This window comes from Peribacillus sp. Bi96 (genome assembly GCF_918698115.1).
Taxonomy (GTDB): Bacteria; Bacillota; Bacilli; order Bacillales; family DSM-1321; genus Peribacillus.
In genome coordinates this window covers 173,015-230,685 of the sequence record NZ_CAKKLV010000006.1, presented here as the reverse complement: position 1 = coordinate 230,685, position 57,671 = coordinate 173,015, and the positions used below count along the sequence as shown (strand labels likewise).

The 57,671-nt window shown below is 40.0% G+C and carries 56 protein-coding genes, 1 tRNA gene and 1 pseudogene (2 of these 58 running past the window's edge); 44 read left to right on the top strand and 14 right to left on the bottom strand.

The genetic code is table 11. The features are described 5' to 3' along the window. Nucleotides 1–457 carry the 3' portion of a phosphatidylglycerophosphatase A gene (locus LQ203_RS10560; RefSeq protein WP_230157808.1) on the top strand. The gene continues 101 nt to the left of window position 1, outside the view, so the window shows 457 of its 558 coding nt (coding positions 102–558); its start codon lies off the left edge, out of view; it ends in the stop codon at nt 455–457. A gap of 25 nt (nt 458–482) precedes the next feature. Here the strand turns inward: LQ203_RS10560 and LQ203_RS10555 are convergent, their stop codons facing one another. Next, a complete protein-coding gene (locus LQ203_RS10555) occupies nt 483–704 on the bottom strand; it encodes a hypothetical protein (protein WP_230157806.1) in 222 nt (73 codons plus the stop codon). A 215-nt stretch (nt 705–919) separates the two neighbouring features. Between LQ203_RS10555 and LQ203_RS10550 the strand changes: the two genes are divergently transcribed. Beyond that, nucleotides 920–991, top strand: a tRNA-Val gene (locus LQ203_RS10550). A gap of 51 nt (nt 992–1,042) precedes the next feature. Here LQ203_RS10550 and LQ203_RS27505 read toward each other — a convergent pair. After that, the gene (locus tag LQ203_RS27505) at nt 1,043–1,171 is read right to left on the bottom strand and encodes a hypothetical protein (protein ID WP_290370568.1); all 129 of its coding nucleotides are present in this window, start codon (nt 1,169–1,171) and stop codon (nt 1,043–1,045) included. 55 nt (nt 1,172–1,226) lie between these two features. Beyond that, nucleotides 1,227–1,358, bottom strand: coding sequence for a hypothetical protein (locus tag LQ203_RS27500; protein ID WP_290370567.1), 132 nt, complete (start codon nt 1,356–1,358; stop codon nt 1,227–1,229). Between the two features lie 362 nt (nt 1,359–1,720). On the opposite strand from LQ203_RS27500, the gene LQ203_RS10545 reads away from it, so the two are divergent. The 5 genes from LQ203_RS10545 (at nt 1,721) to LQ203_RS10525 (ending at nt 7,247) form a co-directional block, all read left to right on the top strand. Beyond that, entirely contained in the window at nt 1,721–4,087 is a 2,367-nt protein-coding gene (locus LQ203_RS10545) for a xanthine dehydrogenase family protein molybdopterin-binding subunit (protein WP_230157804.1), read from the top strand. Further along, nucleotides 4,087–4,923: an FAD binding domain-containing protein gene (locus LQ203_RS10540; RefSeq protein ID WP_230157802.1), complete on the top strand. Its 837-nt coding sequence runs from the start codon at nt 4,087–4,089 to the stop codon at nt 4,921–4,923. The genes LQ203_RS10545 and LQ203_RS10540 overlap by 1 nt, the downstream gene beginning before the upstream one ends. After that, on the top strand, nt 4,924–5,415 hold the full coding sequence (locus LQ203_RS10535) for a (2Fe-2S)-binding protein (RefSeq protein ID WP_290370566.1): 492 nt from the start codon (nt 4,924–4,926) through the stop codon (nt 5,413–5,415). A 75-nt stretch (nt 5,416–5,490) separates the two neighbouring features. Then, nucleotides 5,491–6,543, top strand: coding sequence for an XdhC/CoxI family protein (locus tag LQ203_RS10530; protein ID WP_230157801.1), 1,053 nt, complete (start codon nt 5,491–5,493; stop codon nt 6,541–6,543). Between the two features lie 68 nt (nt 6,544–6,611). Beyond that, a complete protein-coding gene (locus LQ203_RS10525) occupies nt 6,612–7,247 on the top strand; it encodes a nucleotidyltransferase family protein (protein WP_230157800.1) in 636 nt (211 codons plus the stop codon). A gap of 401 nt (nt 7,248–7,648) precedes the next feature. On the opposite strand, the gene LQ203_RS10520 is transcribed toward LQ203_RS10525, so the two are convergent. Then, nucleotides 7,649–7,897 (bottom strand): hypothetical protein, encoded by a 249-nt coding sequence (locus tag LQ203_RS10520; protein ID WP_230157798.1) that lies wholly within the window; start codon nt 7,895–7,897, stop codon nt 7,649–7,651. A gap of 650 nt (nt 7,898–8,547) precedes the next feature. Here LQ203_RS10520 and truA point away from each other — a divergent pair. After that, nucleotides 8,548–9,285: a tRNA pseudouridine(38-40) synthase TruA gene (gene truA, locus LQ203_RS10515; protein WP_230157796.1), complete on the top strand. Its 738-nt coding sequence runs from the start codon at nt 8,548–8,550 to the stop codon at nt 9,283–9,285. Between the two features lie 74 nt (nt 9,286–9,359). Continuing rightward, entirely contained in the window at nt 9,360–9,884 is a 525-nt protein-coding gene (locus LQ203_RS10510; protein ID WP_230157794.1) for a type 1 glutamine amidotransferase domain-containing protein, read from the top strand. A gap of 412 nt (nt 9,885–10,296) precedes the next feature. Here the strand turns inward: LQ203_RS10510 and LQ203_RS10505 are convergent, their stop codons facing one another. Then, complete coding sequence (locus LQ203_RS10505) at nt 10,297–10,980, bottom strand: DUF421 domain-containing protein (protein WP_230157792.1); 684 nt, start codon at nt 10,978–10,980, stop codon at nt 10,297–10,299. 326 nt (nt 10,981–11,306) lie between these two features. Between LQ203_RS10505 and LQ203_RS10500 the strand changes: the two genes are divergently transcribed. The 4 genes from LQ203_RS10500 to LQ203_RS10485 all read left to right on the top strand — a co-directional run bounded on the left by LQ203_RS10500 (nt 11,307) and on the right by LQ203_RS10485 (nt 16,270). After that, nucleotides 11,307–13,409 (top strand): YhgE/Pip domain-containing protein, encoded by a 2,103-nt coding sequence (locus LQ203_RS10500; RefSeq protein WP_230157791.1) that lies wholly within the window; start codon nt 11,307–11,309, stop codon nt 13,407–13,409. 281 nt (nt 13,410–13,690) lie between these two features. Then, on the top strand, nt 13,691–14,533 hold the full coding sequence (locus tag LQ203_RS10495; RefSeq protein ID WP_230157789.1) for an ABC transporter ATP-binding protein: 843 nt from the start codon (nt 13,691–13,693) through the stop codon (nt 14,531–14,533). Then, nucleotides 14,466–15,224: an ABC transporter permease gene (locus LQ203_RS10490; protein WP_230157787.1), complete on the top strand. Its 759-nt coding sequence runs from the start codon at nt 14,466–14,468 to the stop codon at nt 15,222–15,224. Before LQ203_RS10495 ends, LQ203_RS10490 begins: the two co-directional genes overlap by 68 nt. A gap of 35 nt (nt 15,225–15,259) precedes the next feature. After that, nucleotides 15,260–16,270, top strand: coding sequence for an aliphatic sulfonate ABC transporter substrate-binding protein (locus LQ203_RS10485; RefSeq protein WP_230157785.1), 1,011 nt, complete (start codon nt 15,260–15,262; stop codon nt 16,268–16,270). A 96-nt stretch (nt 16,271–16,366) separates the two neighbouring features. On the opposite strand, the gene LQ203_RS10480 is transcribed toward LQ203_RS10485, so the two are convergent. After that, nucleotides 16,367–17,305 (bottom strand): bifunctional oligoribonuclease/PAP phosphatase NrnA, encoded by a 939-nt coding sequence (locus LQ203_RS10480; protein WP_230157784.1) that lies wholly within the window; start codon nt 17,303–17,305, stop codon nt 16,367–16,369. Between the two features lie 407 nt (nt 17,306–17,712). Between LQ203_RS10480 and LQ203_RS10475 the strand changes: the two genes are divergently transcribed. From LQ203_RS10475 to LQ203_RS10465, 3 genes are read left to right on the top strand one after another with little or no spacing between them, the layout of a single operon-like run. After that, nucleotides 17,713–18,900 carry a CaiB/BaiF CoA-transferase family protein gene (locus LQ203_RS10475; protein ID WP_230157782.1) on the top strand — a complete coding sequence of 396 codons (1,188 nt, stop codon included), beginning with the start codon at nt 17,713–17,715 and terminating at the stop codon, nt 18,898–18,900. A 14-nt stretch (nt 18,901–18,914) separates the two neighbouring features. Continuing rightward, the gene (locus tag LQ203_RS10470; protein WP_230157884.1) at nt 18,915–20,120 is read left to right on the top strand and encodes an acyl-CoA dehydrogenase family protein; all 1,206 of its coding nucleotides are present in this window, start codon (nt 18,915–18,917) and stop codon (nt 20,118–20,120) included. Between the two features lie 21 nt (nt 20,121–20,141). After that, a complete protein-coding gene (locus tag LQ203_RS10465) occupies nt 20,142–20,453 on the top strand; it encodes a DUF3870 domain-containing protein (RefSeq protein WP_230157780.1) in 312 nt (103 codons plus the stop codon). Between the two features lie 145 nt (nt 20,454–20,598). Here LQ203_RS10465 and LQ203_RS10460 read toward each other — a convergent pair whose 3' ends face one another. After that, entirely contained in the window at nt 20,599–21,036 is a 438-nt protein-coding gene (locus tag LQ203_RS10460) for a hypothetical protein (protein WP_230157778.1), read from the bottom strand. 231 nt (nt 21,037–21,267) lie between these two features. Between LQ203_RS10460 and LQ203_RS10455 the strand changes: the two genes are divergently transcribed. Together LQ203_RS10455 and LQ203_RS10450 are read left to right on the top strand one after the other, a co-directional pair. Further along, complete coding sequence (locus tag LQ203_RS10455; RefSeq protein WP_230157777.1) at nt 21,268–22,359, top strand: CotH kinase family protein; 1,092 nt, start codon at nt 21,268–21,270, stop codon at nt 22,357–22,359. A 176-nt stretch (nt 22,360–22,535) separates the two neighbouring features. Next, a complete protein-coding gene (locus tag LQ203_RS10450) occupies nt 22,536–23,489 on the top strand; it encodes an RNA methyltransferase (protein WP_230157776.1) in 954 nt (317 codons plus the stop codon). A 45-nt stretch (nt 23,490–23,534) separates the two neighbouring features. Here the strand turns inward: LQ203_RS10450 and LQ203_RS10445 are convergent, their stop codons facing one another. After that, nucleotides 23,535–24,500 carry an MBL fold metallo-hydrolase gene (locus tag LQ203_RS10445; RefSeq protein ID WP_230157775.1) on the bottom strand — a complete coding sequence of 322 codons (966 nt, stop codon included), beginning with the start codon at nt 24,498–24,500 and terminating at the stop codon, nt 23,535–23,537. Between the two features lie 251 nt (nt 24,501–24,751). Between LQ203_RS10445 and LQ203_RS10440 the strand changes: the two genes are divergently transcribed. After that, nucleotides 24,752–25,729 (top strand): D-glycerate dehydrogenase, encoded by a 978-nt coding sequence (locus LQ203_RS10440; protein ID WP_230157773.1) that lies wholly within the window; start codon nt 24,752–24,754, stop codon nt 25,727–25,729. A gap of 414 nt (nt 25,730–26,143) precedes the next feature. Then, nucleotides 26,144–27,367: a multidrug effflux MFS transporter gene (locus LQ203_RS10435; protein ID WP_230157881.1), complete on the top strand. Its 1,224-nt coding sequence runs from the start codon at nt 26,144–26,146 to the stop codon at nt 27,365–27,367. Nucleotides 27,368–27,449: 82 nt separating this feature from the next. On the opposite strand, the gene LQ203_RS10430 is transcribed toward LQ203_RS10435, so the two are convergent. Continuing rightward, nucleotides 27,450–28,235 carry an SDR family NAD(P)-dependent oxidoreductase gene (locus LQ203_RS10430; RefSeq protein ID WP_230157772.1) on the bottom strand — a complete coding sequence of 262 codons (786 nt, stop codon included), beginning with the start codon at nt 28,233–28,235 and terminating at the stop codon, nt 27,450–27,452. Between the two features lie 206 nt (nt 28,236–28,441). Here LQ203_RS10430 and LQ203_RS10425 point away from each other — a divergent pair, with 206 nt between their 5' ends. The 20 genes from LQ203_RS10425 (at nt 28,442) to LQ203_RS10330 (ending at nt 49,745) form a co-directional block, all read left to right on the top strand. Further along, nucleotides 28,442–29,428, top strand: a complete 987-nt coding sequence (locus tag LQ203_RS10425) for a Gfo/Idh/MocA family oxidoreductase (protein ID WP_230157770.1) — start codon at nt 28,442–28,444, stop codon at nt 29,426–29,428. A gap of 100 nt (nt 29,429–29,528) precedes the next feature. After that, the gene (locus tag LQ203_RS10420; RefSeq protein ID WP_230157768.1) at nt 29,529–29,837 is read left to right on the top strand and encodes an iron-sulfur cluster assembly accessory protein; all 309 of its coding nucleotides are present in this window, start codon (nt 29,529–29,531) and stop codon (nt 29,835–29,837) included. A 22-nt stretch (nt 29,838–29,859) separates the two neighbouring features. Continuing rightward, nucleotides 29,860–30,981: an NADH-dependent flavin oxidoreductase gene (locus tag LQ203_RS10415; protein WP_230157766.1), complete on the top strand. Its 1,122-nt coding sequence runs from the start codon at nt 29,860–29,862 to the stop codon at nt 30,979–30,981. A 265-nt stretch (nt 30,982–31,246) separates the two neighbouring features. Further along, nucleotides 31,247–32,656 (top strand): GH1 family beta-glucosidase, encoded by a 1,410-nt coding sequence (locus LQ203_RS10410; RefSeq protein ID WP_230157764.1) that lies wholly within the window; start codon nt 31,247–31,249, stop codon nt 32,654–32,656. Between the two features lie 895 nt (nt 32,657–33,551). After that, nucleotides 33,552–35,192 (top strand): SulP family inorganic anion transporter, encoded by a 1,641-nt coding sequence (locus LQ203_RS10405; protein WP_230157762.1) that lies wholly within the window; start codon nt 33,552–33,554, stop codon nt 35,190–35,192. An 84-nt stretch (nt 35,193–35,276) separates the two neighbouring features. Then, on the top strand, nt 35,277–35,690 hold the full coding sequence (locus LQ203_RS10400; protein WP_230157760.1) for a MerR family transcriptional regulator: 414 nt from the start codon (nt 35,277–35,279) through the stop codon (nt 35,688–35,690). Nucleotides 35,691–35,986: 296 nt separating this feature from the next. Next, nucleotides 35,987–37,501, top strand: a complete 1,515-nt coding sequence (locus LQ203_RS10395; RefSeq protein WP_230157758.1) for a carboxylesterase/lipase family protein — start codon at nt 35,987–35,989, stop codon at nt 37,499–37,501. Between the two features lie 100 nt (nt 37,502–37,601). Continuing rightward, the gene (locus tag LQ203_RS10390; protein WP_230157756.1) at nt 37,602–37,769 is read left to right on the top strand and encodes a hypothetical protein; all 168 of its coding nucleotides are present in this window, start codon (nt 37,602–37,604) and stop codon (nt 37,767–37,769) included. Nucleotides 37,770–37,931: 162 nt separating this feature from the next. Beyond that, nucleotides 37,932–39,281 (top strand): amino acid permease, encoded by a 1,350-nt coding sequence (locus LQ203_RS10385; protein ID WP_230157755.1) that lies wholly within the window; start codon nt 37,932–37,934, stop codon nt 39,279–39,281. A gap of 17 nt (nt 39,282–39,298) precedes the next feature. After that, nucleotides 39,299–40,144, top strand: a complete 846-nt coding sequence (kynA, locus tag LQ203_RS10380; protein ID WP_230157754.1) for a tryptophan 2,3-dioxygenase — start codon at nt 39,299–39,301, stop codon at nt 40,142–40,144. Between the two features lie 24 nt (nt 40,145–40,168). Beyond that, nucleotides 40,169–40,795, top strand: a complete 627-nt coding sequence (gene kynB / locus LQ203_RS10375; protein WP_230157746.1) for an arylformamidase — start codon at nt 40,169–40,171, stop codon at nt 40,793–40,795. A 17-nt stretch (nt 40,796–40,812) separates the two neighbouring features. Next, on the top strand, nt 40,813–41,466 hold the full coding sequence (nadD, locus tag LQ203_RS10370; RefSeq protein WP_230157743.1) for a nicotinate (nicotinamide) nucleotide adenylyltransferase: 654 nt from the start codon (nt 40,813–40,815) through the stop codon (nt 41,464–41,466). Nucleotides 41,467–41,734: 268 nt separating this feature from the next. Beyond that, nucleotides 41,735–42,787, top strand: a complete 1,053-nt coding sequence (locus LQ203_RS10365) for a sulfate ABC transporter substrate-binding protein (protein ID WP_290370565.1) — start codon at nt 41,735–41,737, stop codon at nt 42,785–42,787. Between the two features lie 70 nt (nt 42,788–42,857). Beyond that, on the top strand, nt 42,858–43,697 hold the full coding sequence (gene cysT / locus LQ203_RS10360; RefSeq protein WP_230157739.1) for a sulfate ABC transporter permease subunit CysT: 840 nt from the start codon (nt 42,858–42,860) through the stop codon (nt 43,695–43,697). A gap of 11 nt (nt 43,698–43,708) precedes the next feature. Further along, on the top strand, nt 43,709–44,593 hold the full coding sequence (gene cysW / locus LQ203_RS10355) for a sulfate ABC transporter permease subunit CysW (protein ID WP_230157731.1): 885 nt from the start codon (nt 43,709–43,711) through the stop codon (nt 44,591–44,593). Nucleotides 44,594–44,604: 11 nt separating this feature from the next. After that, the gene (locus LQ203_RS10350; RefSeq protein WP_230157727.1) at nt 44,605–45,669 is read left to right on the top strand and encodes a sulfate/molybdate ABC transporter ATP-binding protein; all 1,065 of its coding nucleotides are present in this window, start codon (nt 44,605–44,607) and stop codon (nt 45,667–45,669) included. 521 nt (nt 45,670–46,190) lie between these two features. Further along, entirely contained in the window at nt 46,191–47,549 is a 1,359-nt protein-coding gene (locus LQ203_RS10345; RefSeq protein ID WP_230157726.1) for a C40 family peptidase, read from the top strand. A 197-nt stretch (nt 47,550–47,746) separates the two neighbouring features. Continuing rightward, on the top strand, nt 47,747–48,190 hold the full coding sequence (locus LQ203_RS10340) for a hypothetical protein (protein ID WP_230157879.1): 444 nt from the start codon (nt 47,747–47,749) through the stop codon (nt 48,188–48,190). Beyond that, entirely contained in the window at nt 48,178–48,480 is a 303-nt protein-coding gene (locus LQ203_RS10335) for a YxcD family protein (protein WP_230157725.1), read from the top strand. Before LQ203_RS10340 ends, LQ203_RS10335 begins: the two co-directional genes overlap by 13 nt. Nucleotides 48,481–48,773: 293 nt before the next feature. Further along, on the top strand, nt 48,774–49,745 hold the full coding sequence (locus LQ203_RS10330; protein ID WP_230157723.1) for an aldose 1-epimerase: 972 nt from the start codon (nt 48,774–48,776) through the stop codon (nt 49,743–49,745). 40 nt (nt 49,746–49,785) lie between these two features. Here the strand turns inward: LQ203_RS10330 and LQ203_RS10325 are convergent, their stop codons facing one another. Continuing rightward, a complete protein-coding gene (locus LQ203_RS10325) occupies nt 49,786–51,174 on the bottom strand; it encodes an amino acid permease (RefSeq protein WP_230157721.1) in 1,389 nt (462 codons plus the stop codon). Between the two features lie 523 nt (nt 51,175–51,697). Between LQ203_RS10325 and LQ203_RS10320 the strand changes: the two genes are divergently transcribed. The 3 genes and pseudogenes from LQ203_RS10320 (at nt 51,698) to LQ203_RS10310 (ending at nt 53,544) form a co-directional block, all read left to right on the top strand. Continuing rightward, nucleotides 51,698–51,865, top strand: a complete 168-nt coding sequence (locus LQ203_RS10320) for a YezD family protein (RefSeq protein WP_230157719.1) — start codon at nt 51,698–51,700, stop codon at nt 51,863–51,865. A gap of 180 nt (nt 51,866–52,045) precedes the next feature. Beyond that, nucleotides 52,046–52,831, top strand: a complete 786-nt coding sequence (locus LQ203_RS10315) for a serine hydrolase (RefSeq protein ID WP_230157716.1) — start codon at nt 52,046–52,048, stop codon at nt 52,829–52,831. 335 nt (nt 52,832–53,166) lie between these two features. Beyond that, nucleotides 53,167–53,544, top strand: a pseudogene (locus LQ203_RS10310) (YdcF family protein). Between the two features lie 50 nt (nt 53,545–53,594). Here LQ203_RS10310 and LQ203_RS10305 read toward each other — a convergent pair. After that, on the bottom strand, nt 53,595–53,855 hold the full coding sequence (locus LQ203_RS10305; protein ID WP_230157714.1) for a hypothetical protein: 261 nt from the start codon (nt 53,853–53,855) through the stop codon (nt 53,595–53,597). 335 nt (nt 53,856–54,190) lie between these two features. Here LQ203_RS10305 and cspC point away from each other — a divergent pair, with 335 nt between their 5' ends. Further along, the gene (gene cspC / locus LQ203_RS10300) at nt 54,191–54,391 is read left to right on the top strand and encodes a cold shock protein CspC (RefSeq protein WP_010331195.1); all 201 of its coding nucleotides are present in this window, start codon (nt 54,191–54,193) and stop codon (nt 54,389–54,391) included. A 125-nt stretch (nt 54,392–54,516) separates the two neighbouring features. Here the strand turns inward: cspC and LQ203_RS10295 are convergent, their stop codons facing one another. From LQ203_RS10295 to LQ203_RS10285, 3 genes are all read right to left on the bottom strand, one after another. Further along, on the bottom strand, nt 54,517–54,684 hold the full coding sequence (locus LQ203_RS10295; protein ID WP_169792904.1) for a hypothetical protein: 168 nt from the start codon (nt 54,682–54,684) through the stop codon (nt 54,517–54,519). 364 nt (nt 54,685–55,048) lie between these two features. Beyond that, complete coding sequence (locus LQ203_RS10290; protein ID WP_230157712.1) at nt 55,049–56,281, bottom strand: aminopeptidase; 1,233 nt, start codon at nt 56,279–56,281, stop codon at nt 55,049–55,051. A gap of 429 nt (nt 56,282–56,710) precedes the next feature. Further along, a protein-coding gene (locus tag LQ203_RS10285; RefSeq protein ID WP_230157710.1) for an aldehyde dehydrogenase family protein crosses the window boundary here: on the bottom strand, nt 56,711–57,671 show its 3' portion. Its footprint extends 527 nt past the window's final position; the window shows 961 of its 1,488 coding nt (coding positions 528–1,488); its start codon lies off the right edge, out of view — the gene reads right to left on this strand; its stop codon occupies nt 56,711–56,713.

The following is a 57,671-nucleotide window of genomic DNA, read 5'->3' as shown; positions in this document are numbered from 1 at the left end:
TGAATTGCAAATCCCATATAAAGCAGATTTAAGACTGGAGGAATGCATCCGAAGCGTTGAGCGTGTCCTTTTGAAGAGGGAAATTCAACATGCCATTTTAGTCGGTGTGGAGCTGGATAAACTGGCAGAGCAAAAGAAGCTATCAGAACCGCTGCAATCCATTGTTGAATCTGATGAAGGATTATTCGGAGTGGATGAAACGATTGCTTTTGGTGCTGTACTAGGATATGGAAGCATTGCAGTAACGACCTTTGGCCATTTGGATAAAAATAAAATAGGCGTCATTCACGAACTTGATAAGAAGCAAGAAGGAATCGTGCATACCTTCCTGGATGATATCGTTGCAAGTATTGCCGCGAGTGCCGCCTCAAGATTAGCTCATCGTCTGAGAGATGAAGAAGAATCGCTAACTGAACAAGAAAAGGACATTCAGGAAGAAGAAGAGTTAATCGGGTGAATCTTTATGGAATAATCACGAATTTTCATCCGGATTTATCATATTTAGCCTTAATGAGGCGGGCAGAAAGGATATTGTTCAATTTAAATGTTCTTTTTGTCTGCCTTAGAAAACAGAAAGCGTGAATATGGCCTGGATATATTTCAAGCACCTGAATTTTCCGTTGTGTAATTTTTCCTTTTTCGGAGAGATAAATAATCTCCAATGGAGCGTTTTCTTCCAGATGTTTACGAAGTATATATTTCATTCCTTGTCACTCCTTTGCTAACTTACTTGCTTTTATTGTATGCGAACGTACGTTTTGTATGCAAGTAAAAAAGGGAACGTTTGTTTTGTTTTCTTTGCAGGAGGAAAATAAAAGTAAGAAATTAAAACTTTATTAATATAATACGTTGACTTTTTATCAAAAAAACTTATAATAAAATATGTACTTAAGTAATTAACCAGCTAGTCATTACATACGACTTGTTAGCTCAGTGGGAGAGCACTTCCTTGACAGGGAAGGGGTCGTGGGTTCGAATCCCTCACAGGTCATCAATTGCCAAAGGCTTAAATCCTTGATATAACAAGGATTTGGGCCTTTTTTTATTTATTAATACTGAATGCGATGAGAACAACTTGTAGAAATTTCAACACGTCATCATCTTCGTTTGGCATCAAATGGACGTGATTTGTTAACGTGATTGTAGAATCCGAATGTCCTAAACGTGCCACAAGACGATATCTCCCCCTTCAGAAATCAAGATGGAGTGCTGGATATCTTGAAACCTTAAACTAATGGATGTACATATGCCGCTTCAAAATGAAACGTTTCATCACGCGTAACATGTTCCGTGGATCTTGTAGGGTCCCGGTCTCCGTAAAGCTTAATCTCTTTATCTGTAAACATCTTTATACACATTTAACATTTCCCCAAATTCTATTTTCTTCATTATTAAACTACCTATAAGAAGCCTTTTTTTAGTGTCTGGACTATAAATGAGTAATGAGATGGGCTTTTCTTTTTAATTTTCCCTTTCTCTCGTTGGGTTGCAAGAAAGGAATCAAGTATTGCAGCAAAGACGGTATGCTCATTTATTTTATCAACAAAAGGAGATGCCCCTTTTGATTCAAGTATCGGTGGATTCTTTCACTATAAGCATCTGGAGGGATCGGCTTTTTTCTCCTCTTTCTCATTCCATTACATAACACGGGTTCTCAGTTCTAAAAAAGTACTTCAATTAATAAGATTTTATAGTTGTGTGTGATAAGAGGAGGGAACGTATGAAACAATATCGTGTTATTGGAAAAAGCGTTCCAAGGAAAGAAAGTTGGGATAAAGTCTCCGGGAGGGTAAAGTATATTGATGATTTTCAAGAAGTCGGTACATTGCATGTAAAGCTATTGACGAGTCTTTATGCGCATGCCTCTATAGGAAAGGTTGATACAGACGAGGCTTGGAAGGTACCGGGAGTGCGTATGATTGTAACGGGAGAAGACTATCCACTTTTGATTGGGACTACTATTAAGGATCGCCCATTGCTTGCCTTTGACAAGGTTCGGTATTATGGAGAGCCGATTGCAATGGTCATTGCTGATTCCGAAGCGATTGCCATTCAAGCGGTTTCTTCGATACGTGTTACATATAAAGTGCTTCCTGTAGTGAATTCACCTGTGCAGGCTTATCAAAATGATGCCCCTCTTGTTCATGAACAAGTAGAACAATATCAAATAGATCAAGATGCTGACGGAGAGGGGGCGTCCGGAGGTATACATCCGGTGCCAGGTACAAATATAGCGAACCGTCAAGGAATTCGCAAGGGTAATATTGATCGGGGGTTTGCTCAGTCTGATTTCATCGTAGAAGAAATATTTTCCTTTAATCAATCTGATCATACGGCGATAGAAACGAGATGTGCAGATGTAGAAATTAAAAAGACCGGAGAAGTTATAATACACTCTGCCTCTCAGGAACCGTTTGAAATGAAAGAACTGATTAGTGAAACATTTAATATTGATGAAGGAAAGGTGCAAGTTCATATCCCGTTAGTCGGCGGATCGTTTGGTGCTAAAACCAGTGTGCAATTAGAACCGCTGGCATATGTTGCTTCTAAGGCTGTAGGCGGTAGAAGGGTACGGCTACGCAATAGTCGGGAAGAAGACATTGCTACTTCCCCCGTTCATATTGGATTACATGCAAAGGTTAAAATGGGGTGTACAAAGGACGGGAAATTACAAGCAATAAAACTTCATTTTTTATTTGACGGTGGTGCTTATGCAGAAAGAGCAATCCCAGTTAGCAAGGCCGCAGCGTATGATTGTACTGGGCCATACGCTATAAAAAATGTATGGTGTGATTCATTATGTATGTATACAAACCATCCGTATGCAACGGATTTTCGGGGATTTGGGAGAACTGAGGCAGCTTTTGGAGTAGAAAGAACAATAGATATAATGGCAAATAAACTGGGGATGTGTCCGTTGGAATTTCGTTTGAAAAACGCGATACAGCCAGGTGACACGTCGCCTACACAAGTTCTTTTGAATAAAAGTAATCTTGGCGATATCAGGGAATGCTTGTTGCAGCTAAAAGATCTTATTGATTGGGATAGAGGACAACGAATTGACATTTCGGATCGGATCGTACGGACAAAAGGAATTAGTTGTGCGTGGAAGAATGGAGATCCACCTCCAGGTGTTGGAGCAGGTGCCATCTTAACCTTTAACTCCGACGGGTCTGTGAACATTAATAGCGCGGCTGTAGAGATTGGCCAAGGGACGAAAACAGTACTAACACAAATGGTTGCTGAAAAAATGAAATTGAGTGAAGATGAAGTGTTTATACAAATGGAGGTAAATACACAGATGTCTCCTGATAATTGGGAGACTGCAGCGAGTCGAACAACGTTTATGTCCGGAAATGCAGTTCTTAGAGCTGTGGAAGATGCAATCAGGCAATTAAAAAGAACGGCAGCCATTATTTTGAAAGTTCCAGTAGATGAGTTGGAGGTCGCTAATAAAAAAGTATATAAGAAGACCTCACCTAATATTTCAATAGATTTTTCCGAGATTGTGTATGGCTTTATATTTCCAGATGGCAAAGTTGCAGGAACGCAGGTTGTTGGTAGAGGGACATATATGATTCCAGGAATTACGGACATGGATCCGGTAACGGGAAAAGGTGTTCAGGGACCTGAGTGGGGTGTGATAGCACAAGCGGTGGAAGTTGAATTTGACAAAAGGGATAATACTTTTAAGTTAATCCGCGCTGTAAGTGTAGCTGACGCAGGTACAGTATTGAACTATAAAGGCGCTGAAACACAGGTGATGGGCGCGATGAATATGGGACTAAGCTTTGCTACGAGAGAAGGATTTCTGTATGACGACGAGGGCAGAGTCTTAACCACACAATTTCGGTCGTATAAAGTGATGCATTATGGTGAGCAACCCGAGTATATCGTCCGATTCATTGAAAATCCAGTAAAGGGTGCCCCATTTGGTTCCCGGGGACTAGGTGAGCATGGGATAATGGGTATGCCTGCAGCGGTTGCAAATAGTTTATCCCTCGCAGCAAATGTTTCACTACAACAGTTGCCTCTTACTCCAGAGTTCATTTGGAAGACAAGGCTCAAAGCGGGGGAGGTGTATTAATGCTCCCCTTCAATTTTGAATACTATCGCCCTTCTTCGATTAATGAGGCAGTGGAATTATTCGAAAAGCTAGATCAAGATGGGAAGAAACCGATCTATTTAAGCGGTGGAACGGAAATTACTACACTCGGAAGGCTAAATCAGATTTTCACAAAGGCAGTGATTGATGTAAAAGGTATCCCTGAATGTAATGCCCTGGATTTTAAGCAAAATTCTGTTGTTGTTGGAGCAGCCCATACCCTAACACAAGTTTGGGAATCGAAAATATTACCCTTGCTTGGCGAGGCTTGTGTAAAGATAGGGGACCGTACATCGAGGAATCAAATTACGCTGGGAGGAAATCTAGCTAGTCAAATCATCTATCGCGAAGCCGTACTCCCATTGCTGCTATCTAATAGCACTTTTGTAGTCGCGGGCATTGACGGTATTCACCAAATCTCAGTTCATAAGATTTTCAAAGAAAAGCTGCTTTTAAAGCGGGGGGAATTTCTCGTACAAATTAAAGTTAATGGAAAATATCGAAACAAACCATTCTTTATTGAGAAAAAAAGGAAGAGTGAAAGAGTGGATTATCCGCTTATAACCATAGAAACATTAAAAATTGATCGTTCCATTCGGTTAGCGATAAGTGGATTGTGTGCTTTTCCATTTCGATCTTATGAGATGGAGAAGGAGTTAAATAAAACAGGTATATCCCTTGAGGAAAGGATTGACAAGGCCGTGCTTCGAATCCCGGCCCCAGTAATAAGTGATATACGCGGCACAAGTGAATATCGTATATTTGTCCTGCGGAATACACTTCTCGATGCGCTAATTGATTTAGAAGGGGTGAGATAAGTGAATGATGAATTGACGCTTGATATAAATGGAGAACAGCGGGTGGCGACTGTTAGAATGGCAGATACGCTTTTAGATGTTTTAAGGGAAAAACTTGACTTAACAGGAGCCAAGCGCGGCTGTGAGAACGGTGATTGCGGTTCCTGTACGGTGCTTGCAGACGGTTTGCCGGTAAAGTCATGCATGATGCTTGCAGTGGATGCTATCGGTAAGAAGCTCACTACGATCGAAGGATTACATGACGATCCTATGCAGCATGCTTTTATTGAGAAATGGGCTTTTCAGTGCGGGTATTGTACATCAGGATTTATTTTGAACGCTCGTGCGCTCGTGAACCAATATCCAGACGCAACCGATGAGATCATGGAAGAATGGCTCAGTTCTAATATTTGTCGGTGTACTAGTTACCAGGAAATTCGAGAAGCCGTAAAATCGGTTTTAAAGGAGCAGCGTTTCAATGTAGGAAGACCAAGATCAAGAAACAAACGTTAGTATTCCACTGGTAAAGTACATTAATTATGAAATTAGGCTATTTGGTTCCTAAAGAATAAGGCAATGGGTGATCAGATGAGTGAATTCTATCGATATATAAAAAAACTGAATAAACAAAAAGAGGATTACTTCGTAAGGGCAACTGTCTTTGAGGTATTGGGGTCAGCCTATCGGCATAAAGGAGCAACGATGTTCTTCGGAAAAGATGGTAAACAGTATGGTACTTTAAGTGCGGGCTGTTTAGAAGAGGATTTATCTTATCATGCTACGGAAGTGATGACTACTTTACATTCTAAGATTGTTGAATATGATCTATCTTCTGATAACGACATACTGTGGGGAATTGGATCAGGCTGCAATGGGAAGATCAAGGTCCTGCTTGAACCATTCGGGTGGAGCTATGTACCACCAAACCACAATCAGCCAGCATTGCCCGTAATAGAACGGCTTCTCGATGATGGAAAATCCATTTTTATTGTAAAAAGCATAGGAGGGAAAGTAGCAGCAGGGACTATGATTTATTGTTCAAATGATGAAATGGTGACCGGTCATATAATAGACCAAGGCGTTCAGCGAAGATTAGTATCCTATTTAAATGAGTTTTCTGTTTTAGGTACCGAATTTCAGTATACAGTTGTACATGATTTAGAAAGTGAATTTATTTTCGAAAGAATCAAACCTAGGGATACGTTATACATTTTTGGTGCAGGTCCAGATGTGGAGCCTGTTGTTAAACTTACCTCGGCTTTCGATTTTGAAACGATAGTTATTGATCCAAGAAGCGATAGGTGTAATCGAAATTTCTTTCCATCTGCCGACGTTTTAATCAATGAGCATCCCGACGTTTTTTTAAAGGAAAACAGACTACGAGAAAATAGTTATGTCATAATAATGACCCACAATTTCTCTCGGGATAAACAAATATTATCGTTATTATTGGACCAATCTCCTCCCTGCTATATTGGAATATTGGGCTCAAGAGTCAGAACAGAACGTTTACTCCCTCCAAAACAATTGCTTGATAAAATCCATTCCCCAGTGGGCCTAAATATCGGTGCAGAAGGACCAGAGGAAATTAGTATTAGTATTATGGCTCAGCTTATACAATTCAGAAAACTTATTTGTTGAAAAATGAAAAAGGAATATCTTTAATGCCCATCTTTATTGTTGGACTATAAATCCATGGTGAAAAATTTATGAATGATAACATTAGAATTTCTGCTGTAATTCTTGCGTCAGGTATGTCTAAACGAATGGGCACCACTAAACAGCTTTTAATGTTTCAAGGAGTGCCACTCTTGGAATATACAATTCGGAAACTCCTTTTTTTCCCCTTTATTAAAATTTATGCAATTATCGGACACAATTCGAATGAAATCATGAATTTGATTGATATAAAGGATCAACGGTTTGAATGGATTTTTAACAATATGTATCAAGAAGGACAAAGTGCGGCTTTACAAAAAGCCATAAGGACTATAGAAGATGTGGATGGGATGATGGTGTTCTTGGCGGATCAGCCATTGATTCTTGATGAAACAATCAGGCAAGTATTTAATGAAGCTGCAACACGAATGAAAAAACAGGAACCGAAATGTGTCGTACAGCCTTCCTTTTCCGGAAAAAAGGGACATCCGGTGTTCTTTTCATCTACATTGTTTCCTTTTTTTAAGATGCTGCAAGGTGATGAAGGTGGTAAACGTATCATAAACCACTCCAGAAACCACCATATTATACCAGTAGGTGACCCGGGAATTTTGTTCGACATCGATACTCCGGAAGATTATCAGATCCTATTAAGTAAGGATAGTTCAGTACCCTTTCCTGAATAGAAGGATAATTATTTTTATCCTATTGGAATGTAGTCATTGTATAGGTTAATTGTTTACGTTGGAAGTACTGTATATGTATAGATCTATCGCAATTAAAATTTCATGCTAGATTCTTGAATTCTTAAATAGAGTCCGCTTTGACTTCTAATGGCTGGCCGCCGTTTCTGATCCAATTCCACCTCTCTGTCAGCGATTTTCAACATAAGCATAAGGTGACATCATATCTTCGGGGCCTGCCATTTATGAAATATGACACGTATACAAACGAAAATCAACACGTTAATGAAAACGTATACGATGTATGTTAAGGAAACAATAAAATGTGGTCATTTAGGTCTTTGGTTACGGTCTTCGGTCTTAACGGGATTTCCTTTTAAAAAAACAGGACCATATGAAATGGTCTAAGTTCTTCTGTAGTAAATTGGAATGGTTCCTATTGGAGTAATCTGGATTGGAGAAGGGTCCAATACAACTGGTACAGGAGGAAGATGAGAAGGACCAACTTTTTTACCTCTTAGACTTTGTTTATTTCTTTGACCATTATCTAATTTTGGAACGTGTTCGTTAAAGTAGTGGCTCTTATATTGAATGCCATCAATTTCATCATTACGACCAAATAAAAAATCATCAAATTTTCTTTTAGAAGCCATTACGTCACTCCTGATTAAAAGTTTTTCAATTTGTATACCCAATATATACAAAAATCGATTAATTGATTGGGCCAGATGGAGAAACTATTAAGGGTGTTTTCAGTTTTTAAACGTAAAATTTTAAGGGAAAGGGGCGTGTGCTCGAATCCCTCACAGTTCTTCAACTGCCAAAGGGATTAAATCCTTGATATAACAGGGAGTTGGGCTTTTTTTCTGTATAAATTTCTATCGATTTATTCCTTTATGTTTATGCATTGACCAAAGACTTCACAGTATCGGCATGTGACGGTGAATCGTTCGTTGCGTGACGTTAGCCTCTTTGGTACACTATGCAGAAGTACATTTCACTTCGATTGCTAGGATTTGCTATCGAATGGCATAAATATGATGTATGATCTTTACATAAATCATCGTCCTTGTTAGCAGAGGGGTGCTCCCAAACAAAACCTGAAAGTGGGGAGCATACTATCCGTTACTGCATTCGCTCTTAACTTGTGGAACTAGTAACGAAGTGCATAATACAAATCCAATCTTACCTTAACAAAATGTGTTTCTAAGAAAAAAACCATATCTTCCCTCATACAGCAGGAGTTGTATGGGGGCTTGTATTATATGAGGGATTTTCTGTTTAGATACTATAGGAGGAAGCAATGAACAATTATAAATTGACCATTCAATATGATGGCGGGCGCTATAAAGGCTGGCAACGACTCGGTAATAGTGATGATACGATACAAGGGAAAATAGAAAATGTATTAACGGAAATGGCAGGGGAAAAAATTGAGATCATCGGTTGTAGCAGAACGGATGCCGGTGTACATGCCTTTGCTCAAATAGCCAATTTTAAGATCGGTGAAAATCTGACTGAAGCTGAAATCATGAATTATTTGAATAGATATTTACCAAGAGATATCAGCATTGTCGAGGTTAGGCTTGTTCCTGATCGTTTTCATGCCCGTTATAATGCTAAGGATAAAACCTATTTGTATAAAATCTGGAACGAGCCATATACAAATCCTTTCATGCGAAAGTACAGTATGCATGTAGAGGAAAAGCTGGATATCACAAGAATGAAAAAAGCATGTCAATATTTTATAGGCGAACATGATTTTACTTCTTTTTCAAATGCAAAGTCCAAGAAAAAATCCATGGTGCGTGAAATATATTCCATTGATATAGAAGAAAATGACGGCTTCATCGAAATTACAGTGAGAGGCGATGGATTTCTTTATAATATGGTTAGAAAGATTGTCGGGACATTGATAGAAGTTGGGTTGGGTGAAATCGATGCTGAAAATATACCGAGTATTTTAGAGTCAAAAGAAAGAATCCAAACGGGCCGTATGGCGGAGGCAGCTGGGTTGTACTTGGTGAAGGTTGATTTTTAGACCAAATATTGCTGCGTCGGTTAATGCATGTAAAGTGGACAGGCAGTAGAAAATACGAAAGAAGGGGAGATTTGATGAGGTTAGCAGGAAAGAAAATTATCAGTCTTGTGCACCATGATTTTGAAGATTTAGAGCTCTGGTATCCGATCTTACGATTAAAAGAAGAGGGAGCGATCGTTCACCTCGCTGGAGAAAAGGCGAATGAAACATACATTGGAAAATATGGTGTACCAGCCGTATCCGATTATGAGTATGGCAGTATTAAAGCTGAAGAATATGATGCCATTCTTGTCCCGGGCGGTTGGGCACCTGACAAAATTCGTCGATTTCCTGAAGTGATATCACTTATCCAAAGTATGGAAGAAAATAAAAAACCCATCGGGCAAATTTGTCACGCTGGTTGGGTATTGATTTCTGCTAAAATTTTACAAGGGAAAAATGTAACGAGTACCCCTGGCATTAAAGATGATATGGAAAATGCAGGGGCAACTTGGATAGATAGGCCCGTCGTAGTAGATGGAAACCTTGTATCAAGCAGACGTCCGCCTGATCTACCGGATTATTTAAGGGAATTGATTTCCGTGATTGAAAAACGTTAAAACATAATAGGGTGAAAAAGTGGTTTTTCCTTCTGGAAAAACCACTTTTAATTATTCCTGCCCCGAATGCGAAATATGAAAATAAGAAGGAGTATTTTCACACATTCTAGCCAATTAACCAGCTTAATAGGATGAAACAAAATTGACAGGGCAGGGGCCCCGGATTCGAATCCCTTACAGGTGATCCGAACGGCGAAAGCATTTGCTAAGCAAAGTTCTTGCCGTTTATTTATTTTTCATTTTAAAAATCCTTACCCTTCGAATGCATTGCACAAAGTCTACACAGAAACTCCACGAGACGGTCAATTTGTCTTATTGCTTGCTGTTAAGTTCCTTCATGGGTGCGCATTTGGACTCAGCGATTCTTTACTTATGATGATAATAGTCGAAAGGGTACAAAAAATTATTACCTTCATTGATCCTTAATCAAATCAATATACAAATTTCCTTTTGTCCCTACGACAGCATATGAGATGTCAAAAACAGCAAGGTTTCTTTTTTTGAGTTCAGCCATTAACCATTCGTCATCGTATGTATGTTTGGATAAGTTGTCATATAAGATCTTCCCATCATAGATCAGTTCTAATGGTACTGTTCCTGCTGAGGGCAGTAGAGGTAAATCCTGCTTGGTGGCATTTTGGTATTGGTTTTTTTTTAATACAGAGAGGGAGCCATTTATTTCTAAAATGGCACATTCCACTTCTTCCATGTTGAAGATATCTTTTCCTCGCAAAGCCTGCTTAAGAGAATCCAGTGAATACCCCATTCGCTCCATTGTCCCTTCGAGAATTTCTCCCTTTTGTATTAAGATAGTAGGTTCTCCAGCGATCCATTTCCCGAAGCGCGGATTTCGAACGGCTAGAAGATTCAGCATAAAAACGACGGTACCCATTATTATAAGTGCAATGATAAAATACAGGAATTTAATTTTAATATTGAAAGCTAGATTTCCTGCAATTGTTCCCATCGTTATTGAAGCAATATAAAGGTGATAGGTCCTCTGGGCAATCGTCTGTTTTCCGAGCAGCTGGACAAATAGCCATAATAAAATAAATGAGGTAAAGGTTCGAAAGATGATTTCAACAGATCCAGCCATGACTATTTCTCCCTTACAAAACTCCCGACAATTCGTTTTTAATAGTGTGTTCTTACAGGAAGCCATTTATTCTGTAACTAAAAAAGGAAAAAGACAAGATACCGTCTTTCGATTGGGAACCCATCTTACATAAATTGATAGATTTATTCCATTGGTGGGAGGTCAATAAAAATTAATCATTTTATGAAACGTACTTCCTTTTAAACTAGGCAGTGCTATACGCTTTTTTTATTTGGTTTGAAAAATCCATGGATATGTTTACTTAGTATTGATTAAGAAATTTCTTCGAATAATAGTATCAAAATACTTTTGTACGGGGGTATGTTTTGAGAAATATTCGGGAAATTTTCATTGACGATTTAAAGAGCATTTATAAAAACTTCTTTGTTTGGATCGTTGTTATTTTTCTTATGTTCATCCCGTCCATTTATGCATGGTTTAATATTGTCGCGTCTTGGGACCCATATGGAAACACGGAAGGGATCCTCGTCGGTGTGTCCAATAATGATAAAGGTGCGGAGTTAAATGGTAAAACCGTGAATTTAGGAAAAGAAGTCATAGAGGGTTTAAAGGGGAATAAAGATTTAGGCTGGAGATTCACAAATGAAAAAGATGCGATTGCAAAGGTGGAAAAGGGGGATTATTACGCAACGATCATTATTCCAGAGAATTTTTCGGAACATATCGCGACCATCATGACGGATGACCCAATGAAAGCGGAGATTGATTACTATGTGAATGAAAAAATCAATTCCATTGCTCCTAAAATTACCGCTGCAGGAGCCAACAGCATTGTAGACAATGTGAGCAAAAGCTTTATTAAATCAGCTAGTGGGAGTATCCTTTCCATCTTTAATGAACTGGGTATCACGTTGCAAAATGAGTTGCCAACCATTCAAAAAATGAAAAATATGGTGTATTTATTAGAGGGGGAACTGCCTGAACTTGAAAAAAATATCAAAACTGTTCGAACACATGTAAAAAGGGCAGAGGATATCATTAAGATGGTAAATGATGGTCTTGATGCAATAGAAGGAATAACGTCGCAGAAGGATAAATTGGAGTCTGACGTTTCTAGTTATGTAGATTCAACAAGGCAGGCTTTCGAAGAAATGAATCCACTCTTGCAAAATGATATTGCGAATTTAAGGAGTGATAATGAATCCATATTAGTGCTGGCAAACCGGTTAACGGATCAGGATTTGCCGGGCAATGAAGCGGATCAGTTAGTTGATCAAGGGATAACGAGGATAAATAAAGAGTTGTACCTTTTGGACAGCATGTTTAACTTATTGGTGAGAGTCAATCAATTTAGTGCAAAAAACGGGCTTCAACCAGAAATACAGCTAGTAGATGATCTTCGGGATAATGTTTCGAAACAACTTCAAGCGCTGAATGATCGCTCCTTCGGCTCACTTATAAATCTTGGTGAGAACAATGATCAAGTCTTGGCAAGCTTCCAGGATAACTATTCAAAGGATACAGGTCCAAAATTCAATGCAATATGGAATGAAACGGATTCCATATTGCAGAAAGTTCAGCTTACGATGACGGAGGGCAGCCAGGTTCTTCCTGAAGTGAGGACACTATTGAATGAGACCAATCGAACGTTGGAAACACGTACAGGAGAAATCGATGAATTACAGGAAAAGTTTCCGGAAATAGAATCGAAAATAACGGCTCTAGCATCTAAAATGAGAGAAATCGATAAGTCTTATAATATGGAAGAAGTGATTGCGTTCCTGAGGAATGACATTGAACAAGAAAGTGACTTTTTTTCAGAACCAGTACTGCTCAATAAACACAGTTTATTTCCAATCCCAAACTATGGATCTGCCATGTCTCCTTTCTTCACGGCATTATCCCTATGGGTGGGCGGCACAATTTTGATTTCCATGCTTAGCGTAGGTGTTTCTCATAAAGTTTACAGCCCGTATCAAGTTTATATTGGGCGGTACCTTATATTCTTCATCATTGGATTAATGCAGGCACTTAGTGTTTCCATTGGGAATATTATCCTGATTGGTGTGTATGTAGCGGATAAATTTGAGTACATCATGTTTTCTGTCTTGATAAGTACAGTATTTACACTCATTGTGTATACGTTGGTTTCAGTTCTGGGTAATGTTGGAAAAGGGTTGAGTGTAGTCTTGATGGTCCTTCAAATATCAAGTTCAGGCGGCACCTTCCCCATTCAAGTGACACCGCCCTTTTTCCAACATATCAACCCCTTTTTGCCATTCACCTATGCCGTTGGCTTACTTCGTGAATCGGTTGGTGGAATAACCTGGAGCGTTGCTGGCAAGGATATTTTCATCCTGTTTCTCTTTTTATTAATCGCGTTCCTTATAGGTATCATTTTGAAAAAGCCCTTGCATGCTAGGACGCAAAAGATGAAGGATAAATTGTATGGAAGCAGGATTTTCTAGATATTAAATGTTTATGGGGGACCTTGAAATGCAAGGCACTCAAGATGCCTCATTAAATTATAAAATCAGCCTGAGCCTTAATAAAAGGGCTCAGGCCTTTTGTGTGAAGTAAGGAATTTGTCAAGTGAGTTTTTGATATGGGCATGGAATTGAAAGCTAAATAGAAAGATATCAAAAAATTAGAATTTTTGCATTTTTATAGTTGACAAAAACCATTGGATTAATCATTATTAAGAAATAATGTTTTGTGAATCGATGCGATATAAAAGTGGGGTGACTTTATGTATTTAACAATAGATGGCATAGAAAAAAGTTTTTCGAATGAACATAAAGAACGCACAAAGGTACTTGACGAGATTAACATAGAGGTCGAGAAAGGAAGTTTCGTTTCCATCGTCGGACCATCGGGTTGCGGGAAATCGACACTCCTTTATCTAATCGCTGGCCTTGATAAGGCTGATAAAGGTGAAATACGTGTAGCTGGAAAAAAGGTGATGAAGCCTGGACCGGAACGGGTGGTAGTTTTTCAAGAGGCTGGGTTATTTCCCTGGTTAACGGTACTTGAAAATGTTACATACGGCTTGAAGCTAAAGAAAATGCCCAAAGAAGAGGCTAAATCGAAGGCAATGGACATTTTAAAAATGGTTCATCTCAGCCGTTATGTGGACTCCTATCCACATCAACTATCAGGGGGCATGAAACAGAGGGTAGCCATCGCAAGAGCGCTGGTGATGGAACCGGATATTCTCTTGATGGATGAGCCATTTTCTGCGCTTGATGAGCAAACGAGGATGGTCTTGCATAAAGAGTTGCTCGAAATCTGGAGAAAAACAAAGGTGACAATCTTTTTCGTTACCCATAATATTCGTGAGGCCGTTCAGCTTTCCGAAAAAATTATCGTCTTTGCAACCCGTCCCGGGAAAATTAAAGAGACGATTTCCGTCCCTTCCATGAAAGATGGAGTTATGCCGGATAGTGTAACTTTACATACTGAACAAAGGGTTCTATCTATCTTGCAGGAGGAAATTGAAAAAGTGTTGAAGGAGGAAATGGGGAATGATTACAGCTTTAAGACGAATCATATTCATCGCGATGATAGCGGGGATATGGGAAGTCACATCTAGATTATCCAGTCTTCCGGATTTCATGTTCCCGAGCCTGACTCAGGTTTTGGAAACTTTGTTTAAAGGGCTAGTAAGCGGACAAATAACCGAAGCTATCGGAAAAAGCCTCGGCCGTATCCTGATAGGCTTTACGATTGCCATTATAGTAGGTCTGATATTAGGCTATTTCATTTGGCGCTTCAAACTGGTTGAAGACACTTTAGGATTCGTCGTGACGGCCTTACAGTCCATCCCGAGTATCGTTTGGTTCCCTTTAGCGATCATTTGGTTTGGGTTGAATGATTTCTCGATTCTCTTTATCGTCACCATCGGTGCAACATGGACGATGACAGTTAATGCAACCAGCGGATTCCGAAATGTGCCCCAGTTGTATCAACGGGTTGCCAAAACATATGGATCGACAGGTTTTCACTTTCTGCGCACCGTGATTTTACCAGCTTCCGTCCCGCAAATAATTTCCGGACTTCGAATTGCGTGGGCATTTTCCTGGCGCGCATTGATGGCTGGTGAATTGCTTGGCGGAGGAGGCGGTCTTGGACAATTGCTTGAAATGGGCAGATCATTGGGTCAAATGGATTTGGTCATCTCCGTAATGGTCATTATCGCAATTATCGGAACAATCGTCGATAATGTAGTCTTCTCCCGTCTCGAACGTAGTGTTCAACTTAAATGGGGAGTGAATCAACGGTAGTTTAATAAGATCATAGTAAAAAAGGAGAGAAAAATATGAAAAAATCATTTTTTGCCCTTATTTTGTCTGTATTGTTCATCGGAATAGTAAGCGGGTGCACCCAGTCCACCAGTAAAGACGAGGGAAAGGGTTCTGGGAAACAAACCGTGAAAATTGGATATTTTCCTAATTTAACTCATAGTGCAACGATCATTGCGCTTGAAAAAGGCTATTTTGAAGAAGAGTTCGGTAAAGATGTTAAGATAGAAACCAAAACGGTGGCAAATGGCGGATTATTTATGGAAGCAATGGCTACAAACGCTATTGACGTCGGAACTGTCGGACCTGGTCCTTTGCTTAACTTTTACGTTAAAAACCCGGAATACCACCTAATCTCTGGAGCAGTTAATGGCGGTGCCGTTCTTGTGGCAAGTGAGGGAAGCAAGGTTACGGATTTAAAAGATTTGGATGGTAAAAAGGTAGCGATTCCCGTCATAGGTAGTACACAGGATGTCATGCTTAGAAAAGCGCTTCAAGATGTTGACTTAAAACCGTCTACAAATGGGGGAACAGTTGAGCTATATGCATCAGCACCTGCTGATACAACCGCTCTTTTTGTCCAAAAGTCAGTCGATGCAGCAGCGACACAGGAACCATGGGGATACGTATTGGAAAACCAGGCAAAGGGAAAGTTAGTGCTTGACTGGGATCAGTTTGCATGGGGAAAAGATTCACCAAACACTGTAGTGGCTGCAAGCCAGAAGTTCTTGGATAAAAAAGGTCTCGCTGCTTCCTATTTGAAAGCGCATAAGAAAGCGGTGGATTTTATTCGAAAAAATCCTGAAGAAAGCCAAGAACTAGTTATTAAGCATTTGAAGAAACTGACTGGAAAAGAATTAAGTAAAGAAGAAGTTGCCTCGGCATTTTCACGCCTTGAAGTGACAACTGATGTGAATGAGCAAGTCATTCAAGAAATGGCTGATATAAGCAAAGAGGCGGGTTATATTCCTAGCAGTGATATTAAAGGCCTGATCGATTTATCCATTCTTGGAGAAGTCACCAAGTAACTTGAAATAAGAAGGCGCCTCAGCCGTTCGGGCTTAGGCGTCTTTTTGTAATGAAGTTAGGAATGTTTATTCACTCCTGCAAACAATGACTCCCTGCTATGGACAGACGTGATTCAATGCTTGAATAACTTGATCAACCTCTTCCCAGGAATGGATGGTTGCACCTGAAGCCAATGAATGTCCGCCCCCATTGAATTGACGGGCTACGGAATCGATGGGAATATTCCGCGAACGAATCCTGACACGGATTTCCTTAGGATATTCGATGAAAAACGCCCAGATCTTGCTACCTCTAATGCTTGAAAGCGTATTGATTAAATTCGAAGCTTCGACTCGGTCTACTCCATACATATTTATCAGATCCTCCGTAATAAAGAAGTAAGCTACCCCTTTGTTGGTTATCCTGTAGGTCATGAGAATGTCTTTTTGAAGCCTTGAAGAGTTTGGCGTTTTTGTATTAAGAAAGTTATGGATTCTTTCTGGCTGAAAATTATAAGTTCTTAAATGCGAAACCATTTTTAAAGTTCTAGGAGTGATATTCCCATTCATGAAATTCCCTGTATCACTAAGTATCCCTGCATAAAGTGCTTTAGCCGTTTCTTTATTCAGGAAAAAGTCTTCTTGAAATTCCATACTTAATTCAACAAGCATTTCGCATGTAGAGCTATAAGAAGGGTCGACCCAAGAAATGTCGCCAAATAATTCATATTCGGGATGGTGGTCAATTTTGATCAGCATATCCCCGAGTTCATGGCGGGGATCACTGATTCGTGAAATGTTGGCAGTATCACACACAATCACCAAAGCCCCTTTATATTTGTTATCGGTAATGACATCCATTTCACCAATGAATAAAAGCCTATCCACTTCATCGCCTACCACAAAAACTTCCTTGGAAGGGTAAGAGTGCTTCAAAAGCCGTTGGAAGCCGATTTGTGATCCCAATGCATCGGGGTCCGGATTAACATGGCGGTGAATGATTATCGTTGGGTATTTCTTGATCGCTTCGATTATTTCCTTTTTTATATTGACCATATTGCCATCTCCCTTTGAATCTTTCCTTGTTTGTCGAGCGTTAATGGATCGTACGAATCATTTAAGTATCTCCAATCATCACATTTAACACGAATAAAGGCAATTTCAAATACTGTGTATTGTATTTAAGAATATTTAGGCATTACCAATTGACCATCAAACAAAATTATTGCAAAATTCAAATAATGGATTTATACTTAATTTACCAAACCGATGACAGCAAGTTACCTTGTTGCATGGCCGGCTTGTTATAAATCTGGAATTCATAAAAATTGACTTGGTTCACTTGATCTTCCTTTGCAGGAAGACAGTGCGTGGATAAGGGTCAGTGAAACGTTCAATGTAAGTACATTGTTTGTTTTACTGGCTCTTTTTTTGTATCGCGATAGTTTGAAAGGGGTGATGATATGAATGGAGCTTTGGAAGGAGTCAGGATCATTGATGTCTCCCGTGTTTTGGCAGGGCCGTTTTGTACAATGATTCTTGGTGATTTGGGTGCCGATGTTATTAAAATCGAGCATCATGAATCAGGTGATGAAACGAGAGGATGGGGTCCGCCTTTCGCCCAAGGAGAAAGCGCTTACTATTTATGTGCGAATCGAAATAAGCAAAGCATGACCTTGAATTTAAAGTCGGAACAAGGGAAAGAGATTTTCCGGAAGTTGGTGTCTTCCGGGGATATAGTGATTCAAAATTTCAAGACGGGCACCTTGGGAAAAATGGGATTAGGTTATGAAGAATTAAAGGAATTCAACCCCAAACTGATCATGGCCTCGATTACTGGATTCGGTTTAACCGGTCCTTATAAAGATTTACCTGGCTATGATTATATCATTCAAGCGATGAGCGGTTTGATGAGCATTACAGGAGAAAAGGATGGGAACCCCGTAAAAGTCGGTGTGGCCATAGCTGACATATTGACTGGCTTATATACATGCATTGGCATTTTATCAGCTTTACATCATAGGGATAAAGCGGGGGAAGGACAGGAAATAGATATTTCGTTAATGGATTGTCAGGTATCTTCACTAGTGAATGTCGCCAGCAACTATTTATTCAACGGTTTGACCCCTGAACGAATGGGAAACCAACACCCAAATATCGTTCCATATCAAACATTTCGTACAAGCGATGGAGAGCTCGTGGTGGCTGTAGGGAATGATGAACAGTTCAGGCGATTCACAACTGTTATAGGCAAACCCGATTTAGCGGAGCGAGAACAGTTTAAGCATAACGAAAATCGTTTGCTGAACAAGGAAGAATTAATATCTATAATAGAGGATTCATTGAAAGGAAAGACAAAGAAAGAGTGGAAAATGCTGTTTGATGATGCAGGAATACCGAATGGTCCGATTAATGATATTGCAGAGATGTTCGAAGATCCACAAATCATTGCAAGGGGAATGTTGGTGAAAATGGAACATCCTACAATCCAAGACCTTAGAATGACAGGATCGCCCCTTAACCTTTCAAAAACCCCTGTCACGATGAGAAACCACCCACCGCTGTATGGAGAGCACACCGATACCATTTTGGCAGAAATAGGGTATGACCCGGACCAAATAATCAAATTTAAGCAAAATAAAATTATTTAGGAGGAATTTTGATGATGAATTTCGAATTAACAGAAGAGCAGCAAAGCGTGAAAAAAGTGGTAAGGAAATTTGTCGATAAGGAAATTATCCCATATATTCAAGAATGGGATAGGCAAGGTCAATTTCAACCCCATATTTTAAAAAGACTAGCTGAATTACAATTGATGGGCGTCTGTATACCCGAAGAGTATGGCGGGGTCGGAATGGATTATAATACCCTGGCAATCGTTTGTGAAGAGTTGGAGAGAGGCGATACGGCTTACCGAACTGCAGTGTCTGTACATACAGGCTTGAATAGCATGACTCTGTTGCAATGGGGGACGGAAGAACAAAAACAGAAATATTTAGTTCCGCAAGCAAAAGGGACCAAGATTGGTGCTTTTGGTCTGACTGAACCGAATGCAGGGTCTGATGTAGCGGCAATGAAATCAACGGCAAAGCGTGTTGGGGATCATTATATTTTAAATGGGTCTAAAACATGGATTTCACTCTGTGATTATGCGGATCATTTCCTCATATTTGCCAAGACCGATCATGATCTTGGTTCAAAGGGAATTACTGCTTTCATTGTAGAAAGAACTTTTGAGGGCGTGGAGTCGAAAGCCATTAAAGGCAAATTAGGAATTCGTGCAGGGAATACAGGCGAAATCTTTTTAACGGATGTAAAAGTTCCGGTGGAGAATAGGGTTGGTGAAGAGGGAGAAGGCTTTAAAATTTCCATGTCGGCATTGGACAGTGGCCGGTTTACAGTGGCCGCTGGTGCTGTAGGATTAATTGAAGCAAGCCTGGAAGCAAGCTTGAAGTATTGCCATGAACGAAGTACATTTGGAAAAGAGATTGGCAGGCATCAGCTAGTTCAACAGATGATCGCCAAGATGACTGCAAATTTAGAGATATCAAGATTACTGGTCTTTAAAGCGGGGACTTTAAAAAACCAAGGAAAACGGAATACGAAGGAAACATCCCTTGCTAAGTGGGTGTCATGTAATGCTGCTAATGAAGCAGCCAATGATGCCGTTCAAATCCATGGCGCCTATGGCTACTCTGATGAATATCCGGTCGAACGTTTTCTGCGGAATTCAAAAGCTCCGGTCATTTACGAGGGAACCCGTGAAATTCATACTGTGATGCAGGGTGAATACGCACTTGGCTACAGAAAAGATAAAGAGCTTCGAAAGCAATTGCCTGCATGGCCCTTCGAGCAAGTTTCCGTACATTAATTATATAGAGGAGATCAGATGATGAACACATATTTAATTGCAGGGCATGCAAAACTTCCACAAGGTATGGCAGCGAGAAATATATATGATTCCATCACGATAACTGTAGAACTGGACTTTAAATATGGTGTTATCGTCGAGGCTTCCTGTACACTTGCCACAGAGCATGGTAGGGAATTCATTCGTCAATTGCTGCGCGGTTATTGTCTGAAAGATGGTATCGATGAACTAATTGATCGTGTACAAATGTATTATCGTGGAAAGGCTGGTCAAGCCATACAAGCCGGGCTGAAAGATGTGTATGCACAATTCGAATTGGTCTCCGTTAAATAAAGGAAAATAGAAGGATCCTACCGGTATGTATGAGGGTAGGATCTTTTTTTAGAGGATCTTAATTTATAATCCTTCCTTTTTTTGTAACGATTTCGGGATATAAAAAAGAGGTGTTGAAGAAAACACCTCTTTGCCCTTCAATATATTATTGTACAAATACATTAAAAGGGTTCGTGAACCTAGAAGCCCCAATTCCATTTCCTATGGAAGTTTCTGCTGCTGCCGTGGCATCTGCAGTTGTGAGAAGAACACCGATTTCTGCTAGTGCGCCTTTGGGTGCTGCAAGTGGACCTCCTCCTGCTAGTGCGCCTTTGGGTGCTGCAAGTGGACCTCCTCCTGCTAGTGCGCCTTTGGGTGCTGCAAGTGGACCTCCTCCTGCTAGTGTTCCTTTGGGTGCTGCAAGTGGACCTCCTCCTGCTAGTGTTCCTCTGAGTGCTGCATGTAGATCTCCGTTTCCAGCAAGAGCGCCTTTGCGTGCCGGAAGTGGACCGATTCCTGCTAGTGCAACGTTGAGTGCCTCTGCGGGAAGTTCGCCTATTATTGTTGTTTTTACGTGAAGAACGGCCTTTTGAACATGGGTCATTATGCATGAAATCGCCTAACCCGAAGGAATTGGCTCTAGCCACCGCATTTTGTATACTTTCAATGATGTCAGACATATTTATATATCCCCCTTTCTATACGTTAACCTATGCGCTTGTACGTAATGTGCCAGAGATAATAGCACAATTTTATAAAAAAATTTGTTTTGGGTGACCCCCTTTGCTTTTTTTCCATAATTTAATATGAAAGTGAAAGGGAAGGGTTAGGTTATATGAATGCTGACAAGAAGCTGCCTGTGTATCAGCTTTTTATTCCACCTGTAAATTTAAAGGAACTTCGAAGCGATATATGGTGCAATGATCCTGTACCTGCAAAGTTAACCATCAACAAAAAAAAACTGGATATTGATATTGTTTACCGTGGCTCACATATCCGAAGTTTTCGGAAAAAGTCCTATAATGTAGTTTTTTATAAACCTAATACATTTAGGAACGCCAAGGAAATTCATTTAAATGGAGAATATAAGGATAGATCTTTACTAAGAAATAAATTATCTTTGGATTTTTTTGCGGATATAGGGACCTTATCACCGAAATCCCAGTTCGTTTTCCTGAATCTGAACGGAAAGGACGAGGGAATATATCTGGAATTGGAATCAGTGGATGAATATTATTTGAGGAAAAGGGATCTACCAAAAGGGTCAATTTTCTATGCAGTGGACGGTGATGCCAACTTCTCGTTAATGAGCGATTTGGATAAAGGAATCAAAAAATCATTAGAGATGGGATATCAAAAAAAATGCGGCACAGCAAAAGATGAATTATATTTACAAGAATTGATTATGCAAATCAATACAATTCCAAGGGTGGATTTTGAAAGGGAAATAGTAAAATATGTCGACATGGAAAAGTATCTGCGGTGGCTTGCTGGTGTCATATTGACGCAAAACTATGATGGGTTCGTTCATAACTATGCCTTATATCGGAATGGAGATACAGGACTCTTTGAAATCATACCCTGGGACTATGATGCGACATGGGGGAGGGATGTCAATGGGAAAGTGATGGAAGAGGACTATGTGGGAATCGAGGGGTTTAATACATTGACTGCTAGAATCCTTGATATAAGGACATTTCGTGTTCGATACCAAAGTCTTCTAAAGGAGATTTTGAACACCCAGTTTAACGTTAAGTATATGAAACCTATCATTTCTGAAATGCATGATCAAATAAGACCTTATGTTTCAAAAGACCCATATATCAAGGATAAAAAGGATAAATTTGATAATGAACCCGATTTTATCCTAAAATTCATAAAGGCCCGTGCAAAGTATGTAAATAGTCAGCTGTATAAATTGGATTAATAATTTCCCTTACTTTAGATGGAGAGTATGATTGGACAATGAAAAAAACAGCAGGAGTGTTGAAATAATAACACGCCCTGCTGTTTTTCTGCACGATTCCATTTGCTTTTCTAACCTATTACAGCTATGTTTGATAGAAAGATATAATCTAAAGTAAAATGAAGGATGGGAATGGATTGACTAATCTTAGCCGTATACCGGCATATATATATACCTTTACCTGCACCCCTGACGAACGCTCATTATCTAAAATGGAGATGCGCTCGTTTTTTGGCTTTGAGACTACGGAAAATATTTTGAAAAGTGATATAGAAATTGAACCGAGCAGAAGTCCTTTTATTAAAGGGCGGGTCGATGTCATGTTTGAAGGGGAAAGCATATCCGACATTGTTGAGCAAGTAAAGGATATTCAATTGCCTAATTCAACGTTCAAAGTATTATTCGTAAAAATTAATGATTTGAATAAAGAAGCAAAAATAGATTATGATGGACAGCGCGAAATTGAACGGGAGATTGGCTGGCACATTCAGGGAAATGCAGATGTGCGTAATCCTGATCAGGTCTTTGGAATAGTGACCTTAGGAGGCCGTTGGTATTTTGGGAAGTATGTCAAACCCGAAGCGGTTTGGTTACATCATATGAAGAAGCCGCGTGAATATTCCACAGCGCTTAGCACAAGAGTTGCGAGAGCCATTGCCAACATAGCCGTTCCACATCCAGATGGAATCAAAGCCATTGATCCATGTTGCGGAATCGGGACGGTATTGGTAGAAGCACTATCAATGGAGATAAATATTGTTGGCCGAGATATCAACCCACTTGTTACGGATGGCTCTAGAGAGAACATTGCCTATTTCGGACTAGAAGGTGATGTAACTACGGGTCCGATTTCGGAGGTCACCAGTAACTATGATGTAGCGATTATCGATATGCCTTACAACTTATATACACATGCGACACCGGATGATCAACTCTCGATCCTTAAACATGCTAGGCGCTTTGCAGACAAGGTCGTTGTCGTAACGATTGACACGATGGATCATATGATTTGTGAAGCGGGTTTTGAAATTGCTGATCGCTGTGTAGCCAGGAAAGGCATTTTTTCCAGACAAGTTGTAGTTTGTGTGTGAATTTAAAAGGCTGAAATCCAAAATGGATTTCAGCCTTTTTGATTGTTACATAGCTTGATAATGAACTACATTTTCGATGGTTTGTTTCTTGACCTTTCCCTGATATTCTAAGTAATCCAGTTGGCCGATGATTTCTGACATGACAAGCGGGAACTCTGTTACATACTTTTGTTTGTAAAATTTCTTTGCCAGTTCATTGCCTGTAGAAATTCCAGATTCTATCAATGCCAAGATTTTTTGTGATTTTCTCTCAATGCTATTGAGTCTTTTTTCAATCAGAGGACCAGGCTGCTCAATGATGTTACCATGACCAGGTAAGAGGAGTTTCACCTGTAAAGATAAACACCGCTTTAATGAGTCGATATGATCCACAAGAGTCAGCATTCGATTGCCGTTTTCATCAGGTTCGATCAAAGCATTACTTGATATATGTTCAATCAATAAATCACCGGCAAGAAGCTGATTCTCCTTTTTGTCAAGGAAGGCAATTTGATCCGGGGCATGTCCGGGAAATTCGATCACTTCGAAATTCAGCATTTGTTTTTCCGTGATTTCGATGATGTCACAATTCAGTTTTTGGTCTTTGTTATTATCGACTGCATTGAATAGGTAAGCTACTTGCTTTTCACCAAGTTCACCACAGCCCATCTCAAGATAAAGCTGCTTATAAAATTCAATTCTCATACTTAAGAAGTCAGGATCCCGTTTTAAACGAGGAACGGATTTAGTATGGGCATAGACGGGAATCGGATGGAGTGCTGTAATCCGGTTTACCAAACCAACATGGTCTCCATGGTGGTGGGTTAACAAAATTTCCGTTATATCCTTAAGGGTATAACCATTTTTCTTTAATGTTTCCTGCAATGCATTCCAGCAAATGTCATCGTTCATACCAGCATCGACTAATGTTAAGGATTCATCCTGTTTAACTAAATAAAAGTTTATGCTTTTTAAAGATAAAGCACTTGGAGCCATAATTGGAAAAATTTTAAATTTTGTATTAGTTTTCATGAATGTCCCATATCCTCCTAAATTGAGATAACTTTATTGGAAAAATTTCATTTGACTAAATATTGAAATTTAAAGGGTTATTATTCTATGATTAGTTAAATGGAATGAAACTGTCAAGCTGAAATTTACAGGATCCCGAGAATTTAATAGACAGAACGCGTGGAAATGAATGGTCTTATCATTAATCATTGAAAACTAAAAGGTGTAAAGTACAATTGCTGAATGAATAAAACTGTATAGGAGGATATAGAATGAAGCCCAGGATCTATATTACAAGGAAATTGCCAGAACAAATCATCGATGGTCTATGTAAGAATTATGATGTAAGGATGTGGAACCAGGAGGATATACCGGTTCCTAGAGAAGTCCTTGAAGAAGAAATGAAAGAAGTCGAGGGGCTGCTTTGCTTGTTGACGGAACAAATCGATGAGTCACTGATTGATAAGGCCGCTAATCTGAAAATCATCGCGAATATGGCAGTTGGCCATAATAACATTGATGTTATTAGTGCCACAAAAAGGGGCATCATGGTAACGAACACACCTGGTGTTTTAACGGAAACGACTGCTGATTTAACCTTCGGCTTGCTGCTTGCAACGGCAAGAAGGCTGATGGAGGCGGAAGATTATTTAAAGAGTGGAAAATGGGAAACGTGGTCCCCCATGCAGCTGACCGGACAAGATGTGTACGGTGCAACGATGGGAATCATCGGGTTAGGGAGAATTGGCGAAGCCCTTGCTAAAAGAGCAAAGGGATTTGATATGAACTTAGTTTATTTTAATCGCAGCCGTAAATACGAACAGGAAAAAGAATTAGGTATCGAATATCAGCCACTTGAAAAATTGCTCCAAATCTCTGATTTTGTTTGCGTCATGCTGCCGCTCACACCGGAAACCGCTTATATGATCGGCAAGGAGCAGCTTGAATTAATGAAAGAGTCCGCTGTGCTCATTAATACGGCAAGAGGTGGGATTATTGATGAAAAGGCGTTATACAAGGCGCTGAAGAATCGTGAGATCTGGGCGGCAGGATTGGATGTATTTGAAGAGGAACCAATTCCCGTGGATCACCCGCTGCTTACATTGCCCAATGTAGTTACATTACCGCATATCGGGAGTGCCAGCATCGCCACAAGATTGAAAATGGCAACTCTCGCAGTGCAAAACTTGATGGAGGGATTAGCTGGTGACACTCCCCGTAATTTAGTGGTGGTGAATAAAAGTAAATGACCCCATTAGGGTGTCGTTTTTTAAAATTGAACTTTATAATCATTTTTATTAGTGAGCAGGTGAGGGATTTATTCATTAGCATCATTGATACCCCATGTCATTTTAACTGGAGTTGGAGGATTGCTTGGACCTTTAATGGTGAAACGAATATATGTTTATAGTGATGATGACCATCTCATTGTTTAGATTCGCAGTATTATAATGAAATAGACGTTTTAGCTTGGAAACAAGTTTGAATTTCCAGTAGGGGTAGATATTCGGTGACATGCACTAAAAAAGAGTGTTGCCAGGAAGAATCCAATTCTAGGAAAGCATACTTATCGTAAATTGACAGGATTTTTTGTAAAATAAAGAAAGTCAAGTGTATTTAGGAACAACAACTAGTTGAAAGGGATAGGGGCAATAATGATTGAAATGAAGGAAAAAATATCATCACACAACGAAATGACTAAATCCAAACGACTGCTGCTGGCACTTATGCTTGGGTCTTTTGCAGCGATTGGACCACTGTCACTTGATATGTATTTACCGGGACTCCCAACACTGGCCGTGGATCTGAAAAGCAGTACGTCTTTAGCCCAGCTAAGTTTGACAGCCTGCTTATTAGGGTTGGCTTTAGGCCAAATTTATTTAGGGCCACTAAGTGATGCTAAGGGAAGACGGACACCGTTAATCATATCGTTATCCATTTATTGCATTTCATCACTGTTATGTGCTTTTGCTCCAACCATTGAATTGCTTTTATTATTACGTTTTATCCAAGGGGTTGCAGGAGCGGGTGGCATTGTCATTTCAAGAGCCATCGTTCGTGACCTTTTTTCAGGAACGGATTTGACCAAGTTCTTCTCCATGTTAATGCTGGTAAATGGTGCGGCACCGATCTTGGCTCCAGTTTTTGGTGGTCAACTTTTGCAGTTCACCTCTTGGCGGGGAGTTTTCATCGTCATTTCAATATTGAGTGTCCTTATGGTTGCCGCAGCATTTTGGGGGATAAAGGAAACACTATCTCCTAATCTAAGGAGTGCCGGGGGAGTAAGCGATACAATCATGACCTTCGGGAACTTATTGAAGGACCGCGTATTCATGGGCTATGCTTTTTCACAAGGATTTATAAGTGCCGCTATGTTCGCTTATATTTCCGGCTCGCCTTTTGTTCTCCAGAACATTTATGGGGTCTCCCCACAGACATTCAGCCTGATCTTTGCCATAAACGGAATTGGGATCATCATTGCTTCCCAAGTGGCCGGAAAGCTGGCAGGGAAGGTTAAAGAAGAAAAGCTGCTTCAAATAGGATTATGTCTTGCTTTGTTTGGAGGAATACTCCTTCTTTTCTCAGTCCTACTCGAAATTGGGTTAGCGGGAATCTTGGTCGCTTTGTTCCTTTCGGTTTCCAGCGTCGGTATTGTCGGTACAACGAGTTTTTCTTTAGCGATGCAAAATCAGAAAAAAACAGCAGGCAGTGCTTCGGCCTTAATTGGTCTGCTTCCTTTCATATTAGGATCACTGATGGCTCCGCTGGTAGGCTTAGGCTCAGGTGATTCACCCTTGCCGATGGGAATGGTCATGATAGGTTGTCATATCCTGGCCATGTCCGCTTATTTAATACTTGCCCGCCGTGGCTTAAGGCGAGTTGCTTAAAAAAGGTAAAAGCTGAAGTCCCTTTAGGGGATTTCAGCTTTTTTCTTTTAATGGATTCTTTCGATCCTTATGGCTGTATGAATCATAATAGTGATTCTGCTCCATCGATATATACTTCCGTGCCCGTAATATGGGAAGACATGTCTGAAGCTAGGAACAATACTAGATCACCTGCTTGCTCGGTAGTTCCTGCTTTCTTAGCCAAGGGTTGTGAGCCTTGCGGATATTCAATGGGTATCCTGATTTTTTTTAAGCTTTCATCTTCCGGGAAAGTGTTATCGTGGATATTCGTATCGATTGAGCCTGGACAAATGGTATTGACCCTGATTTTATATTTTGCCAATTCGAGTGCAGCCATTTTACCAAAAGCGACTTGACCAGCTTTGGATGAACTATAAGCGGAAAAACCAAAATTCTTGAAAAATCGGTTTCCATTGATGGAGCTGTTGATTACGATGCTGCCACCCTTTTCCTTCATATATGGAATGGCGTATTTGATGGTGAGAAAGGTGCCTTTGAGGTTGATGGTATGTGTTTGATCCCAATCTTCTGGCTTTATATCTTCTATAGGGGCGATCACTCCGTTGATGCCTGCGTTGGCGAATACAAAATCAATTTTTCCAAAATGATCATAGGCGGCCTTGTAGGCATGTTCAACTTGCTCAGCCTTGGATACATCCGTTTTAATGATTAAAGCCTCTCGACCGAGGTTTTCAACTTCTTCCTTCACTTTTTCGGCATTTTCGACTGTACGGTCAAAAAAGATGATGTTCGCGCCGTTTTCAGCTAGTTTCAGTGCAGCACCCCGGCCAATTCCCGATCCTCCACCGGTAATGATGGCCACTTTGTTTTTCATTAAATCTGTCATAAACTTCACACGCTCCTTTTTTAGTTTTCTTTCCCGTTTAGGGAGTATGTAGAAACATCATGGCAGTGGTAATACAGGAAAATTATATACGAATATTGCCTAAAAAATCCAATTTAAACCGTTGCTCGTGTTCATTTTACTTTGTTTTTCAGTGAAATGTCTGTATATTGAGGACATGATTAGTTAGCTTGAAAGGGGATAGGCTGTTGATACGATTAGGTGTAATAGGAACAAATTGGATAACTGAACGATTTTTGGAGGCTTCAAAACATATAGAGGATCTATCGTTAACGGCTGTGTATTCACGTACAGAAGAGAAAGCCAAGGAATTTGCGAGTAAATACGAAGTACATACGATTTTTACAAATTTAGAAGAAATGGCTGCAAGCGATGAAATCGACGCTGTATATATAGCAAGTCCTAACTCCCATCATTGCAGGCAAGCGGTTTTGTTTTTACAAAATAAAAAACATGTATTATGTGAAAAACCTATGGCCTCAAATGCGTCGGAAGTGAAGGAAATGATAGAGGCTGCCCAACAAAATGGAGTGCTATTAATGGAAGCGATGAAATCGACCATCATGCCGAATTTCGAAAGTGTAAGAAGCAATCTAGGTAAAATCGGTAAAATACGACGTTTTACGGGGAGCTTTTGTCAATATTCATCACGCTATGATGCGTATAAACAAGGCACTGTGCTCAATGCGTTCAATCCTGAATTCTCCAGTGGTTCTTTAATGGATTTAGGGATTTACGTCCTATATCCGCTTGTTGCACTGTTTGGTAAACCAAACAAGGTGCAGGCATCGGGAACATTGCTTGAATCAGGAGTTGACGGACAGGGTACGATCTTGCTTTCCTATGATGAAATGGAGGCAGTCGTCATGTTTTCTAAGATTACTGAATCGAATCAGCCATCGGAAATTCAAGGCGAACTTGGGAGCATCCTAATAAGTAAAATTTCAGGACCGCAAGCCGTGGATATTCAGTATCGGGATGGAACGGCTGAAAATGTTTCGGTTAAACAAGACATGCCTTCTATGTATTATGAAGCGAAAGAATTTGTTGAATTGATACAGCAGGGGAAAAAGGAGTCTGATATAAATTCATTTTCAAATTCGCTTTTGACTATGGAAATCATGGATGAAGCAAGAAGGCAAATAGGCACGGTCTTTCCGGCAGACCGATTATAATTGGTCATGGCCAAGTAGGAAGGGTATAAATGGATGTTACTGATACCCCTTAATTGGGTAGAATTTATACATGGATAATTTTATTTTTGGAGGAATGGACATGAAATGCAAAATTAATCGTAATGCAGCAAAGGTTTTACAAAATATGCTGAGCACTGAAGAAGCCGAAGGGAAAATGATTCGTGTATATATCACGCATATGCATGGCGATCATGCTCATTATGATATGAAATTAGATACAACGACAGAGCATGATGAAATAGTCAAAACAGATAAAGATATAGATATTTTACTCGATTCACGTGAGGAATTTCTGGATGGTGTCTGGATTAAATATTTTTACGTACCTCAAGAAGGCTTTGAAATTACGAACCCTTCTAAAGAACCGCACGGACATCATCACCATTAAGAAAAAAAGGGGGAGAATTGGCATGAATCAAAAATACGAAAAGATCTTTCAACCATATAAATTTTCATCAGGTGTAGAAGTGAAAAATCGTATCATGATGGCTCCGATGACCACCTATTCTTCAGATGATCAAGGGCTGATAACCGATGATGAACTGGCTTATTACGCGGAACGCGCGGCAGGTGTAGGGGCCGTTATTACGGCATGTGCCTATGTAACTGCCGGAGGAAAGGGTTTTCCAGGTCAATTTAGTGCAGCAGACGATTCCTTTATCCCATCTTTGAGAAAATTAGCGGAAGCGATTCAATCTAACGGGTCAAAAGCGATTTTACAAATATATCATGGCGGTCGCCAAAGCCCGCCGGAATTATTACCTGATAAGCAGCCAGTTTCTGCAAGTGCCATTGCTTCAAGCGAGAATGAACCGGTACCGCGGGAAATGAGTGAAGACGAAATTCAAGACGTTATTAAGGCATTTGGTGAAGCAACAAGAAGGGCCATCGAAGCAGGATTTGATGGTGTTGAAATACATGGTGCCAATACGTACTTGCTTCAACAGTTCTTCTCGCCACACTCGAACCGACGTACTGATAAATGGGGGGGAACACTAGGGAAACGATTGATTTTTCCGCTCACCGTTGTGAATGAAGTGGAGAAAACAGTGGCCGAGCATGCCCAAAAGCCTTTTATGATCGGTTACCGCATATCTCCTGAAGAAGGAAGCAATCCAGGAATCACTTTAGATGATACGCTACAGTTTGTTGATAGATTAGCGAACCAAAACCTGGATTATCTACATATATCGGTAGGTCATTTCTGGAATGGATCATTCCGTGAGAGTGATAGGACGAAGTCGCGCATCGTTAAAATTTACGACAAAGTAGGCAATCGTATTCCGGTTGTCGGGGTAGGGTCCCTGCACAGTCCAGATGAAGTTGCAGAAGCGATGGAAACGGGGGTCCCATTTATCGCTCTAGGCCGTGAACTTCTTATGGAACCGCATTGGATTGAAAAAATCAGGGCCGGAAAAGAATCCGAAATACGGACAACCCTATCCAAAAAAGATCAGGATGAATTGGTCATTCCAGATCCGCTTTGGCAAAAATTGATTCAGATAAAAGGTTGGCTTCCGGTAGTGGAGTGAAGAGCAAGTTTTTGAATAAATGTGTAACCCGTCCTCTTTTTATCGGAGGACGGGTATTGTTATTTCTGTTTATACGATTGTTGTGAAATATGGTTGAATTGCTAAGTGATAAGATCATAAAGGGTTAATCATTCCATTACTGTAGATACTATCTTTACACCTTATGTTATACGACGTTTAAGTAGTTAAATATTCAAAAAAACTATATAATCACAGTACTATTTGTACCCATAAATAAAGCTGGTATAAAGACGGAGGGTTTATATTGAGGTTTCCACATGATTTTTTATTCGGAGCGGCTTCTGCTTCTTTTCAAATAGAAGGAGCATGGGATGAAGATGGTAAAGGTATAACGAATTGGGATGTTTTTTCAAAGATTCCGGGGAAAACATATGATGGTACAAATGGAGATGTAGCCATAGACCATTATCATCTTTATAAAGAGGATATTAAATTAATGGCAGAAATGGGACTCGAATCGTACCGGTTTTCCATTTCATGGGCACGTATCTTGCCCACAGGTGACGGAGATGTAAACGAAAAGGGCTTGGAGTTTTATAATAATGTTATTGATGAATGTTTAAAATATGGGATTGTTCCATTTGTTACGCTGTATCATTGGGATCTCCCTTTGACGCTTGAAGAAGATGGTGGATGGACGAATAAGCGAACAGCTGAAGCCTTCGTCAAGTATGCGGAAATTTGTTTTCGGGCCTTCGGAGACCGCGTCAAACATTGGATTACGTTTAACGAAACGGTAATGTTTTGCGGATTAGGCTATTTAAAAGGAGCGCATCCTCCTGGCATACAAAACGATGAGATTAAATATTTTCAAGCGACACATTACGTGTTTTATGCACATGCAAAAGCCGTAGAAGTCTATAAGGCACTGAATCATTACGGCGAAATTGGTATTACCCATGTGTTCTTACCAGCTTACAGCATAGATGATAAACATGAGAATGCATTAGCTGCTCAACATGCTAATGAATATGAAACCTTTTGGTATTATGACCCAATTTTAAAAGGTGAATATCCATCTTATGTGGTAGAACAATTAAAGGAAAATGGCTGGACGCCAAGTTGGACTGAAGAAGAACTAGATACGTTAAAAAGGAATGCGGAAAAAAATGATTTTATTGGACTTAATTATTACCAGCCCATTCGTGTGGAAAAAAACCAAGAAGTATTTTCAACCATGGAGCATTCACGAGAGACATCTACTCTAGCTCCAGGAAACCCATCTTTTGATGGCTATTATCGGACTGTGAAAATGGAAGATAAAACCTATACTAAATGGGGATGGGAAATCTCACCTCAAGGATTTTTAGACGGGCTGCATATGTTAAAAGAGCGTTATGGCGATATTAAAATGTATGTTACAGAAAACGGACTTGGTGATGAGGATCCGATCATTGATGGTGAGGTAGTAGATGTTCCTCGTATTAAATATATTGAGGAACATCTAAAAGTGATTAAGCGTGCGATCAAAGAAGGCATTCATTTAAAAGGGTACTACGCATGGTCTGTCATTGACCTATTAAGCTGGTTAAACGGGTATAAAAAGCAATACGGATTTATTTACGTGGATCATCAAGATGATTTAAACCGAAAAAAGAAGCTGTCGTTTCATTGGTATAAGCATATTATTGAGACGAGAGGAGAAGAGCTCTAAATAAAAAGAAACCTCTTATTAATCAGGAGGTTTCAGACTGTAGACAAACTCGATAATAATGGAGTTTGTCTACTTTTTTTAGGTCTTTATAATATGAAGGTTGATTTCCCCACCAGGCATTCGCTTTTCGCGGGCGTCCGCTCTCGGCGCTGTTGCGGCTGCGGGGTCTCCCTTGGACGCGTATTCCCGTAGGATTCTCGCACATCTGTTCCAATCAACTTTGTTTTAACCGTTAGATAGAACTCCTTTTGCCTACTGTCTTTTTTGTTTTAATAATAGAAGTATTTGATACGGATTCTTCTGAACATGATACTATTCAGCGAGATCAACCTGAATTGAAGTATGGAAAAATTATTAAACTGTTTTATCCAAGCATCAATCCATCTAATAAGTTAAGAGCATGTTTTGAGTAACTTTTTTCAAAACATGCTCTTTCTATTTTTCTAAAGTTTCTTGTTTGAGTTTGGACACTTTTACTTCAAGGCTACATTACGGAATGAATAGGGAAATAGTCGAAAGTTCAAACCTCATGGTTCGTAGTCAATAGTTCCGACTTCAAAATAACTAGGCTGGAAGTATCGTCCTAGATTGTAATCTAAACGTAAAAGTAAGTGAATATTTGTAAACAAATGTTAACATTTCTAGTAATGTACAGTTTTACGTTTTACTGTATAATGTTGAAGCGAAGTGGAAAACCATGTCACATAACTTAACAAAAGGAGATTATATATGACGAGTATATTTTAGTTTGTATAAGCCCTCGCATTTTTGTTGTAAACAAATATTTAGCATACACTTCACTAGTTATTGATCGAAAAACTCCTCTAAGAATCTATTTTCCTGATGTTCGTACGTTCCAAACATAAAAATGACTAAGGATGTGAGAAGGATAATAATGATAAAAGATACTAGATTTCAAGGATATAACATGAAGGGTGTTCAAAAAGATGTAACGGCAGGATTGGTTGTAGGTGTGGTAGCCATCCCTTTAGGATTGGCTTTTGCAATTGCTTCAGGCGTCGAACCGATATATGGGTTATATACGACGATCATCGCTGGAATCCTCATTTCCCTTCTGGGTGGATCCAAGTTTCAAATTGGAGGGCCGACTGGAGCGTTTGTTCCTTTATTATTTGGGATCGTTATGCAATATGGATATGAAAGTCTGCTCATTGCCGGTTTTTTGGCGGGGATAATATTAGTCTTGATGGGTCTTCTTAAGCTAGGAGATTTGATGAAGTTCATTCCCCGTCCTGTCATCATCGGGTTTACCACAGGAATAGCGATAATAATCTTCTCGGGGCAGATTGCCAGCTTCTTTGGTATGAAGGTGGAAAAACATGAAGCGTTTATAGATAACATGAAGGAATTGGTGATTAAAGCGGATACGATCAATATATATAGTGTGGGTGTTGCGGTTATATGTTTTATCGTCATTCTGTTGGCACCAAGAATTCTGCCACGGGTACCAGGGCCACTTCTGGGTCTGCTCGTATCAACGATCGCAGCTTACTTTTTATTTCCCGATAAGGTGGCTACAATTGGTTCCACGTATGGAGCGATTCCGAAAGGATTTCCTGAATTCAAAGTGCCGGAACTTTCGGTGGAAATCATTATCACCCTCCTTCCTGTTGCGATTACGATTGCCTTATTAGGCGGTGTCGAGTCATTGTTATCCGCTACCGTTGCCGATAACATGGGGGGGACCAAGCATGATAGTAATAAAGAATTGGTTGGACAAGGAATCGCGAACATCGCGACTCCATTTTTCGGCGGGATACCGGCAACAGGTGCCATTGCCAGGACAGCTACCAATATAAAAAGCGGTGCAGTCTCACCGTTGTCAGGGATCATTCATGGAATTGTCGTATTGTTGGTTTTGCTTGTACTATCTCCATATGCAGAGCATATACCTTTGGCAAGCATGGCACCCATATTGATGTTTGTAGCCTGGAATATGAGTGAAAGAAAGGAATTCGCACATGTACTGAAAACGAAGACAGCGGATTCCATCGTTTTACTAGTCACCTTTCTCGTCACGGTCTTCACTGATTTAATCATGGGGGTCGGAATGGGCTTATTGATTGCATTCGTGACTTTCATTACAAAAATGAGCCATACGTTAAAGGTTAGAGAAAGAAGTCATGAGATTACAGAGATTGTTCCAATTGAAAATTCGGATTCAATGATCAATGTGTATAACTTGGAAGGCCCTCTGTTCTTTGGTTCGATAGATGTCCTGGAGTCATCGATATTAGCGAACTTGGATCATAAGACGAAAGTTTTGGTATTAAGCATGCGCCGTGTAACATATATGGATACTTCAGCAGAGGCAGCACTTTTGGCGATTGTTAATCGAATCGGAAAATATAAAGGGAAATTGATCATTTCTGGAATCCAGCAGCAACCAAAGGAATTGCTTCTCAGCACTGGGTTGTATCATAAAATAGAGAAACAGCATTTCTTTAAATCGAGGGAAGATGCCCTGTACTTTGCCAAGAAGCAGTTGAATGGTAATTCGGATAAAGTAGTCTAATAGATTCATTCTCGAAGTCACCTTATTGGATTGTTATGTTATAGTATCGTTAACAGTAGATTTTAAAAGAAGGTGACTATCTGGGTGAAAATCTATCGGATTGGCCAGCTTGCCGAACTTGCGAATGTTTCGAAGAGAACCATCGACTATTACACACAATTAGGAATGCTGAATTATGAAAAAATGGGTTCAAGATATCGGTATTACACCGAAGACGCTCTAAATCGTCTTCAAATGATTAATCTGTATAAAGAACAAAATATGCCGTTGACGGAAATCAAAGAACGGTTGCTTGTATGGTCGGAAACCAACGTGGATTCGGAGCAAGTGCTCTTGTTGGTGGACAAGATATCTACGGACCTTAAAGAACTGGAAAATGAATTGCTGGAATTAAAGCCTTTACTTGATCAGCTCAATGAACAGCAGCTGACATATGCTGCACAACAGCTTTCCGTTCGGGGCGGGTCTTTACTGAGCATCATTGCCATGCTCTCCTAAGCATGCTGCCGCGTTCAACAAAAAAAGACCTGATTGGGTCTTTTTTTGTTGTCTTGGTCATTAATAATACCTTTCATTGTATTCTTGAAGGGAATATTCATGTTGGCACCCCTAAAGTGGTATTTGCCCAATGTTCGTTTCTGTCCCTTAAGGATGACCTGAACTTGTATATATGGTAGTAATACTTGATTTTGTTTGAAATGACTGATAAATCTTTTTTCGATAAAGATGAAGGATATAAGGGAATGGAAAAAGAAGAACTTAAGTAACTACAACTATTTGTGAGGTGGAAGTGAATGATTGGGTCTATCGTAACGACGGCAAAAGGACATCTTCAAGGTACTATGGAAAACGATATATATGTTTGGCGTGGAGTCAGGTATGCGAAAGCACCTATTGATGCTTTGCGTTTCCGTTCACCTGAAGAGGTTGAAAATTGGAGCGGAGTCTTGGATGCAGTGGATTTCGGTGCCATTCCGCCACAGCCGATGGATCGGGCTGTCAAAACCGGACTGGCAGGGAATGAAAAAATGGATGAGGATTGCTTGTTCTTGAATATTTGGTCGCCGAGAGCTGATGATAAAAAGCGTCCGGTCATGGTTTGGATTCCTGGTGGAGCATATGTAACAGGAGCTGGATCTATTGATATGTACAACGGACACTTATTGGCTAAGAATGGAGACGTAGTCGTAGTAAGCATCAACTATAGGTTAGGGGCATTGGGATATTTGGATTTTACAGAGTTGGCAGCAGATGGGGAAATGTTTGAAACCAATTTAGGTTTACGTGATCAAGTGGCGTCTCTGAAATGGGTCAAAGAGAATATAGAAGCGTTTGGCGGTGACCCTGAGAATGTTACGATATTTGGAGAATCGGCTGGAGGTAATGCCGTAACGACTTTACTAACCGTACCTTCAGCGAGGGGGCTTTTTAAAAAGGCCATTGCAGAAAGTCCCGCTCCTACATCTGTTTATGGAAAAGGATTTGCGCAGCAATTCAGTGAAAGGTTCCTTAATATCTTAGGGATTGGCAAAAATGATATCCATCGGTTAAAAACACTTCCAGTTCAAGAGATTGTCACAGCGTCCTACCAACTCCTACAGGAAAACTCACAAGCCATGCCAGGCTCCCTTTCATTTGGACCGGTCGTCGACGGTGACTTCCTGCCTGATTATCCACTTGAATCGATTCGATCCGGTAGTGCTAAAGGGATTTCCTTGCTTATTGGAACAAATAGGGACGAAGCGACGTTATTCGATCAGATGGATCCCCCTTTAATCCCGACTAATGCAGAGATGATCCATAAAATGTTTGAAAATACTGACCCGGAGGCGAAAGAGAGAATTACGAATGCTTATTGGAACTTCCCTGAAAAGGGAGCGGTCCTCGGCATTGGCCGTGATGCAACTTTCCATATTCCTTCGGTTTGGTATGCGGAGGCATACAGTCGCTTTGAAAAAACATGGATGTACCGTTTTGATTATAAAACGCCGGCAATGCGCCTAAGTAAATTAGGGGCGACACATGGTATGGAGATTCCATTTGCCTTCCAGACTCTCGACTCTGCACTGGGCAAATGGATCACTTCCTATGGTTGCAGGTCAGCCGCGCTTAAGGTTTCCCATAGAATACAGGGTCATTGGGTTAACTTTGCGAAATATGGGAACCCCAATCCTCCAGAAGGGGAAGTCTGGCCGAAATATGATGAAACCAACCACTACACGATGATTTTTGATAAAAAAGATTATATTGAAAAGGATCCCAACAAAATGATAAGGCTGGCATGGGAAGGCGTAGGGATTTATAAGTAAAATGTAAATATTGGAATAACACGAGGGGGACATGGATATATATAATGGCTCGCTTGAATTGTTTGTAGATGTGAAAATGTGAATAATTAGGAGTGAATCATTGAGGCTGACGCAATATCTATTGGATGTATTCGAATCGGAGTTGTCTGAACATGGATTTGAAATGGGCAGTCCAAAGGATGATTCGAAGAGGGCCGATCCTATCATTCTTGAACATCAAGAGTATGCTAGAATATGTAAAGCGTTGAATCAAGAAGATCATTCCTGATTATCGCGAGCCGAACATGATTCGTTTAACACCTGTTCCACTTTACACCTCTTTTCAGGAAGTGTATGAAATGGTACAGGTCCTTAAAAAGATCATGGACGGTAGGTTATATGAAAGCTATGAAAATAAAAGGGGAATCATCGCCTAGGATGGGAGCAACATATGGAGAAAAATAAGCTGCGTCGTGAATTATCAACGAATCAAATCACAATGATTGCAATGGGATGTGCAATTGGCACCGGATTATTTCTGGGCAGCGGCCTTGCGATTTCGACGGCAGGTCCCAGTGTACTGATCAGCTATGCATTGGGTGCATTCATTGTCCTTCTTTTGATGGGCTGTTTGGCGGAAATGACTGTTGCTTATCCAACGTCGGGATCTTTTGGAACCATTGCCGAAAAATATATAAGTCCATTTGCCGGTTTTGTTGTGAGATATTCATATTGGATAGCGAATGTCCTTGCCATTGGCGTCGAAGTGAGCGCCATCGCTGTTTATATGAAATATTGGTTCCCGGATGTACCTGGAAGTGTTTGGATCTTCCTTTTTGCTGCCTTACTTATCTATGTAAATGCAACGAGTGTTAATGCATTCGGAAATTTTGAGTATACTTTTTCTATGATCAAAATAAGCGCCATTGTCATTTTCATTTTAATGGGGGCTTACGTGGTGATTGGAGCCGAACCTTCAAGCGGAATCGGTTTAGAGAATTATGCCAATGATGGAGGTTTTATGCCATTTGGGTTTTGGGGGCTATGGATCGCTATATTTATTTCTCTCTTCAGCTTTTTGGGAACAGAGTTGATTGCGGTGACGGCGGGAGAGGCAAAGGACCCTGATATTGCTGTACCTAAAGCTTTGAAGGCAACTGTTTTCAGACTTGCCACTTTTTATGTACTGACAATCGGAATCATGTTAATGATTGTTCCCTGGCAATCCGCTGGGATTGATAAAAGCCCATTTGTTAGGGTAATGGAAATCCTCAATATTCCTTTTGCATCAGGGATCATGAATTTCATTATATTAACTGCAGCTTTATCTGCAATGAATAGTCAATTATACGCCTCCACCAGAATGATATTTTCTTTATCCGAGGGGAAGCAGGCACCCGCCTTATTTCAAAAAGTGAGCCGGAAAGGGGTCCCGATAAGGGCACTGCTCATTTCCTCTTTAGGCATATTTCTTGCTGCAGGTGTAAAGGTACTGCTCCCGGATACTTCGTATGCATTCATGATGGGGATATCGATGTTCGGAGCCATTTTCACCTGGTTCATGGTGTTCATCTCCCATTTATATTTCAGGAAAGGCTGGGAGAAATCAGGAGGGCGTAAATTACCGATTAAAATGTACGGCTTTCCGTATTTAACGATTCTTGGTGCATTCCTTTTGTTTGCTTTGACTGTATCAACTTGGTTCACTGGTCCATTTAAAATCGTCCTTCAGTTCGGTGTTCCTTGGCTGATCTTTCTGTGCATCGTTTATTTATTCATGTCGAAAATGAAAAGAACGTAAGGGAGGATTGGGATAGCATGGATAAGGAATCAATGGATAAACATCGATTGGAAGAAGGTATGGTAACTGATTTTGAAAAGGAAATGTCCTATGGAGACTACCTGCATTTAGATCAAATATTATCAAGTCAGCATCTGCTTTCTGGTCATCACGATGAAATGTTGTTCATTGTAATTCACCAAACCAGTGAATTATGGATGAAGCTGATCCTTCATGAAATGACTGCAGCAAGGGACCATATTCAATCAGGGCGTTTGGAGCCTTCCTTTAAAATGCTATCAAGAGTGGCCAGGATCCAACAACAACTTATTCAATCTTGGAATGTACTTTCGACTTTAACTCCCTCGGATTATATGGAATTCCGCGAGAAACTAGGAAACTCTTCCGGATTTCAATCTTCTCAAAACAGGTTGATAGAATTTGCAATGGGTCAAAAGAATAGGCAGATATTAGCCGTTTTCCGTCATCAGCCTGAGCTTTATGAGAAGATGATGGCTGCTTTGAATCAACCAAGCATTTATGATGCGGCTATTGGGGCTTTGGCACAAAGGGGGCTCCCTGTTGATGAATCGGTCTTGAACAGGGATTGGTCTGAATCCTATCGGATAAATGCCAGTGTTGAAAGTGCGTGGCTGACGGTTTACCGTGATGTCCATAAATACTGGGACTTGTATGAGTTAGCCGAAAAACTCGTTGATATTGGCAGTCAGCAACAATTCTGGAGATTCAATCATATGAGCACCGTAGAACGGATCATCGGCCAAAGAATGGGAACCGGAGGATCGTCCGGTGTTAGCTATCTGAAAAAAGTGGTCGATCAGCCATTTTTTCCAGAGCTTTGGACATTAAGAACGAAACTGTAAACAATGACTGGAGAGAAAAAATATATGAGTCAATGGTTAGATATTTCTCAGAGGCTGAATGAAAATACGCCATCTTGGCCAGGTGACACAAAGTATTCATATTGCCTGAATTCATCAATAGAGAAAGGATCATCTGTAAATGTAGGGGAAATTCGGATGAGTACCCATTTAGGAACACATATTGATGCTCCCTTTCATTTTGATGGAAATGGAAAAAAAGTCATTGAACTTGATCTTGATTTATATATGGGCACTGCACTTGTAGTAAAGGTGGACGCTGCTGAAAGTATCAGCATTGAATCCTTCAAAGGCATCGAATTGACAGGGGTCCAACGATTGTTGCTGGCAACGGGACAATGGAAGGACCTCAGCCGTTTTCCTGATTGGATTCCACCTGTTGAACCAGAATTAGCTCCCTTCCTTGCAAATAAAGGAGTGAGGCTGTTAGGCCTGGATTTACCATCCGTTGACCATCTAGACAGCAAGGAATTGCCGGCCCACCATGCTATGTCAGACTGCGGCATTCATATCTTGGAAGGCCTGGTCCTTGAAGGTTTGGAGCCTGGGCTGTACGACCTGGCTGCATTGCCCCTTGCTTTAGAGGCAGGGGACGGGAGCCCCGTCAGGGCAGTAGTGAAAAAGAAGGGCTGATGAGGGGGATATGGGGGATGGGCAAAATTGGAGTTTATGGATCTTCCTTCGATCCAGTCACAAATGTACATTTATGGACAGCATCCACCATCGCGCATCGTGCTAAGCTAGACAAGGTGATTTTTTTGCCTTGCGCAAATGGGCGCATCGATAAACAGATGAAAACGAGCAATGAACACCGTTGGGATATGCTTGGATTGGCAATAAGGGGCAACCCGATATTCGAAGTTAGTGATTATGAAATTAATGAACGGGCTGGGACGAGTAAACAATATACTTGGTATACGATGGAATACTTTAAATCACGATACCCAAAGGATGAAGTTTATTTTATAATGGGTGCCGATTTACTTGAAGATATTGATAATCAGGAGTTACCGGTACACCTGCGATGGAAATTCAGGAAAAAATTGATTGCTAATCATAAATTCATCGTTATGGCACGGGACGGGATAGATATGTTGAAAATCATATCCAAAAGTCCTTTGCTTAGGAATTATGATGATGGTAATACATTTCACCTTATAGATAAAGGCCTTTCCATGGAAATTAGTTCAACATATATAAGAGATGAATTCGCGATGGGTGGGGAACCAAGATATTTACTGCCTGATCAATGTTATCAGTATATTATAGAAAATAAGCTGTATCAAAAAGAATCAAAGCCTTAATGGCTTGCCTAGGTAATTAAAGGGCTCAATCTCTCCGTTGAGATTGAGCTCTTTTCATTTCAATAAATTCTTTCGCCTTATATATGAGAATGAGTTTAAAAAAAGGACATATTCATTAACAAAAACATAGTTGACAACTTGGTATACTTTGCTTTATGTTAGGGATACATAAAATCAGAATATTCGCTGATCAGAAAACTGAAGGCATACTATCTCCTTGAATAAAATTATAAAGTAGGAAATAGTATGCCTTTTTTGTTGCAAAAAAGTGAAAAACAGGGGGAAGTCTATGAAAAAGTTGATGGTATTGTCAAGTTTGATTTTAGCCTTCGGAGTACTGGCAGGATGCAATTCGGAAAAAACGGGAGGAGAAGGGAAATCAAAGTCTGTCGAGTTATTGAATGTGTCATATGATCCAACACGGGAACTGTATCAGGAATTCAATGAAGCGTTTGTGAAGCATTGGAAAGAAGAATCGGGTCAGGATGTAACCATTAAACAATCCCATGGCGGTTCTGGTAAACAAGGCCGGGCTGTTATTGACGGATTGGAAGCGGATGTCGTTACATTGGCATTGGCATATGATATTGATGCAATACACGATGCTAGTAACCTATTAGCGGCGGATTGGCAGAAACGCTTACCGGAAAACTCTACACCTTACACATCAACCATTGTGTTTTTGGTGAAAAAAGATAACCCAAAAGGAATTAAAGATTGGGACGATTTAATCAAAAAGGATGTATCCGTCATTACACCAAATCCAAAGACAAGCGGAGGGGCAAGGTGGAATTATCTGGCTGCCTGGGCATATGCAGAGAAGAAATATGATAATGACGAAGCAAAAGTGAAGAATTTCATGAAAAAACTATATCAGAATGTTGAGGTTTTGGATTCGGGAGCACGTGGTGCCACGACCACTTTTGTGGAAAGGGGAATTGGTGACGTGCTTATAGCTTGGGAGAATGAAGCCTATTTAACACTGGAAGAATTCGGTGATGATAAATATGAAATCGTCAATCCTTCAATCAGTATATTAGCTGAGCCTCCTGTAGCCGTAGTCGATGAAGTGGTCAAGAAAAAAGGAACCAAGGAAGTGGCTGAAGCCTATCTGGAATACCTATACACCGATGCCGGACAAGAAATTGCCGCGAAAAACTTCTATCGTCCGAGGGATGAGAAGATTCTCGCTAAATATGAAGATCAATTTGCAAATATCGATATGGTGACTGTTGATGATAAGTTTGGCGGGTGGAAAAAAGCCCAAGAAACACATTTCAATGACGGTGGTACGTTTGACGAAATTTATCAACCGAAATAAGCATGGAGGGAGAAGGTGTGTGTTTACATCTTCTCCTTCATAAATCATAAGAAAGAGCTGGGGCGAAGCGATGAATATAGTGACAGAAGGTAAACGAAAGAAAAAGAGGACCATACCCGGTTTTGGATTGACGATGGGTTTTACGCTGCTGTATCTCACCATCATCGTTTTGATCCCATTATCCATGGTTTTTCTAAACACATTTACAATGGGATTTCAGGATTTCTGGGCGACCATAACAGAACCAAGGGTGGTCGCTTCGTATAAATTGAGTTTTATGACAGCGTTAACTGCGGCCTTTGTGAACGCAGTTTTTGGCGTTTTAATTGCTTGGGTGCTTACTCGTTATGAGTTTCCCGGCAAACGGATCATCGACGGACTGGTTGATTTGCCTTTTGCCCTCCCGACTGCCGTGGCAGGGATCACTTTGACCACCTTGTACTCACCGAATGGATGGATCGGCCAACTTTTTAGCTTTAAAGTCGCTTACACTCCTGCCGGGATCATCATCGCCCTTATATTTATCGGTCTTCCATTCGTTGTGCGGATGGTTCAACCAGTGCTTGAAAATGTTGAAAAAGGAATGGAAGAAGCATCTGCTTCATTAGGGGCGAATCGAATGCAGACATTCATTAATATTATCTTTCCGGAATTGGTTCCAGCGATATTGACGGGTTTTGCTCTTTCTTTTGCAAGGGCACTTGGAGAGTATGGATCCGTTGTATTCATTGCAGGAAATATGCCGTTTAAAACGGAAATTTCCCCGCTCATCATCATGACAAAGCTCGAACAATATGATTATGAAGGGGCAACCGCTGTAGCAGCCGTCATGCTTATTATTACATTTCTAATTTTGTTCACCATCAATATCTTACAATGGTGGACTGGCAAAAGATTTTCTGGGAAGTAGGAGGGGACATGTTGGAACATGAACATACAGTGGTTGGAAAAACGAATGACCCAGTCATTATAACGAGAAACGCGACAAAAGAGCCTAAATCCATACAGTGGATCCTTATTTCCATTGTGTTGTTATTCCTGACTTTGTTTTTAGTTGTCCCATTAGTCGCGATCTTTGTAAAGGCCTTTGAAAAAGGTGCCGAAGCTTATTTTGCCGCCATAGCCCATCCGGATTCCTTGGCTGCCATTAAATTAACATTGATCGTTGTCCTCATCACCGTCCCCCTCAATGCCATATTTGGGGTAGTGGCTGCATGGACGATAACAAAATATGATTTTAAGGGAAAAAACTTCTTAATAACGTTGATTGATTTACCCTTTTCGGTTTCACCCGTCATTGCCGGTTTGATTTTTGTCCTTCTGTTCGGCTTACATGGGGCACTTGGTCCGATGTTGCAATCATTTGACATTAAAGTGATCTTTTCGATACCAGGGATTGTCATCGCCTCCATTTTCATTACTTTCCCATTCATTGCGCGTGAATTGATCCCGCTCATGCAAAGTCAGGGGACATCTGAAGAAGAGGCCTCTCTCACACTAGGTGCAGGAGGGTTTAAGACATTTTGGTACGTAACGCTCCCTAATATTAAATGGGGATTATTATATGGGGTCATACTTTGCAATGCTAGGACAATCGGAGAATTCGGAGCTGTATCGGTCGTATCGGGCCATATACGAGGGATGACCAACACCATGCCGCTTCATATTGAAATCTTATATAATGAATATCAATTTTCTGCCGCCTTTGCCGTTGCATCCCTGATGTCCATTTTTGCGATCATCACCTTGATCATTAAAAGTTTCATTGAATGGAAAACCGACTATAAATCAACAAAAGCGAGTTAGGAGGGAAAGTAATGAGTATCATCATTGAAAATATTACAAAATATTACGGTTCTTATCAGGCTCTTCAAGACATCAATTTGGAAATAAAGAGCGGGGAACTCGTAGCCCTTCTCGGCCCTTCCGGATCAGGAAAGACGTCATTGCTGCGTATCATTGCGGGGCTTGAACAGGCAGAGAACGGAAATATCCTGTTCAATGAAGAGAATTACACGCATAAGCATGTAAAAGATCGAAATGTGGGGTTTGTCTTTCAGCATTATGCCCTTTTTCGAAATATGACTATCTTTGATAATATTGCCTATGGATTAAAGGTCCGGCCAAGAAAAATAAGGCCCAGTAAAAAAGTGATTGAAGAAAAAGTTACCGAATTGCTTCAGCTCGTCAAGTTGGAAGGATATAAAGATCGTTATCCATCCCAATTATCAGGCGGCCAGCGTCAGCGTGTGGCATTGGCAAGGGCACTTGCGGTTGAACCGAACATTCTTTTACTTGATGAACCATTCGGGGCATTGGATGCAAAAGTTCGTAAGGAACTTCGGCGTTGGCTAAGAAGGCTTCATGATGAATTCAATGTTACGAGTGTGTTCGTGACGCATGATCAAGAAGAAGCGATGGATGTTGCTGATCGGGTCGTTATCATGAATGAAGGTAAAATTGAACAGATCGGAACTCCTGAAGAAGTATATGATCAACCTAAAAATCCATTTGTTTATGATTTCCTAGGGAGTGTCAATCTTTTCAAGGGCAACGTACATCAAGGGAAATTGGTAACGGGAAATGTCGAAATGAATGCTCCGGACAGTGAAGATGGAGTGAGTACAGGTTATGTAAGGGCTCATAACTTTATCATTGAAAGAGAATCATCTGAAAAGGATTCGATTGCATCAGTTATTGACCACATTCATGCAATTGGTCCCATTGTCCATATAGAAGTAATTCGTCAGGATACAAACGAACCGCTTGAAATCGAACTGACGAAAGAACAATATATGAATCTGGAATTAAGGAAAGGCGAAGAAGTGTTTGTCCGACCAAAAGAATTGAGAGTCTTTGTCGACTATATGGCTGGAATTTAAACATGGGTCGAAAATTGACGAAAAAACCGCTGATGAGCGGTTTTTTGTTTTTTTAGAGATGGGAATATTACTGGCTTTCCTTAAAAGAACGGTAATAAGCTGCCGATTGCTTTAAAAAGTGCTTCTATGCTTTCGAAATAGAATGTATGACCTGCCAATGGTCTGTAGCCCTTAGGTGCTAAACACTAGATAGAAAGTCTTGTATAAAGAAATGAAGAGGCACATGTAAAATAATGGTCCTAATATCACGTAAAAAAGTCGAAATTTTACCTTTAATGTTAAAAATGAAATGTAATTGTAATATTGTTATCACGTATTTGACAAAATGTGATGATATACTACGAATTAAGTAAAAACATAGTGGGATTTTAGAAATGTATTTAATATTGTTACAACCTTAGAAGATTACATAACGAATAAAAAAATAGAGAAGAGTTCCCAGCAATTTATTTTGACTAATCATTTTTCATAGAGAAAAAGAAGTGGGTCGATGGAAATGCAAGGGGAGGAAAGCAGGGGAAATGAGTTTGAAGAAAAAACTTATCGTATTGAACACGACAATTATGCTCGGATTAGGAAGCGCTTTTGCCATACCGTCAGTAAAGGCTGAATCATCTATATCGGATATTCAATCAGAACGCACAGGAGTACAATCGGATATTTCAGAGGCAAATCAAGTTATTCAGGAACTGAACAAAGAACAATCGAAAATGAATTCCCAAATTGCCCAGATCGAAACGGCAATGAAAGAAAATGATGAAAAAATTAAAGATACTAAACAAGAAATTACAGACACGGAAAAAGATATAGATTCATTAAAGAAAGAGATTAAAGCGTTGGAAGAAAGAATCGCAAAACGCGAGGAAGTATTGAAAGAGCGCGCCCGTTCATTCCAAGAGAGCGGTGGAGACGTTGAGTATCTGGAAGTTGTTTTAGGTTCTAAAAGCTTTGGTGAATTTGTTAATCGTGTTGGAGCGGTAGCAACTATTGTGGAAGCGGACCAACAGATTCTAAAAGAACAGGAAGCGGATAAAGCTGACTTAGAAAAAAAACAAGCAACTGTAGAGAAAAAATTGCAAAGCCTAAAGGATATGGAAGTAGAACTTAAAGGCATGCAATCTCAAATTGAAGATCAAAAAGCAGAAATGGTTAATATGAAGGCAAAGATTGAAAAGAAAGAATCAGAAACAGAGGCCCTTAAACAATCTTTAGAGAATAAAGATGCAGGGTTAGAATCGCAAATTGCATCAATTCGTGAAAATATCAAAAAAGAGGAAGAACGTAAAGCATCTGAAAAAGCGGAACTTGACCGTGCTGCGGATGAAGTGAAATCATCTTCAAATTCTTCTCGTAACGAATCATCAAGCTCGTCTAAAGGCGAAGCGTCAGCAACAACTGCGTCTAAAGATGAATCATCTTCAAATTCATCTAAAAACAGTTCTGCTGATAAACCTAAAGCCAGTAAAACTGAAACATCAAGCAAGCCAAGCAGTGCAAATACAGGCTCTGCCATTACAGCAGGCTATAAATATATCGGTAACTCCACATATAAATTTGGTGGCGGAAGAACGGCATCCGACATTGCGAACGGTCGTTTCGATTGTTCAGCGTTCGTTGCATGGGCATATAAACAAGCTGGTGTGAATCTTCCAGCTAGTACGGGAGCATTGACAAGTGCAGGACGTCAAGTATCTAAAAGCCAAATGCAACCTGGAGATCTAGTATTTTTCAATACCTATAAAACGGATGGACATGTTGGTATTTATGTTGGTGGCAACAAGTTTATCGGTTCTCAAAGTTCAACAGGTGTCGCCATTGCTAATATGGGAAGCGGATATTGGGCAGAAAAATTCAATGGCCGTGTTGTTCGTGTAAATTAATAGTTCAGAAATAAGCAGGGAAGCAAATGCCCTGCTTATTTTTTTTGAAAAAAATTCGAAAAAAGTGAAACTTATTTTGATATTAAACGTAAATACTATAAGATAAAACAAGGATAGGTGATGTGGACTTTCAGTAAAGTTAGGAAACATATAATGAAACAGCATTCCATACTATTAAACGGAGGCAAAAAAACATGATGAAAAAATTAATGGCTGCATTACTTACGATTACACTAGCATTCTCGCCAGTCGGCACCTATGTATTCCAAGATCATTCTGAGTCAGTCGATGCAAGAGGCTACAAATCAGGTAAAAGAAGTTTTAATAGCAACAACAACAATAATAATTCGAATTTCCAAAATAAACAAACGAACAAATCAGATGCTACTACTAAAGCAAAGACGGATACGAAAAGTGGAAGCTCGTTTGCTAAAGGCGGCTTAATGAAAGGAATTATGCTAGGAGGACTGGCAGGTTTACTTTTTGGTGGCCTATTCGCCAATATGGGAGCGCTTGGTTCCATTCTTGGTCTATTAATCAACGTGTTAGCGGTTGTTGTATTAGTGGTTGTAATCCGTAAAATATTCACATATTTCAAAGATAAGAAGAAGAAAGAGGATACAAACCCATGGAGAGGCTAAAGATTTCCGAACAGGATATCATCAATGCCGTTTGTGTTTACATTGCCCGTAAAAAGCAGGTAGAGCCTAATGAGGTAGAAGTTGAGTTAATGTATGATGATGATTATGGTTTTTCGGCTGAAACGTTTGTCGATGGCCGGAAACAAGTATTAATTACCATCAACTTGATAGAAGCGCTTCGCTTATGGCTTGATGAATATTTGAATAAAGATCCATATTCGGGTATTGAGCTTGTTTTGGATGATGAAGAAGGCATAGTCGCTTTAATAACTGAAAGTAGTAATCGATAAATAAAAAAGGATGCCGTATAGGCATCCTTTTTTTATTTTGAAGGCTAGTCGCTTTGGAATAAGGGAGTTTATTAAGGAAGTAGAATTATAGTCAAAACTACTAAAAAACTCGGCATGAGATAGGTTGCCTCCTATTTAGCAGGATAGATCAACATCATCTCACCACTTATTTTGTAATAATGGAATGGTTTTATAAGAATGGTCGCATTAAAATTCATTTATATTCCATTTGTTGCAAAAGATGGTCGGTGGAAGTAGGATGGATATATGCTAAATCCAAAGGGGGAGAATGTGTGACAAGTTATATAGAAGATATAACTTTCTTGAATGAAAAGGCCATAAAATTCGGTAATGAAGAAGTGGAGGCGATACTTGTACCGGAATTAGGTAGCAATCTTTTTTCGTTGAAGTTCAAGCGAAAGGATATTGAAGTGCTGCGAACCCCGGATAGTTTGGAAGACTATAGAAAAGTGCCCATTTTATTTGGAATGCCCATCTTGTTTCCTCCCAATCGGATTGAAGATGGCCAATATACATATAAGCACACCGTGTATAAATTTCCAATCAATGAAAAGGAAAAATCCAATCATATCCATGGCTTTTTGCATGATAAGCCATGGCAAGTCGTTAAAAAGGAAGTGGAAGGGGATCAAATTTTCATAAAGACTGAATTTTTAAGCAAGGATTTTCCTTATCTAAGAAGTTGTTTTCCACAAGACCTCATCGTGACTATGTCTTTGTTTTTAATGGATGAAACACTGGATATACAATTGGAAATTACCAACAAGGGCATTGAACCCTTTCCGTGGGGGGCGGGTTATCATACGGTATTCAATTTTCCATTTGGACCAGATAGTAAGTTGGAGGATTGCAAAATAGCACTTCCCATCAATAAACAATGGAAGTTGAATGAAAGGTCATTACCTACCGGTGAAATTCAGGAAACGGCCAATGCGTTGGCAATCCAAAATGGATTCAGCGTGGGTGATCGGCTGTTTGATGATCTATTTGGCTATGAAAGTGATTTGAAAAACGAATGTACACTCACAGACCAGGATGCAGGCGTACAAGTCGTGTATCATGGCGATCAACATTTCAAGTATTGGGTATTGTTCAATCAGGAGGGTTTTGTATGCCCTGAACCATACACATGGGTAACGAATGCTCCCAATCTGGATTTACCGGCCGAATTGACTGGTTTAAGGGAGTTAAGCGCAGGGGAAACAGTTCAGCTGAATACAAAACTGGTGATGAAAGAAATATAAAAAAACACCTTGGCAGATATGTTTGCCAAGGTGTTTAGAATTATGCTTTCTTTTTCATCCAGAGTGGGTATAGAACGAATCCAAGGACATATAAGGCAATACCAAGTATGAATGTTTTCAAATCAGCTGTACCTGTCTTGATGACCCAAATCGAGTAGACTAATGCCAGGATGGTGATAATGCCATCGCGAACCCTCGAGCCCTTCATGATGTCATACGTTTCCCCCGTCATGACTAATTTCAATTGATACAGAACAGATGCAAGATAAGGAATCAAATAAGCGAGTGTAGCGACGATCATTGAGAATTTATAAGCTTCTAAAATGGTTCCCGAAATAGTGGAGAATAAGAATATCTGTGTCATGATATTTGTTATTGTCATAGAACGGACAGGTGTGCCATTTTTGTTCGCTTTTGCAAAATAGGACGGAAAAAGATCTGATTTCGCTGCCTGATAAGGAACTTCAGATGCAACGACAATCCATCCGATTGTAGATCCTAATAAGGAAATGACGGCAAGAGCGGCCATTAAATACGTTCCGCTTGAGCCAACTACAGCTTGTAATGCATCAACAAGTGGCTTTTGTGAAACTTTCAGATCTTCTTGTGATATAGCACCCATTGTCAATAAAGTAATGCCGATATAAATGGCAACGGCGATAAATAATCCAAGAATCGTCGCTTTCTTTACATCATTTTGCGACTTGGCACGATTTGAAAGCATGACGGCAGCTTCAATTCCAATGAAGGCCCATAATGTTGAAATTGCAGCAGCATTAACTTGAGCACCTAAAGAGATGGAGGTACCAGCTTTATCGTAAAATTCAGCACCATTTCCTAGATTGGAAGAATCAAATATGAATATCGTGACAATGATGAAAAATAAGAAACCAAGCACTTTTGTAACCGTAGCAAAAAGATTCATTTTCCCAGCACTGTTAAAACTTCTTACCAAGATTGCCTGAATCCCCCATAGGGCAATGGAACATACTGCAAATGTTAGGAATTTACCAAGTTCGAGTTGAAACGAACCTGCTGTATAAATCACTTTCGTACTATGCAACACCGGGAAAAACGTCGACAGGTAGCCAGCAAATGATATGATGACAGACGCTGTTGCTGCCCAATTCGCGGCCCAATACCCCCAAGCCATGCTATAACCCGAGATCCTTCCTTTAGCAGGAGATCTAAATAATGCTTGAGCATAACTTTGAGGCCCTGCCTTCAATTCAGGTTTCCGGACAGCCAAGTTACCAAATACAAGTGCTATTAAAAATACTCCCAGTCCAGTAACGATCCATGCCAATGTGGATCCTAATGGACTGGATACTTGTGCTAATTGAGCGGGGAGCATGAAGATTCCGCCGCCGACCATATTTCCAATTACGAATGTGGTCAAAATCAATAAACCCCATTTTTTATTTACCATTTATAATCGAACCTTTCTTAAATGCAATATGTGAGTTTTATTTACGGACAACTTATACTAAAATAGTATATCTCAAATAGTTTAGTTTGGTAAAGTGGTAAATAAGTAAAATGTAAAACACAGATTAATCAGAAAATTATAGTATGTCATTGACAAAAGGAAGAGATTGGATTATATTGGTTAATACCAAGTTAATTGGTAAGAATAATGTAGTTTATCGTGTTGAAGCTCCTATTGCATAAGTAACTCCTGAATATTGCCGATTAGTCAACTAAAGGCACCCTTACATCTAAACTGTTAGATGGTGGGTGCCTTTTATTTCTTATAGTGAAGGGAGGGGAATATGGAGTTCCTATGAACGGGTTATTCTAATTCGCACATTAATTGATGAGGATATAATAGGTAAACTAAATTCCTCAAGAAAACATTGAAAGTGGGAAGAGTACGTGTGGTTTTCGTACGATCTCTTTTTGACATTAGGTATGAAACGTAGCTTTATTACCAGTAATAAAGGGGAGATATTATGGAAAAGCAAGAAGAATTGAAAATCAGGCATATTATTTCAAGTCTGGAAGATCTACAATATGGATCCGTCATAATTACCGTACATGATGGGGAGATCACACAGGTGGATACAACGGAGAAGAAACGATTCCCGTTAGTGAAGGGGCGGGCTGTAAAAGCTAGATGAATACCAGTTATTAAAGGAGCTTTCGATACGAAGGCTCTTATTTTGCGTTATTAAATAGAAATTTATTCAATCGGGAATTTCGAAGAAGATTGTACTGCTTTTTACATGGTAGAATAAGTTAAGGGATAGAGAAGTTTTTAAAGGGAATTAGATGATATCTTAAGGAGGAATAGGGAATCGATGACCTTACAAACGATAGAAAACGATATCTTAGCTTTAGTTGAAACATTTAATGGAAAAATTGCTTATAAAATAGAAAATGGTCATGGGGATACGATTGGTTATCATGAGACAGACTCCTTTCAATCGGCAAGTTTGATCAAAATACCAATGATCATCGAAGGGTATCGACAAAGTGAACAAAAGAAAATCTATTTGAACCAACCAGTGACAATACCCCCTAATGAAGTGACTGGGGGATCAGGGGTCCTGCATGTCTTGTCGAATAAAGTCTTTTTAACTGTTGAAGATTTATTGACCTTGATGATAACTGTATCTGACAATACATCGACAAATATGATGATGAGTTTGTTGGGCTTCGATGAAATTAATCAATGCATAAAGGAGCTTGGTTTGAAAAATACCATCCTTGAACGGAAAATGCAGGATTTTAAGGCATTAAAGGAAGGGCGGGACAATACCATTTCGGCAGAAGATACGATTACCTGCCTTAAAGCTATACATACAGGTGACTTTTTAACGAAAGAAAGCCAGGAAAAAATTATGCGTGTATTTGACAATCAGCAATTGAGAGATAAACTTCCATCACTGATGGGCAGAGAAGTGAAGATCGCCAGCAAAACAGGTGGAATTCGGGGCGTTGCCCATGATTGTGCAATCATTCGGTCAGAATCTCAAACTGTTTATGCTGCCGTTCTTACTGAAGATATAAAAACAGAGGAAGAAAGCCGTCAAGTAATCAGTAAAATTGGTAAGTTGATTTATGATGATATGGTCGCCGAATAGATTGTTTCCGATCCAGTTCTTGGAATGGTAAAAGGGTTAGCAAGATGATAATAAGAAGGAGCGGGAAGTCAAACAGATTTCCCGCTCCTTTAAGCCTTACTGTTATATGTTGAAACGTAAATGAAACGGGGAATAACTTTGAAAAAAACAAGGTAGTTCTGTCTGATTGGTGCTGTTGTGTTCCTGGGATATTTTAGTTTAATACATATGAAGATTCAAGAAAGCATTCACAAGCCTATTGCGGATGATGCCGGTTACCTCATAATTCTTGGAGCAAGGGGTCGGTTCCATCATTATCTTTACAATACCGGATAGATAAAGCTGCTGAATACTTAATGGCGAATACACATACAGGAGTCATTGTATCCGGCGGCAAAGGAACAGGAGAAGACATTTCGGAAGCGCAGGCAATGCAACAGGGGCTTATCGAACAGGGAATTGAAGAATGACGTATTATCATGGAAGATAAATCTACCACAACTTATGAGAATATTGTTTTCTCTAAAGAACTCATTCCTGATCCAACTGCTTCCGAAGTGATTGTCAGTAACGATTATCATATTTACCGGGTAGTTGAAATGGCCAACAAAGAAGGGTTGGACATTATAGGAGTGCCGGCTATGACACCAAAGGTGGTATTGGTGAAATCATATTTACGTGAATATCTGGCTATTACCAAATACTATTTAACAGAGTTGGTGACCATTTCTTAGATCATAGCGTAAAGTCCCTCTCTTGAATAAAAGGGCGCGGGGATTTTGCTTTATTCGACTTCCACGACAACATTAGGCACTTCCCAAAAATCTTTCTCTTGGTGAAGCTCCTGAAGTGTCTTATAAACGGGATACCCAGTGTAGGAAATCTCGACTCTTTCATCCGCATCCACTTCTTCCACATCTATAGCATCAACGAAACCAAGTTGATCATCGATTTCCATTAAGTAAAATCCAAGTGCCTCATATCCGCTATAGGCTACAATAACCTTACTGTCAAAACCGCTATTAGAAACTTTGTAATATTTCATTGATAGACCTCCTAGGTTGTTTACTCTTTAAGTGTAATGGCAATATTTCTTATACTCTGATATACCCGTTAATCACTATCTGAATCCATGGATTGGAAAAATAAAGAAATATGTATAGAGGGAATCAAAAATCTCAATATAAATGGGCATTGAGAAGAACAAAAAAGGACGGGACGATTGTCATATAATAAATATCTCTGGAAAATTTGCTATCTGAATCATTTCATGTTAATCTAATAAAGAATTGTTTTTGATTGTGGAAGAGGATACTAGTTATTTTCCAAATGATTAAAAATAGTAATACATTGTGTGTTATGCACTAGGAGGCAACAAAAATGGAACAAGGTACAGTTAAATGGTTTAATGCAGAAAAAGGTTTTGGATTTATCGAGCGTGAAAATGGAGACGACGTATTCGTACATTTCTCAGCTATCCAAAGCGAAGGCTTCAAATCTTTAGACGAAGGTCAAAAAGTAACTTTCGACGTTGAGCAAGGTGCTCGTGGAGCTCAAGCTGCTAACGTTCAAAAAGCTTAATTTTAAAATTAAATCGTAACCTAATATGAACAGACTCCTCGATGAGGGTCTGTTTTTTATTGTGCCAAAGAATGAAGGCAATAAAAAACCCACTCTGAGCTGAGTAGGGTTTAAGGGACGTATTTTTAAGCTTTTTTTAATTCTTCTTCAAAGAAAAAAGTAGTCGGATGTTCTTTTACAGTATAAGAATATCGTTTCATGTTTTTTACATATGCCCATTTATTAATGGTTACTAATTCATCAGTATCCTGAATAGTTACTGTTTCGCCAGTATTATACTTATTACTTTTCAATTTATGCACCCTCTTTACTAATAGTATAACATATTTGAATATAAAAAATGTGTCCAAGATATTCCACGTCATATTTTGTGGCTATCCTAAATGGTAATGGAAGGATGTTATGATTCATCAGAGCTATTTGAAAAGCTATTGTACATTCGGATATGATAATGTGGGAAAAGAAAGGATCAAGGGTAAATTGCCTGAACCCATGGAATGAGAGGGGAGAGGGGCAGGAATGGTAACAGTTTGGGAAAAAATGGAGTGTGGACTTACTAAAGTTAATATGTCCTCATTAAATTAAAAACAGCCACATGTTCCCAGATATACTGGTAACACATGGCTAATGAATAATATGGATGGTTTCAAGTCAAAATTAAAACGCCCAATCCCCATTACGGAAGACAGGTTCCGAAGAGCCGTCCTGTTTGATGCCGTCGATGTTCATCTTCTCTGAACCGATCATGAAATCAACATGTGTAAGGCTTTCGTTCAGACCATTTTCTGCAAGCTCTTCTGGACTCATGTTTTTTCCACCTTCGATACAGAACGCATAGGAGCTGCCGATAGCGAGATGGTTAGACGCGTTTTCATCGAATAAGGTATTGAAAAATAACACGTTCGATTGGGAAATCGGTGAATTGAAAGGAACAAGTGCCACTTCACCAAGATAGTGTGAACCTTCATCCGTTTCAACCAATTGTTTCAGGATTTCTTCGCCTTCTTCAGCTTTTACTTCAATGATTCGTCCTTCTTTAAAGGTCACGGAAAAATTGTTAATGATGTTGCCGCCATAACTAAGGGGTTTCGTACTGGAAACCGTGCCGTTAACACCTGTTTTCAAAGGAACCGTAAACACTTCTTCGGTTGGCATGTTAGCCATGAATTCATGACCCTGAACGTTAACGCTTCCTGCTCCGACCCAAAGGTGCTTGTCGGGTAACTCGATTGTCAAGTCAGTTCCAGGAGCCGTGTAATGCAATTTTTGGTAATGCTTATCATTTAAATAATCTACCTTTTCATGCAGGGTATCATCGTGTTTTTTCCAGGCTTCGACGGAATTCTTCACATCAACACGAACTGCTTTGAAAATGGCTTCCCATAGCATATCAACGCGTTTTCCTTCTGCCTCTTCAGGGAATACTTTATCAGCCCAAGCCTTTGAAGGGACGGCGACTATGGACCAGCTTACTTTATCCGATTGCATATATTGACGCCATTTTTTCAGTGCAGTCCCAGATGCTTTTTGGAAGTTAGCAATCCTTTCAGGTTTTACATTTTTCAATAGGTCAGGGCTTGAAGAGATGACGGATAGATAAGCAGCTCCGCTTTCTGCAAGTTCGATCGTTTCTTCTGCGCGCCACTTTGGATACTCGTTAAACACTTCATCCGGAGCCAGTTCATATTTGGTACGTGAAACGGTATCGTCATTCCAATTAACGATGACATTACGCGCACCGCTTTCATAAGCTTTTTTTACAATGAGACGGACAAGTTCAGCGCCCTCTAATGTAGTGTTAACGACTAAGGTTTGATCTTGTTGGATATTAACGCCGACTTTAACGGCAAGTTCTGCATATTTTTCTAAATTCGCTTGAAAATCACTCATCATTTCAAAACTCCTTTTCCATTTTCTACATTTATAATTGTACTTATTGTGATTTAAAAAAGAAACTTTTTACGTCGTCCTGAGGAAAAACTTAAACCTAAAATCAATAAAGGAGCTCTTCATAATCAGGAAGAAGCTGAATTCAGGGGATCATTTGTACATCATGGTCCACATAACAATCCCCATTTATTTCACTTATGAGAAACTCTAGCACGATCCACCGGGAGTGACTATCGCATGAACACATACACCGGCACCAGCTCTTCCGTTTACCTTTATTCCTATCATTCATTCTACCAAAGCTAAAGAGGGAAAGACTATTGAAAAGGTTTGAATAATCTAAAGAATTCAATTAATTAAACTGGTGAATCCACTTAAAGAAAGAGGGTCCCTTTTTGAGACCCTCTTTCTAAATAAGTATTCAGAAAATCATTTACTTAAATTGATCCAGACGCTTTTCACTTCTGAATAGTTGTCCAGTGCATAAGATCCCATTTCGCGACCGATTCCGGATTGTTTGTATCCGCCGAAAGGGGAAGCTGCATCGAATGCATTGTAGCAGTTCACCCATACTGTGCCTGCACGAAGTTTTCCTGCAACATAATGGGCATTGGCTAAATCGCTTGTCCATAAGCCAGCAGCCAATCCATATTCACTGGCATTTGCACGGTCAATGACATCGTCTAAATCTTCATATGGCATTGCGGCAATGACCGGCCCGAAAATCTCTTCTCTGGCAATGGTCATTTTCTCTTCAACCCCAGCGAATATTGTAGGGGATACAAAGTAGCCTTGTTCACTCGGTTTATTGCCGCCGACGAGAACTTCCGCACCCTCGCTTTTCCCTTTTTCAATATAGCCCATTACCCGATTTTGCTGCTCCTGGGAAACAAGCGGTCCAATTTGTGTGCTTGGATCTAAACCTACCCCTTGTTTGATGTTTTTGGCATGGCTGGCCATATCGGCAACAACATTGTCATAATGTTTCTTTTGAATGTAAACCCTGGATCCTGCGCAACATACCTGTCCTTGATTAAACATGACCCCATTCAAAGCTCCAGGGATGGCTTTTGAGAAATCAGCATCTGGCAGAATGATGTTTGGAGATTTTCCTCCAAGTTCCAATGTGACCCGTTTCAATGAATACGAAGCGGAACGCATGATTGATTTTCCAACCTCGGTCGAACCGGTAAATGCAATTTTATTTACCTGAGGATGGTCGACAAGTGCTTGTCCAGCTGTTTCACCAAAACCAGGAACGATATTGACGACTCCATCCGGGAACCCGGCTTCAGCGAATAATTCAGCCAAGTATAGGGCGGATAGGGGTGTTTGCTCAGCTGGCTTCAAAATGACTGTACAGCCTGTGGCAAGTGCCGCTCCAAGCTTC

Bases quoted from the DNA above. Each gene is read 5' to 3' on its own strand.
- LQ203_RS10555 (WP_230157806.1), bottom strand. From the start codon at position 704: ATGAAATATATACTTCGTAAACATCTGGAAGAAAACGCTCCATTGGAG.
- LQ203_RS27500 (WP_290370567.1), bottom strand. From the start codon at position 1,358: ATGTGTATAAAGATGTTTACAGATAAAGAGATTAAGCTTTACGGAGAC.
- LQ203_RS10545 (WP_230157804.1), top strand. From the start codon at position 1,721: ATGAAACAATATCGTGTTATTGGAAAAAGCGTTCCAAGGAAAGAAAGT.
- LQ203_RS10540 (WP_230157802.1), top strand. From the start codon at position 4,087: ATGCTCCCCTTCAATTTTGAATACTATCGCCCTTCTTCGATTAATGAG.
- LQ203_RS10530 (WP_230157801.1), top strand. From the start codon at position 5,491: ATGAGTGAATTCTATCGATATATAAAAAAACTGAATAAACAAAAAGAG.
- LQ203_RS10525 (WP_230157800.1), top strand. From the start codon at position 6,612: ATGAATGATAACATTAGAATTTCTGCTGTAATTCTTGCGTCAGGTATG.
- LQ203_RS10520 (WP_230157798.1), bottom strand. From the start codon at position 7,897: ATGGCTTCTAAAAGAAAATTTGATGATTTTTTATTTGGTCGTAATGAT.
- truA (WP_230157796.1), top strand. From the start codon at position 8,548: ATGAACAATTATAAATTGACCATTCAATATGATGGCGGGCGCTATAAA.
- LQ203_RS10510 (WP_230157794.1), top strand. From the start codon at position 9,360: ATGAGGTTAGCAGGAAAGAAAATTATCAGTCTTGTGCACCATGATTTT.
- LQ203_RS10505 (WP_230157792.1), bottom strand. From the start codon at position 10,980: ATGGCTGGATCTGTTGAAATCATCTTTCGAACCTTTACCTCATTTATT.
- LQ203_RS10495 (WP_230157789.1), top strand. From the start codon at position 13,691: ATGTATTTAACAATAGATGGCATAGAAAAAAGTTTTTCGAATGAACAT.
- LQ203_RS10490 (WP_230157787.1), top strand. From the start codon at position 14,466: ATGATTACAGCTTTAAGACGAATCATATTCATCGCGATGATAGCGGGG.
- LQ203_RS10485 (WP_230157785.1), top strand. From the start codon at position 15,260: ATGAAAAAATCATTTTTTGCCCTTATTTTGTCTGTATTGTTCATCGGA.
- LQ203_RS10480 (WP_230157784.1), bottom strand. From the start codon at position 17,305: ATGGTCAATATAAAAAAGGAAATAATCGAAGCGATCAAGAAATACCCA.
- LQ203_RS10475 (WP_230157782.1), top strand. From the start codon at position 17,713: ATGAATGGAGCTTTGGAAGGAGTCAGGATCATTGATGTCTCCCGTGTT.
- LQ203_RS10470 (WP_230157884.1), top strand. From the start codon at position 18,915: ATGAATTTCGAATTAACAGAAGAGCAGCAAAGCGTGAAAAAAGTGGTA.
- LQ203_RS10465 (WP_230157780.1), top strand. From the start codon at position 20,142: ATGAACACATATTTAATTGCAGGGCATGCAAAACTTCCACAAGGTATG.
- LQ203_RS10460 (WP_230157778.1), bottom strand. From the start codon at position 21,036: ATGACCCATGTTCAAAAGGCCGTTCTTCACGTAAAAACAACAATAATA.
- LQ203_RS10455 (WP_230157777.1), top strand. From the start codon at position 21,268: ATGAATGCTGACAAGAAGCTGCCTGTGTATCAGCTTTTTATTCCACCT.
- LQ203_RS10445 (WP_230157775.1), bottom strand. From the start codon at position 24,500: ATGAAAACTAATACAAAATTTAAAATTTTTCCAATTATGGCTCCAAGT.
- LQ203_RS10440 (WP_230157773.1), top strand. From the start codon at position 24,752: ATGAAGCCCAGGATCTATATTACAAGGAAATTGCCAGAACAAATCATC.
- LQ203_RS10435 (WP_230157881.1), top strand. From the start codon at position 26,144: ATGAAGGAAAAAATATCATCACACAACGAAATGACTAAATCCAAACGA.
- LQ203_RS10430 (WP_230157772.1), bottom strand. From the start codon at position 28,235: ATGACAGATTTAATGAAAAACAAAGTGGCCATCATTACCGGTGGAGGA.
- LQ203_RS10420 (WP_230157768.1), top strand. From the start codon at position 29,529: ATGAAATGCAAAATTAATCGTAATGCAGCAAAGGTTTTACAAAATATG.
- LQ203_RS10415 (WP_230157766.1), top strand. From the start codon at position 29,860: ATGAATCAAAAATACGAAAAGATCTTTCAACCATATAAATTTTCATCA.
- LQ203_RS10405 (WP_230157762.1), top strand. From the start codon at position 33,552: ATGATAAAAGATACTAGATTTCAAGGATATAACATGAAGGGTGTTCAA.
- LQ203_RS10395 (WP_230157758.1), top strand. From the start codon at position 35,987: ATGATTGGGTCTATCGTAACGACGGCAAAAGGACATCTTCAAGGTACT.
- LQ203_RS10385 (WP_230157755.1), top strand. From the start codon at position 37,932: ATGGAGAAAAATAAGCTGCGTCGTGAATTATCAACGAATCAAATCACA.
- kynA (WP_230157754.1), top strand. From the start codon at position 39,299: ATGGATAAGGAATCAATGGATAAACATCGATTGGAAGAAGGTATGGTA.
- kynB (WP_230157746.1), top strand. From the start codon at position 40,169: ATGAGTCAATGGTTAGATATTTCTCAGAGGCTGAATGAAAATACGCCA.
- nadD (WP_230157743.1), top strand. From the start codon at position 40,813: ATGGGCAAAATTGGAGTTTATGGATCTTCCTTCGATCCAGTCACAAAT.
- cysT (WP_230157739.1), top strand. From the start codon at position 42,858: ATGAATATAGTGACAGAAGGTAAACGAAAGAAAAAGAGGACCATACCC.
- LQ203_RS10350 (WP_230157727.1), top strand. From the start codon at position 44,605: ATGAGTATCATCATTGAAAATATTACAAAATATTACGGTTCTTATCAG.
- LQ203_RS10345 (WP_230157726.1), top strand. From the start codon at position 46,191: ATGAGTTTGAAGAAAAAACTTATCGTATTGAACACGACAATTATGCTC.
- LQ203_RS10340 (WP_230157879.1), top strand. From the start codon at position 47,747: ATGAAAAAATTAATGGCTGCATTACTTACGATTACACTAGCATTCTCG.
- LQ203_RS10335 (WP_230157725.1), top strand. From the start codon at position 48,178: ATGGAGAGGCTAAAGATTTCCGAACAGGATATCATCAATGCCGTTTGT.
- LQ203_RS10325 (WP_230157721.1), bottom strand. From the start codon at position 51,174: ATGGTAAATAAAAAATGGGGTTTATTGATTTTGACCACATTCGTAATT.
- LQ203_RS10320 (WP_230157719.1), top strand. From the start codon at position 51,698: ATGGAAAAGCAAGAAGAATTGAAAATCAGGCATATTATTTCAAGTCTG.
- LQ203_RS10315 (WP_230157716.1), top strand. From the start codon at position 52,046: ATGACCTTACAAACGATAGAAAACGATATCTTAGCTTTAGTTGAAACA.
- LQ203_RS10305 (WP_230157714.1), bottom strand. From the start codon at position 53,855: ATGAAATATTACAAAGTTTCTAATAGCGGTTTTGACAGTAAGGTTATT.
- cspC (WP_010331195.1), top strand. From the start codon at position 54,191: ATGGAACAAGGTACAGTTAAATGGTTTAATGCAGAAAAAGGTTTTGGA.
- LQ203_RS10290 (WP_230157712.1), bottom strand. From the start codon at position 56,281: ATGAGTGATTTTCAAGCGAATTTAGAAAAATATGCAGAACTTGCCGTT.